Source organism: Streptomyces nogalater, from assembly GCF_039532885.1.
GTDB lineage: Bacteria > Actinomycetota > Actinomycetes > Streptomycetales > Streptomycetaceae > Streptomyces > Streptomyces nogalater.
Genome location: NZ_BAAASM010000054.1, coordinates 57,113 through 112,991, shown reverse-complemented (window position 1 = coordinate 112,991; position 55,879 = coordinate 57,113). Strand labels below are relative to the sequence as shown.

The following is a 55,879-nucleotide window of genomic DNA, read 5'->3' as shown; positions in this document are numbered from 1 at the left end:
GGTGGACGCCCACGACCTGGCCTTCGGCACCTCCCGCTGGAGCTCGAAGCTGATCCACGGCGGGCTGCGCTATCTGGCCTCGGCGCAGTTCGACGTCGCCCACGAGAGCGCGGTGGAGCGCGGGGTGCTGATGACCCGTACGGCGCCCCACCTGGTGGCCGCCCAGCCGTTCGTGCTGCCGCTGACCCCGCTGGTGTCCCGGGCGCAGGCCGCGCTGGCGTGGGCCGGTTTCCGGGCCGGGGACATGCTGCGGGTGGCCGCCCGTACGCCGCGGCGGGTGCTGCCCGCGCCGCGGCGGCTGCCGGCGACCGAGGCCCGGCACCTGGCGCCCGCGGTCCGCGCGGCCGGGCTGCGCGGCGGGCTGCTGTCCTGGGACGGCCGGGTGACCGACGACGCCCGTCTGGTGACCGCCCTGGCCAGGACGGCCGCCGCGCACGGCGCCCGGGTGCTGACCCGGGTGCGGGCGCTGGAGCTGACCGGGTCGGGCGCCCGGATCCGGGACGAACTCACCGGCGAGGAGGGCGAGATCAGGGCGCGGGCCGTGATCAACGCGGCCGGGGTGTGGGCGGGCGCCCTCGCCGAGGGCATCCGGATCCGCCCGTCGCGCGGCACCCACCTCGTCCTGCGCTCCGAGCGGCTCGGCGCCCTGCCGGCCGGCCTGCACATCCCGATCCCCGGGGAGACCAACCGCTTCGTGCTGGTGCTGCCGCAGGGGGACGGCCGGGTCTACGTCGGCCTCACCGACGAGCCGGTGGACGACGGGATCCCGGACGTGCCCGAGGTGCCCGAGACCGACATCGGCTTCCTGCTGGACGTGGTCGGCTCCGTCCTGGACGCCCCGGTGGCCCGGGAGGAGGTGGTCGGCGCCTTCGCCGGGCTGCGCCCGCTGCTGGACACCTCACCCGGCGCCGGGGCCGGCGACCCGGCCCGCACCTCGGACATCTCGCGCCGGCACGCGGTGCTCACCTCGCCCGACGGTGTCACCACCGTGGTCGGCGGCAAGCTGACCACCTACCGGCGGATGGCACAGGACGCCGTGGACGCCGCCGCCGAGGCGAGGGGCCTGCGTGCGGCCCCCTCCCCCACCGCCGCCCTCCCGCTGGTCGGCGCCGCCGCCCCCGAACGGCTGCGCGCGCTGCCCGCACCCCGCCGCCTCATCCACCGCTACGGCACCGAGGCCCTGGCCGTCCACGCCCTCACCGCCGAGGACCCCGCCCTGGCCGAGCCCGTGCTGCCCGGCCACCCCGTCACCCGCGCCGAACTCCTCTGGGCGGTCCGCCACGAGGGTGCCCTCAACGACTCCGACCTCCTGGACCGCCGCACCCGCATCGGCCTGGTCCCCCGGGACCGCGCCGAGGCGCTGCCCGCCGTGCGGGAGGTGCTGGAGCGGGAGGCGACCGTGCTCCCCTGACCGAGGCCGTCCGGCCACCGCTCCTTGGGGTATCGGCTTGCGTCAGTGGTGCCGGGTTCGGTGTGCCCCCACTACGACAGCGAACCGGGCCGTCGGCCCTCCTACCGCCGGGCCGTGGCGGGCGGGGCGCTGCCCGCCGGCCGGGTGTTGGAGGACGGCGCGGCCGCCCTGTTCACGGACGGGCGTCTGACCGAGGCGGTGTCCCGGAGGCGGGACGCCCGGCCGTACCGGGTGGAGCCGGACGGGCGGGGCGGAAGAACGGGCCGTGCCGTGCCGGCCGCTGAGTGCCGTGCCCTGACGCCTCTACGGCTTCGGCGGCCTGGGGCCGGGTCACAGGAGGCGGTGGATGTCGCCGCGGACCCGGTAGAAGCCGCCCGACGCCGGGTGCAGGGCGTCCACGACGTAACGGGCGCCGGGTTCGCGTATCGCGCGCGGGAACTGCACGTTCCAGGAGGGTTCGTAGCCTTCGGAGACGACGTGCACCCGGACCCGGCCGGCCTCCTGGACGCATTCGACCACGACCGCTCCGGCGGGTGCCCGGTCGACCGTGGACACCGCCGTCACGGCCGTGGCCGGGGCGTACGTCGGCGTGGCGGCGGCGAGCTTGACGTCCCGCGCCACCGGGACCGTGCCCTGCTGGGCCGCGGAGATCGCCGCCTCGCTCGCGTCGACGCAGACCAGGGAGCCGTCGGTGGTGACCAGGTACAGCCGCTCGTCCCGGTACTGCATCGACAGCGCCGAACCGCCGCCCGTGCCCAGCTTCCACAGCCGCCGGCCGTCCTGGTCGAAGCAGTAGACGGAGGAGGCCGCGTCGCCGGCGAACACGAACCGGCCGCCGGGTGAGGTGGCGCACGAGTACACCGCGCTGTCACAGGCGTACGTCGCCTCGATCGCGCCGGTGGCCTTCGACAGCCGCTGGACCACGCGGTGCGCGGTGCCCGCGTAGACCGCCTCCCGCTCCTGCCAGCCGAACAGCACGCCGCCCTTGGTGGGGGTGTGCCACAACTCGCCGCCGCCGTCCGGCGCGTACGCGGTGACACCCCGGTGGTGGCCGTGGTAGACGGCCCGGTCGTCGGCGCGGACCATCCAGGCGTGCTCGCCCTGGCTGCGGCGCGACCACTGGTGTTCGTCCTCGTGGTCGATGACGGTGAGCCTGCCGTCGCGGTCCGAGACGTCCAGGACGCCCTCGTGGATGTCCAGCCAGAAGATGTCGACGTCGGCGGCGATGTCGTAGGCGGCGAAGGGAAGTTTGGAGGACAGGTCGTACACCGTGCCGTCGTCGCATCCGGCGTAGATCCAGAAGTCGTCGGCGACCAGGCACTTCACGCCGTCCGGCAGGCTGAAGCGGGCCAGCACGGCGCCCTCGTGGTCCAGGGTGTAGACGTCGCCGGCCTGGTTGCCCACCCAGCAGCGCTCGTCGTCCACGTGGATGCCGAACGCGGCCGAGCCGGTGCGGAACCGCCACAGCACCGGTGCCACGGCCCGCGCCGTGGAGGGTGCGGAGCTGACCTGACGGCGGGTCACCGAGCGCGGGGCGCGCTGTCCGCGGACGGCCGGCGCGTATCCCTTGCGGACCTTCTCGCCCGCCTTCCTCGCGGCGGCGGCCCGCGCCTTCTCCTCGGTCGGGAACGTCGTCGTCTGCGTCTGCCCGGCGGCGCCGATCCTGCCGTAGCGCACCGTCACCACCCGGCCGTCGACGGTCACCTCGTAGAACTTATGGGCGCCGCCGCCCTCCTGCGACAGCTCCAGATACGTCGTCGACACCGCGGACCCCGTGGTCATGGCAGACCCCTCCCCAAGACGGACCCGCGGCCGTTTCGGCGGGTCCCCGACTGCTGTTCACCGTAGGGGCACCCACTGACAACGGCCCCGGAGCGGGCCGCGGGCCGGTCGGCCGCGGGCCGTCCTACCGGGCGCCGCCCTGCGGCGACTCCTCCATGCCGCCCAGGAGTTGACGCAGGCACCGGAGTGCGAGCGCGGCCGGTGAGCCCTCGCCCGTGACGCCCGCCTCCGTGGCGGCCCAGGTCTCCAGCGCGATGCGGATCGCGTCCGTGGCAGCCGCCGCCACCAGGCGTACCCGCAAGGCCTCCGGGCGTTCATCCGCGAGCCGGGCGACGACCGGGACAAGCCGTTCCTCCGACTCCTGGTTCACCCGGTACCACACCGCGCGCAGCGCGGGATCGTCCGCGGCGGCCCGCAGCAGCCCCCGGGTCCGCTCCAGCGCCGCGGCGGCCTCCTCGTCGGGTGCCGCCAGCGACCGCTCCACCGCCGTCTCCAGCGCCCGGAGCAGACCGGTACCGGGCTCGGCCGCCTCCAGCAGCGCCCGCCATCGGTCGGCCCCGGCCGCGAGCAGCGGGCTGACCGCGTCCTGCTTGGAGCGGAAGTAGCGGTAGAAGGTGCGCAGCGCGACGCCGGCGTGCCGGGCGATCTCCTCGGCGGTGGTCGCGTGCGGTCCCCGCGCGGCGAACAGCTCCGCCGCCGCGTGGGCGATGTCCAGCTGGGTCGCGGCCTTGCGGCGCTCGGTGAGGGAGGTGGGCGGTTTGGTGCTCATCCCAGAAGAGTACGGCCGAGCGAGCCTGGTTGGCACGCAATGCCGAAATGGCAAAACGTGCCACCAAGGCGTAAGGTGAAGGCCATCGGGGCGTCGGACGCAAGAGAACCGGCGTCGCACAGGGCCCGCCACACCCCCGGCGGGCCGGGCAGGAGAACACATGAACCGCTACGAAGGCCGCCGCGTGCTGATCACCGGGGGCGGCTCCGGCATCGGCCAGGCCACCGTGCTGCGCGTCCTCGCCGAGGGCGGCAGCGTGGTGGCCGCGGACGTGAGCGAGCGGGGCCTGCGGGACACCGCGGAGAAGGCCGCCGGGTACGCGGACCGGCTCACCACCCTCGTCATCGACGTCGCCGACGAGGCCTCCGTACGCGCCGGGGTCGCCGCCGCGACGGCCGCGCTCGGCGGGCTGGACGTACTGGTCAACGCCGCGGGCATCCTGCGCTCCTCGCACGCGCACCAGACGAGCCTCGAAGAGTTCACCCGCGTCCTGCGGGTGAACCTGGTCGGCACCTTCCTCGTGATCCGCGAGGCGATCCCGGCCCTGCTGGCGGGCCGGGACGCGGCGGTCGTCAACTTCAGCTCCACCTCGGCCGCCTTCGCGCACCCCTACATGGCGGCGTACGCGGCGAGCAAGGGCGGCATCCAGTCGATGACGCACGCGCTCGCCTCCGAGTACGCCGGCCGGGGCATCCGCTTCACCGCCGTCCAGCCCGGTTCCATCTCCAGCGGGATGACCGACGGCAGCGGCGCCAGCGGGACGAGCAGCGGGCCGGGGCTGCCCGCCGACGCCGACATGACCCTGTTCGCGAAGCTCTCCCCGGCGCTCGGCCAGGGGTTCGCCGGGCCGGAGACGGTGGCCTCCGTCGTGGCGATGCTCGGCTCCCGGGACGGTGCGTTCATCACCGGGACCGAGATCCGCGTCGACGGCGGCACGCATTTCTGACCGTCGTCGGGGCCGGTCCTTCACGGGCCCTTTGAACAGATCCTTCTGAACAGGTCCTTTTGAACAGATCCTTTCGAACAGGTCCTTTTCGAACAGGTCCTTTTCGAACGGGTCCCGCCTGGCGCGTCCCGGGTCAGGCGAGGGCGACCAGGTCGCGGTAGTCCTCGTTCCACAGGTCCTCGTCCGCGTCCGGCAGCAGCAGGACCCGGTCGGGGCGCAGCGCGTCGATGGCGCCCTCGTCGTGGGTGACCATCACGATCGCGCCGGGATACGAGCCGACCGCGGCCAGCACCTCGTCACGGGAGGCCGGGTCGAGGTTGTTGGTCGGCTCGTCCAGCAGCAGCACGTTCGCCCCGGAGTGGACCAGGCCGGCCAGCGCCAGCCGGGTCTTCTCCCCTCCCGACAGCACGCCGGCGGGCTTGTCGGCGTCGTCCCCGGTGAACAGGAAGGCACCCAGGACCCGCCGGGCCTCGCCCAGGGGCAGGTGCGGTGCGGCCAGGGCCAGGTTCTCCAGGACCGTGCGCCGGGGGTCGAGCGTGTCGTGCTCCTGGGCGAAGTAGCCCAGCCGCAGCCCGTGCCCGTGCACCACCCGCCCGCCGTCGGGGCGCTCGGCACCGGCCAGGATCCGCAGCAGGGTGGTCTTGCCGGCGCCGTTCAGGCCGAGCACGACCAGCCGGCTGCCCCGGTCCACGGCGAGGTCCACCCCGGCGAGGACGCGGTGGCCGCCGTAGGACTTGGCGAGGCTGATGGCACCGAGCGGCGTCCGCCCGCAGGGGGCGGGTTCGGGCAGCCGGATCCGCGCGGTCTTCTCGGCGCGCCGGCGCGGCTCCAGCCCGGCCAGCATCCGGTCCGCGCGCCGGGCCATGCTCCGGGCCGTGGTCGCGGTGGCGGAGCGCGCCTTCATCCGGTCGGCCTGCGCGTGCAGCGCGGCGGCCTTGCGCTCGGCGCTCGCCCGTTCCCGGGTGCGGCGCCGCTCGTCCGCCTCGCGCCGGGTGAGGTACGTCCGCCAGCCCGTGTTGTGGATGTCGATCGTCGCCCGGGCCGGGTCCAGGTGGAAGACGCGGTTGACGACGTCGGCGAGCAGGGCCGTGTCGTGGCTGATCACCACCAGGCCGCCCTGGTGGGCCTGGAGGAAGGCGCGCAGCCAGGTGAGCGAGTCGGCGTCGAGGTGGTTGGTCGGCTCGTCCAGCAGCAGGGTGCGGTCGGTGCCGGCGAACAGGATCCGGGCGAGTTCCACGCGGCGCTTCTGCCCGCCGGACAGGGCGCCGACCGGCTCGCGCAGCACGCGTTCGGGCAGGCCGAGTCCGGCCGCGATCCGGGCCGCCTCGGCCTCGGCGGCGTAGCCCCCGCCGGCCTGGAAGGCGGCCTCGGCGCGGGTGTAGGCGCGCATCGCCCGGTCCAGTTCCGGCGCGTCGGTGGCGGCGGCCAGCGCGGCCTCGGCCCCGCGCAGGGCGCGCAGGGCGGTGTCGAGGCCGCGGGCGGACAGGATGCGGTCGGTGACGGTCACGGCCGGGTCGGCGGCGCGCGAGTCCTGGGCGAGGAAGCCGACCGGTCCGGTGCGGACGATGTCGCCGACGGCGGGCCCGGCCCCTCCGGCGAGGGCGGTCATCAATGTGGTCTTGCCGGCGCCGTTGCGGCCGACGAGGCCGATCCGGTCGCCGGGCGAGACGGTGAAGGAGACGCCGGTCAGCAGGAGACGGGCACCGGCGCGCAGCTCGACATCACGAGCGGTGATCATGGGGTAACGCTCCGAAGAAACGAGAGGACACACTTCTGGCGTGGAAGCGGGTCCTTCGCTAGGAGATTCGGGGCGTAGACATGCGGTCACGGTAACGCGGGCGCCCGCACCGGCGCACATCTTTTTTTCGCGAACCGGTGTGGGGTGTGCTGCTCGCGGGGGGCGGGCGGCGGCCCGGCGTCCGACGGGGCGGGGAACGGCCCGAGCGCATGGATTCACCGTTCCCCGCCCCTGCCGGGCGGCCCGCCGCCGCCTGGGCGGCCGAGACGGCGTGCCGGTCCCTGGGGGCGGCCGACGGACGTCCTCGCAACCGCCGGTCCTGTTCCGACTGTCCGCCCCCGGCGGTACGCGTGCCACCCGACGGAGCCGGCCGGGTGAGGCCGGCGGGCGGCCCCCGCCGACGCCGTCGGCCGACGGCCGCAGGCCGCTCGCCGGCCACGCCGTCCGCCCCGCGGCCTGCGGGAACTCCCGTGACCGTCTGGGAAGTTCGTATGGGAGGCTGGGCCCGGCCGGCGCGGACCGAGGCCGGGCCGGCCGGTGAGAGGAGCACAGCGTGACAGAGAACGGCTACGAGGCCGTCACCATCGACACCAGCAGACCGCACCCCGCGCGGATCTACGACTATCTGCTGGGCGGCAAGGACAACTACGAGGTGGACCAGCGGGCGGGCGACGCGCTCGCCGCCGCGGCCCCCGAGGCACGCATCGGCGTCCGGGCGAACCGAGCCTTCCTGGAGCGTGCCGTCCGGTACGTGGTGGGCAGCGGGATCCGGCAGATCCTGGACATCGGCACCGGCCTGCCCACGTCGCCGAACGTGCACGAGATCGCCCAGACGGTGGCGCCCGACGTCCGCGTGGCCTACGTCGACAACGACCCGATCGTCGCCGCGCACGGCAACGCCCTGCTCAGCCGGTCCGGCACGACCCGTATCGTCCTCGGCGACCTGCGCGATCCGCGCGCCGTGCTGGACCACCCCGACGTCCGCCGGCTCATCGACTTCGATCAGCCGGTGGCGCTGCTCCTCGTCGCCATCCTGCACTTCCTCGCCGACACCGACCGGCCGGCCGAGGTCGTCGCCACGTTGCGCGACGCGCTGCCCGCCGGGAGCTTCCTGGTGCTGTCGCACGCCACGGGCGACTTCGCCGACCGCACCGACGCCCAGGCCGTCTACACCAACGCCACCGCGTCCCTGAACCTGCGTGACCGGGCCGAGGTGGAGCGGTTCTTCGACGGTTTCGAACTGGTGGAACCGGGCCTGGCCCAGGTCCCGTTCTGGCGCCCGGACACCCCGCCGCCGCCCCGGTCCGAGGAGATCGGCTTCTACGGCGGCGTGGCCCGCAAGACGTCCTGACCGGCCGCACACCGCCCCGGCCCCGGGACCGGCCGGTACCCACCGGCCCGGCCACGAGGGGACAGCGCGTGTCGGCCGCCGCCCTGTGACCGGGCCGGGCCGTGGCCGGGCGCCGGGCGCACCAACCGGGTTGCCGTGGTTCCCTGTTGTCCCGGATCCAGGCCGAAGGAGCAGCCCATGACCAGCGCCCCTGTCCCCTTTCAGGTGTACGAGGCGGGGACGTACCTGCACGGTACGAAGGCAGACCTCGTCCCCGGGGATGTGCTGACCCCCGGCCACACGTCCAACTTCGAGGAAGGGCGCGTTTCCCGCCACGTGTACGTCACCGAGACGCTGGACGCCGCCGTCTGGGGCGCCGAGCTGGCGGCCGGCGACGGGCCGGGCCGGATCTACGTGGTGGAGCCGACCGGTGACCTGGAGGACGATCCCAACGTCACCGACAAGAGGTTCCCGGGCAACCCCACCCGCTCCTACCGCACCCGCGAACCCGTGCGCGTGGTGTCGGAGCTCAAGGGCTGGGCCGGGCACTCCCCCGAGCAGATCGAGGCCATGCTGACGGGGCTGGCCGATCTCCGCCGCCGCGGCATCGCCACGATCCTGGACTGACGGGGCCCGCCGGGGCCGCGGGCCGCCTCTGCGCGCAGGCGGCCCGGTGTGGTCAGGCCGGTGTCCGCCGCGGCCGATCCAGGGCGGCCTCGGTGCACTGCGAGACGTCCGGGAGGTGGGCCTTCGCCCACTGGGCCAGTTCGCGGAGCGCGGGTTCCAGGGCGGCGCCGGCCTCGGTCAGCCGGTAGGAGACGCGCAGCGGGGGTCCCTCGTCGACCTCGCGCAAAACGAGGCCGGCGGCGCCGAGTTCGGCGAGCCGGTCGGAGAGCATGCGTTCGCTGATGCCGGGGATGGCCCGCCGCAGGTCGGCGAAGTACGCGGGCTGCCCCACCAGGACGGCCACGATCGGCCCGCTCCAGCGCTTGCCGAGGAGCTGGAAGACGCGGGTGATGCCGTCGTCCACCCGCTTGCAGGCCGCACTGTCGTGGTTCTCGTCCATGGCGCCAGGGTACTACCTCGCCGTAGGGTGCTGAAGAAAAGTAAGTTCATGTGCTAAAAGTAGTCCAGTATGAAACATCAGCCCTCGCTTCCGGCGTCCGGCTGTTCCAGCCCCTTTCTGGAGACATCCATGGCCACCCTGCTCCACATCGATTCGTCCGTGTTCCCGGCCGAGGCGTCGGCCTCGCGCGTCGTGACGGAGGCCTTCCGCAAGCACTGGCAGGAGGAGCACCCGCAGGGCACGGTCGTCTACCGCGACCTGGCGGCGCAGCCCGTTCCGCACATCACCGCCGACACCCATCTCGCCGGCTTCACCGACCCTGCCACCCACACCCCCGAGCAGGCCGCCGCGTTCGCCGAGCGCGTCAAGCTGATCGAGGAGCTGGAGCAGGCCGACGCGGTGCTGATCGGCGCCCCGATGTACAACTACACGATCCCCTCCACCCTCAAGGCGTGGCTGGACAACGTGATCCTGATGGGCCGCACCGCGGGAGAGACCCAGTCCGCCAAGGGCACGCCGGTGACCGTCGTCGCCAGCCGGGGCGGCTCCTACGCGCCGGGCACCCCGCGCGAGGGCTTCGAGTACGTGCAGAACTACCTCAACGCCGCCCTCGGCGCGGGCCTCGGCCTGGAGGTGGACTTCATCGTCCCGGAGCTGACCATGGCGACCGTGAACCCGGCGATGGCCGACCTGGTCCCGCTGTACGAGGCCTCCCGTGACCGTGCCCTGGAGGACGCCGCCACCAAGGCGCGGGAGCTGGCCAAGCGCCTCGCGGCCGCCTGAGCACTCCCCCGCCGACACCTGGCCCCGGACCGCCCACGAGGTGGTCCGGGGTCGGGTGTGCGCCCCGGCGCCCGGCGCTCCGCTAGCGGACACGCCCACCGGACCCCGCATCCGGTGCCGGCCCCCGCCGAGGGCCGCGGGGCGGGCGTCTAGGATTCCCCGGACCCGTGGCCGACAAGGAGAGGGGCACGCATGACAACCGAGTTCCCATCGCGTCAGGCGCGGACGCTGCGCGCCGCCTACGGGGCCGCCTCGGCGGTCGTCGCCGGACTCGGCGACGAGGAGTCGTGGCAGCCGACCGGGTGCACGGGCTGGGCGGTGCGCGATCTCGTCTTCCACTGCGTGGGGGACGCCCAGCGCGCCCTGGTGGCCCTGCACACACCCACGGAGGAACCCGCCGCCCGGGACTGGGTGACGTACTGGCAGGGCTGGCGGCCGGACACCGCCGGGGCGGCGAACGGCAGGCGCTGGGCGCGGGTGAACGGCAGCATGTTCCTGGACTTCGGACAGCTGAAGGACCTGTATCTGGAGACCCTGGCGGCGGTCGTACACGCGGCCGGGACGGCCGACCCCGCGCGCCGGGTGCTCACGCAGGGGCATGTGCTGACGGCCGGCGACCTGATCACCACGCTCGTGGTGGAGGCGACTATCCACCATCTCGACCTGACCGTGGCGCTGCCGCACGCGCCGGGGCCCTCCCCCGAGGGGCTGGCCGCGGTGCGCGCCACCCTCGACGGGCTGCTCGGTCGGCCCGGCCTGCCGGAGTGGAGCGACGCCCACTACGCGCGCGTGGGCACCGGCCGGGCCCCGCTCACCGACGCCGAACGCGCCGCCCTGGGCCCGGCGGCCGACCGCTTCCCACTGTTCGGCTGAACCCGACCACCGAGAAGCGCGAAACCCCCGGCCCGTCTCACCGTCCACCCCGGACACCCGGCTCACCCCGCCGCGCGCTCCGCTAGTCCGACCGTCTCGCCACGCGCCCGGGACAGCCGACTTGCCCCGCCACGCGCCCCGGGCACCCGGCCCCCCGCCACCCGCTCCGGACGGCCGGCCCGCCGACCGCCTGCCCCGGACACCCGATCCACCCGCACCACCCGCACCGGACGCCCGAACCGTCTCGCCACATGCCCCGGACACCCGGCCCGCCCGCACCGCCCCGGACACCCAAACCGTCTCGCCACGCGCCCCGGACGGCCGACTCACCCCGCCACGCGCCCCGGACGGCCGACTCACCCCGCCAGGCGCTCCGGACGGCCAACTCCTTTCGCCGGCGGCTCCGGTCGGCGGGCGGGATCGGGGCGGCGGCCTCGTCGGGCAGCCTGGCCGCTCTTCCCGTGGCCGTGTGGAGGACGGGGCGTGCGTGGTGCGGGGTCCGCCGGGTGGGGGCGGCCGCACGGCGCGGCCGGGTCGCCTTTCGTACGCTGAAGGCGTCCGATTCCGGGAGGTCTGCCGCAGGCGGGAGAGAGCCGTGATCGAACTCGCCGCGGTGTTCGCCGTCGCGGGAGCGGCGAGCAACGCCGTGGGGACCGCTTTCCAGCGCAAGGCGGCCTCGGCCAGCACCCGCGGCGGGCTGCGGCTGCTCGCGGAGCTGGTGCACCGGCCCATCTGGCTGATCGGCATGGCCGGTGTGGCCTGCGCCGCGCTGTTCCAGAGCCTGGCCCTGGTCAACGGCCCGCTGGCCCTGGTGCAGCCGCTGTTCATCCTGGAACTGCCCTTCGCGCTGCTCGTCGCCGCCCCGCTGATGCACCGGCGGCTGCCGCGCTCGGGCTGGTGGGGGGTCGGCGGCTGTGTGGCGGGCCTCGCCGTCATGCTGCTCGCGGCGGCCCCGCACGGTGCGACCGACCAGGCACCGCCCGCGCGATGGCTGCCGGCCCTGCTGGCATGCGTCGGCGTGATGGCCGCGCTGGTGGGACTGGCCGGCCGGGGTCGCCCGCCGGCCCGGCGCGCCGCGCTGCTGGCGGCCGCCTCCGCGACGGGCAACGCCCTGACCGCCGCGCTGCTGAAGTCGGCGAGCGGCACCTTCGCCGACCACGGCCTGACGGCGTTCCTGCGGTCCTGGCAGACGTACGGCTTCGCGCTCGCCGGTATCGCCGCCGTACTGCTGCTGGAGAACGCGTTGCAGGCCGGTCCGCTGGCCGCGGCACAGCCCGCGCTGACCATCGGCGACGCGGTGGTGAGCCTGACCCTCGGCATCACCCTCTTCGGCGAACACGTCCGCACCGGGTGGTGGCTGGTGCCCGAACTGTGCGGGGCGCTGCTGATCGTCGTGGGCGTGCTGGTCCTCAGCCGGGCCGTGCAGCGCATCGAGGTGCTCCCGGCCCCCGCCGGGGAGCGGAAGGTGGCCTCCTGAGGCCACTCAGGGAGCCGCGACCAGCGGAGGCGCGCCCCAGTCGGAGCGCAGCGCGCCGTGCAGGGCGCGCGCCGCATCCGCTCCGATGCGCTCCAGCAGCACCGACTCGATCACCCCGATCGTGGCCTGCGCGCGCTCGTGCACGCGCCGCCCCTCGGCGGTCATCCGGATCAGCCGCCGCCGGGCGGAGCCGGGGTCGGGCTCCTGCTCCAGCAGGCCCATGCCGATGAGTCCGTGCACCGCCTGATGGGCCGTCTGCCGGGTGACGCCCATCCGGCGGGCGAGCTCGGAGACGGTGGTGCCCTCGGCGTCGAGCATCGCGAAGACGGACGCCTGCGCCGTGGTCACCGGTTGCTCACCGGCCGCCTCCATGCTGGCGAACAAGGCGTCCTCGAACCAGCGGCGGGCCTCGGACAGCAGCTGGGGCAGATTGGCGGCGCGATGACTCATGGCTCCTCGGATGATCGGATACCCAGCGGATTATCCTCCTGTCCTCCGGTCTGTCCTTCAGTCTGTCCTTCGGTCTGTCCTGCGGCCGGTCCTTCGGTTTCCCGCGCGCAGTGCCGTGAGACGAACCCGGCCGTCCGCGCGAAGACCCGCTCGACCTCCTCCTCCGCGAGCCCCACCCACAGGTGGTTCGCGCCGGGCACCCGTACCTGCTCCACCGGAACGCCCGCCGCCCGCAGCGCCGTCGTGAGGCGGTCGCTCTGCGCGCAGGGCACGAGCTGGTCCTCGGTGCCGTGCAGCAGCAGGAACGGCGGCGCCGCCGGCGTCACCCGCAGGGCGGGGCTGGCGTCCCGGGCCGGGCCGGGGGCGGTGGCCGGGGCGGCCCCGAGCAGCAGCGCCTCGCGCGAGGCCGGGTCCTCGGGGTCGAAGCGGCCCGGCCGGTGGTCCTCGGCGAGGCGGGTGAGGTCGGTGGGCGCGTACCAGGTGACGCAGCCGCGCACGGTCGCCGCCGGCCCGCCGGGGCCGGCCGCCCCGGCGGTGAGCGCGGTCAGCGCGGCCAGGTGACCGCCGGCGGACTCGCCCCACAGGACCACCCGGTCCGGGTCCAGGCCCAGCTCGCCGGCCCGGTCGCGCAGCCAGACCAGCAGCGCGCGCAGGTCGTCGAGCTGGGCCGGGTGCCGCGCCTCGCCGCTGAGCCGGTAGTCGGGGCAGACCACGGCCAGCCCGGATGCGGCCAGCCGGGCGAACGGCCCCGGCCGCCAGTGCCGGAACCGCGGCCCGAGGTCGTTGCGCAGTCCGGTGCGCCAGCCGCCGCCGTGCACGAAGACGACCACGGGCAGCGGGCCGTCCGCCGGTTCGGGCAGCCACAGGTCGGTTTCCAGCGGCCGGCTCCCGTCGGGCACGGCGTAGACGGCGCCGCGCAGCAGCCGCACGCCGGGCGCGGGCCGGGCGGGCGGCGGCAGTGGCAGCCGGGCGGGGTCCGGGGGTGCCGGCAGCTCCGGGGGGAAGGACGGAACGTCCTGGGGCACGGCTTCCTCCTGCATGGGGTCCTCGGGTGGCATGGGGCTCCTCGCGGGCGAGGCGGGGGAACAGAGTCCGGGCGTCGGCGGTGGTGAGGGAGCGCCGGTCGGTGCCCGGTACCGGGGAGGCGGGGTGGACGAAGACGACGGCCTCGCACGGGCCCAGCTCGGCGAACACCGGTTCCAGGCGGGGATCGCCGAGGTAGACACCGTGGCCGCGGGTCAGCGTCCAGGACGCTCGTCGCATCCGGAACGTCCGGGACGGACGTCGCGTCCGGGACGGTCGTCGGGTGCGGCCATCGGCGGGCTCCCCGACGTGGCGTCAGCTTCCGGTGTGCCACTGGTGGTCGGGGCGGAACCGGACGTCGTACTGCTCCGGCACGGTGTGGAACTTCTCCCGCTCGGGCACGAACGGCCGGGCGGGCAGGCCCAGTTCCCCGGCCGGGGTGCCGAGGGTCTCGAAGAACCGCTCGAAGGTACCGCCCGGTCCGGCTGCCACACCCACGACCTGGGAGTGGTGGCGTTCCATGCGGTAGGCGTGCACGCAGTTCTTCGGCACGAAGCCGAAGTCCCCCGGGGTGAGCAGCTTCTCGTGCTGCTCCCCTTCGAGGTCCTCGACGAAGAGCCGTACGGCGCCCTGGGTGATGTAGAAGACCTCGTAGGTGTCCGCGTGCGAGTGGGCGGGGATCACCTCGCCCTTCGGGCCCTCGCAGGTGAAGAAGTTGAAGGTGTTCTCGGTCTGCTCGCCGCCCGCGTAGATGGTGATCAGGTCGCCGAACAGGTGGGCCCGGTCGCCCAGGCCCTTCTCGATGAAGTAGGGCTTGCCCGGCTCCGGGGGGATGAAGGAGCGGGCCCGGTAGCGGGTGGCGTATTCGATGGTCATGCGGAGCCTCCGGTTCGTGCGCTTTCTATGTCAGGTTACCTGACATAGAGCCCGTGGCCAACGGTCCGGGGCCGGATGTCCCGGCACGGCGAGGGGCTCGACTCCCGGCCTCCGGTACGGCGGCCGTCAGTGCGGCCGGGTCAGCCGTACCTCCTCCACGCCCAGCAGTCCGAGCAGCGGGACCCGGCCGACCCGCTGGCCCGGGTCGACCACCAGCCCGGAGCCGCGCACCAGGTCCAGCAGCAGCTCGGCCAGGGGCATGACCATGTGACGGCCCCAGCAGCGCTCCGAGACATGCCCGAAGGGCAGGTAGCCGGGAGCCGTGTCGGGGTCGAGGCGGTCCCAGCGCTCCGGGCGGAAGGCGTCCGGGTCGTCCCACAGGGCGGGGTCCCGGTGGGAGAGCAGCGGCAGCAGCAGGACGTCGTCCCGCTCGCCTATCCGGGCGTCGATGGCCGGGTACTCGGGGGAGGCGTTGCGCAGGATGTTCCACGAGGGCGGCAGCAGCCGCAGGGACTCCAGGATGATGTTCCGGTTGGAGGTGCCGTCGTCGAACGGGGCGCCGAGCCAGAGGGCGTTGGCGACGAGGGTGGAGACGGTGAAGCACACGGGGGCCGCGGCCCTGCGGTACATCCCCATGGCGTAGCGCCGCTCCTGGTAACCGCGGGCCCGCGCCGCGCGGTTGGCGAGGCCCGTGAGCCGGGCGTGCGGCCGGGGCCAGCCGGGCAGGGCGGCGCCGACGGTGATCACCGACCAGGTGAGTTTCGGGGTGAGTTCGAGGGTGCGGCTCATCAGCATGCGCAGCCGGCGCGGGTCCTGGCCGAGGATGAGGTCGCGCAGGAAGGTGTGCCCGGTCAGCGGCCAGGGGCCGGCGAGGTCCACGTGGCGGGGCAGGGGCCCGGCCAGGGCCTCGCGCACGTCGTTGCCGATGGTGCGGGTGACGGTGGAGGCCTCGGAGCGGGTGATGGACCGGCCGTGCAGCGGTTTGAAGGTGGGCCGCTCGGTCTCGGTCGCCCGCCGCGCGGCCAGGATCCGGTCGGCGACCTCGTGTCCCGCTACCCCGACGGTGTCCGGTTCCAGCCGGAAGACGTCCCGGCCCAGGTGGTCGCCGATGAGGGCGGCGAGCCGTGGGGCGAACACCGTGGTGCGCGCCCGCGCGGTGGATGACGGGGGCATGGCTCCTCCGAAACGGGACGGGACGGGGGGCGTACGGGACGCGGCGGGACGGCGCCGCCCGGCCGACCGCGTGGCGGCAGGACCGGGCGGCGACGTCACCGCGTGCGCGCGGAGCGGGATCAGTACCAGAGGTACCAGGCGTTGGCCTTGAGGCTCTTGGCGGCGGCGACCCGATTGCGGATGGCGAAAAGAAGCTTCATCACTGCACCTCCCCTCGGGGGACGGACGGGTGACACGCGGCGACTCCGGGCGGGCCGGTGAAGATCACGTGCCGGCGACCCCCGGAACCTTCCCAAGATCGTTCACCGGCTAATCACCAGGGCGGTCAAAATCCCAGCCAGGTGGCCACTTTCGGACTCCCGCCGATCATCGACACTCCGTCGCCCCCCGTCGCTCCGGCGTCCGGCGGCGGTCCGTGACCGCCGCCCCGGACACTGGGGTGCCGCTGTGCGCACGCCCGGATGCCGGACAGCCCGTCACCGGGAACGGCCACGGGACCGGCCCGGACCGGACGGCCCGGCGTCCGGAGGATGGCCGGATACATACCCTCGCCAACAGTGTCGCCTGCCGACGCGACCGGACGGCGGTGGCCCGGTGGTCACAAGCGGTGCCGGCCCGGTCGCTCCCCCGTGCTCAGCTCGCGCTCGGGCGGCGGGCGTCGACCTCGATCTCTATCCTCATCCGCGGGTCGGCCAGGCCGCACTCCAGCATGGTGGCGGCCGGCCGGACGTCCCCGAAGCGGCGGCGCAGCACCGGCCAGCAGGGCTCGAAGTCGGCGCGGTCCGGGAGCAGGTAGCGCACCCGGACCACGTCGGCGAAGCCGCACCCCGCCTCGGCCAGCGCCGCGCCGATGTTGCGCAGACACTGTTCGGCCTGCTCCACGACGTCGTCGGAGATCGTCATGGTGGTGTAGTCGAACCCGGTGGTCCCGGAGACATGGACCCGGTCCCCGTCGACCACGGCGCGGGCGTAACCGATCTGCTCCTCGAAGGGGGAGCCGCTGAGAATCGCACGTCGTTGCGTCATGCGCCGAAGGTTAGGTGACCGGCCCGGACCGGACCAACCGCCGTTTCACGAGGTGGGCCGAGGGCAGTCGACGTCCGTCGCCGGCAGGCGGCCGGTCGCGAGGTAGGCGTTGACCGTGGCGTCGACGCACGGGCTGCCGTAGACGCCGTAGACCGCGTGCTGGTCGGCGTCGTGCAGGGTGACCAGACGGGAGCCGGGCCAGTCGCGGCGCACCGCCTGGGCGCCGCGGTAGAGGGTGCGGGGGTCGCCGGTGGCGTTGACGAGCAGGGCGGGCAGGTCGGCGCGGACCGTGGTGGGACGCTCGCGCGGCGGGTCCCAGAACGCGCAGGCGCCGATGTTGTGCGTGACCGGTGCGAACAGCCGGTCCCCGCTTGCGGCCCGGCGCAGGTCGCGCCAGTACGTCTCCGGGTCGCGGGGCGCGGGCACGTCCCCGCACAGGATGGACGCCTGCGCGCTGCCGTAGGCGGACTCGTGCCCGGTCAGCTTGAACTCCAGCGTCGAGGCCAGCCACGGGGACGGGGTGACCGTCCGGCCCGCGGCGGCGCGCCGCAGGTCCCGCATGCCCGCGGCGAAGTCGCCGTAGGCCGTGGGGTTGTCCTGCGAGAGGCCGTTGAAGACGATGGCGGGCAGTTCGTGGTCGTCCACCCGGTAGCCGCCGACGCGCAAGGGGGTGCGGACGGCGGCCGACCGGACCGTTTCCACGGTCGCCAGCACGGCGTCGCGGGTGCGTCCCAGGCCGTAGGCCGCGTGGTGGGCGGCGGCCCAGCCGGCCCAGTGGCGCAGCGCTCGCCGGTTGGCGTCCTCGGCGCCGAGCAGCAGCCGGGGGCCGTAGCGGGCGGGGTCCACCACGCCGTCCAGGACCACCCGGTCGATACGCCTCGGGAACATCGTCGCGTAGACCTGGCCCAGGTAAGTGCCGTAGGAGTAGCCCAGGTAGGAGATCCGGCGCTCGCCCAGCGCGGCCCGGATCACGTCCATGTCGCGCGCGGTGTTGCGGGTGCTGGAGTACGGCAGCAGGTCACCGGCGTGGGTGCGGCAGCGGCGGGCCAGCTCCGCGGCGTAGCCGACTTCGCGCTCGAAGCCGGCGCGGCCGGTGCCGGCCCCGCGGATCATGCTGCCGGTGGGCCAGTGGCAGTCCAGCGGGGTGCTGCGGCCGACGAAGCGGGGGTCGACGCCCACCACGTCGTAGCGGGCGGCCACCTCGCGCAGGGCGCGGCGCACGAAGGGCGGATCGCCGAGGGTCTGGCCGCCGGGGCCGCCGCTGTTGAGCAGCAGCGCGCCGGCGCGGTGCGCGGTGTCGGTGCCCCGGATGCGGGAGATGGCGACGGTGAGGGTGCGGCCGTCGGGACGGGCGTAGTCCAACGGGACGGTGACGTCGGCGCATCGGGCGCCGGCCTGTTCGAGTTCCCGGCCGGTGGTGTCGTCGGGGCCGAGCAGGCAGCTCTTCCAGTGCAGGTGCTGGTGGTGGTAGCGGGCGAGGGGGTCGGCCGCCGGGCGGGGCGCGGAGGAGGCGGGGGCCGCCAGGGACAGCGCGCCCGTCAGGGCGAGGGCGATGGCGGCCGCGGCCCGCGCGGGGCGGCGGCGTGGGCGGTGACGGCCCGGGGTGGTGGTGCCGGTCATGCCGGGTTCCTTTCGGCAGGCGTGCCCTCGCAGAGGGCCTTGTCGACGATGTCGAGGAAGTCCCGTTCGGCCTGGAGCGTGGCGGGCACCTCGTTCAGGGCGACCGCGACGGTGCGCCCGCCGGGGCCGGTGGCGACCAGTGCCCGGTGGCCGCCGGGCACGGTTCCGGCGTGCCCCCACCAGGTGGAGCCGCAGGACAGTGGTGAGGAGATCAGGCCGAGCCCGTAGCGGGCGCCGGGCCACAGCCGGTCGGGGTCGGCGGCCACCGTCCGCCGCATCTCGGCGAGTCGGGGCGCGGGCAGCAGCCGGCCGGCGAACAGCGCGGTGGCGAACCGGGTCAGGTCGGCCGGGGTGGAGACCAGGGCGCCGCCGACCCCGCCGAAGGTGGTGTTCCAGGCGGTGCCGTCCACGCGGCGGCCGTCGGCCCCGGTGAAGTAGCTGTGCGAGTGCGGGCCTTGGAGGCGGGTGTCGTCGCCGGGCCAGTACGTGTCGCGCAGCCCCAGCGGCGCGATGATCCGGCGGGTGATCTCCGCCTCCGGGCTGTGGCCGGTGACCTTCCGGATGATCAGCCCGGCGACGAGGTAGTTGGTGGTCGCGTAGTGCCAGGTGTGGTCCGGGGGCGGCAGCCGCAGGGCGCGGGTGATCAGCTCGCGCGGCTCGAAGTGGCGGTAGCGCAGCCGCTCGGGGTGCTGCCACTCGGGCGCGTCGAGGTAGTCGGGCAGTCCGCTGGTGTGCCGCAGCAGCTGTCGTACGGTGATGCGGCGGCCGTCGTAGCCGCCCGCGCGGATCAGGCCGGGCAGCCGGCGCTCGACCGGCTCGTCCAGGGAAAGCCGTCCCTCGGCGGCGAGTTGGAGGACGACGGTCGCGGTGAAGGTCTTGGTGACGCTGCCGGCGCGGAGCCGGTCGGTGGTGTTCACGGGCCGGCCGGTGCCTAGGTCGGCCTTGCCGTCGGTCGCCGTCCAGCGGGCGCAGGGGGCGGCCGGGTCGGGGCCGGTGACCAGGACGGCGGCGCCGGCGATCCCGTCGTGCGTCACCAGGTGGCGCACGGATCGGTGCAGTTCCGGATGCGGGCCGCAGGCGCGGGGCGCGTCCCGGGCCGGGTGCGCGACGGCGGCGGGGGCGGTCATCGGCAGGCAGGACACGGCCAGGGCCACGAGGCCGGCACACCGGCGCACCATGCGGCGCGGTAAGGAAGTCGCCATGTGACAGCACGCTAGGCAACGCCCGCCGCGTCCTCATTCCGGCAGGCAGGCGGATGCGCCGGGGGGCCGGCCCCAGCACGGGACCGGAGGAAAACCCCCGGTTCCGTCCGGGTGTGCCGGGCGGTCCGGCGTACCCGCCGGGTCTCGGACAGCTGTGCCAAGGGTGAACCGGGGGTCGCTGCCCCGCCGTCCGTGGCGGGCGGCTGGCAGTCTGCGGGGGACGATCCGGCCCGCGACCCGACGGGGCCGGGGGCGGCGCGGGGCCGCTCGGCGCCGCTGGGGGGCAGGAGTGACGGTGGAGGAAATCGTGGGCGGTGCCGCCTCCGCTCCGGTCCCGGGTCAGGGGCGGCGGAGCGTGCCGCGGCACGTGGCGTGCGTGATGGACGGCAACGGCCGCTGGGCGGCACGGCGGTCGCTGCCGCGTACGTCCGGTCACCGCGCGGCCGAGGCGACGGTGATCGACGTCATCGAGGCGGCCCGGTCGGCCGGGGTGGAGTGGCTGAGCCTGTACGCGTTCTCCACGGAGAACTGGCAACGGCCCGGCGCCGAGGTCGACTTCCTGATGCGGCTGGTCCGCCGCACGGTCCGCAAGCACGCCCCGTTGCTGCACGCACGGGGGATCCGCTGCCGGTTCCTCGGGGTGAGTGATCCGCGCGTTCCGCCGCCGCTGGCACGGGACTTCGCCGATCTGACCACGCTGACCGCCGAGAACCGGGGCATGACGCTGACCGTGGCGTTCGATCACGGCGGGCGCCGGGACATCGTGGCCGCGGCACGGTCGCTGATCCGCGGCAAAGTGCCCGCCGAGGCCGTGGACGAGCGGTGCTTCGCCGCTCACCTGCCCTTCCCCGACACCCCCGACGTGGACCTCGTCATCCGGACCTCCGGCGAGCAGCGCGTCTCCAACTTCATGCTCTGGCAGATCGCGTACGCGGAGCTGATCTTCTCTCCGGTCCTGTGGCCCGACTTCCGCGCCCCGCACTTCCTGGAGTGTCTGCACACCTATCAGCAGCGCGACCGCCGCTTCGGCGGCGCGGCGCCGAACGCGAATGGAGCAGGACGACCGTGACCGAGACGGGCGCCGACGAGCCCCAGCACACCACCCCCGCCGACCAGCTCTTCGGCCTGGGCAGCCGGTTCCGCGGCTTCTTCGACGATCCGCGCTGGGCCCTGGCCGTCATCCGGGCGACCGTGCTGGAGGCGGCGCACCCGCAGATCGGTGCGGCCCTGGCCGACAACTCGACGTTCGTGACCCACCCGTGGCGGCGGCTGCGCAACACCATCACGAGCCTGAAGCGCATGTCCGGCTCCGACGAGGAGGCGCGGCGCAAGGAGGCCGCGCGGCTCAACCGGCTGCACGCCCGGATCAGCGGCACCGACGCGCGCGAGCGCCCCTACGACGCGATGGACCCGGCGGTGCGCGCCTGGGTGGTGGCGACCCTCTTCGAGAGCAGCGTCGCGATGTGCCGGCTCAGCGGGCAGCCGCTGGAGCAGGACGCCATGGAGGAGCTGTACGGCGAGTTCCGGGGCTATCTGGCCGCGTTGGACGGTGACGCCCGGCACCTTCCGCCCACGGTCCACGAGTTCTGGCCGTACTACGAACGGGTGGTGGAGGAGGAGCTGGAGCACACGGAGGCGATGCGCATCATCCTCTACCGGCTCTTCGACCATCTGCCCGCGCCGCCGCTGCTGCACGGTCTGCCCACGCTGTGGGCGGCCGGCCGCGCGCTCGTCGGGCCGGTCATCGGCGTGGTCACGGTGGCGTCCCTCCCGGAGCCGTTCCGCCGCCGGGCGGGGCTGCCCGAACTGCCCGGTGACCGGACGCTGATGCAGAGCGCCTATCTGGGCGTCGGCCTCGCCCGGTTCCTCCCACAGGGCTGGCTGCGGACCGAGACGGTGCTGGACCTGCTCGCCCTCTCCCCCGACAGCGACGACCCCCGGGCCCGGACGTTGCGGGCGCTGCGGGACCGGATGCGGCGGGCCGGCGCCCTGGTCCGGCTGCTCACACCGCTGCCCCCGGAGCCGGACCCCGGCGCGGGCACCAGCGTGGGCACCGGTGTCCAGCGCGACGCGGAGGAGTTCTTCGCCACGGTGCTGGACCAGACCGGGGACGGTTATGTGGACTGGCCCGACCTCGCCGCGATGGCCCGGGAACTCGCCGGCCGTCTCGACCTGGACGAGCCGGCGGAGACCCGGCTGTACGACGCCTTCGCCGACTGGTGGCGGGAGCTCCAGGCGGCGCTGGACACCGACGGCGACGGCCGCGTCAGCCGTCAGGAGTACGCCGAGGCCGTGCCGTCGCTCGCCGGCCCCGCCCTGATCCGGGTCGCCGAGGTCCTCTTCGACGTCACCGACACCAACGGTGACCAGCGCGTCGACGCGGCCGAGTACCGGGCGCTGTTCCGCCGGGGCTTCGGCCGCGACCTGGCCGGTACCGACGGCACCTATCCGCGCGGCGCGTTCGTCCGGGACTTCCTGTCCTTCATGTCGGGCCGGGCCCGTTCGACCCCGTACGACCCGCTGCTCGCCGACGCCTGACCCACGGCCCCGGACGGAGGGCCGGCCGGCCGACGCCGGGTCAGCCGAGGCCGAGGACGCTCAGGGTGCGCTCGGCCATGCGCCGCTCGCCGAGGGCGTTGGGGTGGACCGGGACGACGCTCCGCCCGAACAGCAGCGGCTCGATCCAGCGGGTGCCGGCGGGCTGACAGGCGTCGTGCCCGGTGGAGGCCTCGGCGAAGTCCACGTACACGGCCCCCGTCTCCTCGGCGGCGCGCCGGACCACGGCGTTGAGGTGGGCCTGGAGGGAGTGCAGGTAGGGCACGTCACCCGCGGCGAGGGGGAGCTTGACGAAGCAGGACGGGTCGGCCTTGGCGGGCGTGATCCACGGGTAGCCGAGCACGGCCACCCGGGCGTGCGGTGCCTTGGCCCGGACGGCGCCGAGCGCGGCCTTCAGCGCCGGATAGGTCTTGGCGTCGATCTCGTCGTCGAAGGACGCGCCGTACTTGTCCTTACACGGGCTGCCCTGGCCGCCGCTGAGGACGCCCGCGGTGCCGCAGGCGGTCACGGCGTTGATGAAGGTGCCGTTGTCGTTGCCGCCGATGGTCAGCGTCACCAGGTCGGTGTCCGCGGTGACCGCGTCGGCCTGGGGTGCGACGCCGGGGTACTGGGACTCGGTGAAGTGCTTGGTCTGGGCGGCGCCGCAGGTGACGTCCGTCAGCCGGGCGCCGGTGCGGTCGGCGATGACGTGCGGGTAGTTCGCGGTGGACCGCAGACAGAGCGGGCTGCCGAGGTCGATGGGCAGTACGCCGGACGCGGCGCTGTAACTGTCGCCGAGGGCCGCGTAGTCGAGGCTCGGGGCGGCCTGGGCGGGGGCCGCGCCGAGTCCGAGGGCCAGGGTGCCGAGGGCCGCGGACGCCGCGGTGAGGACACGGCGCAGTCTTGGCATGGGCATGACATTCTCCCTTCCGGGGAGGACACGGGACGCACGGGCATACCGGTGCCACGGGCGCGCCGGGAGGGATTACCGAGGAGTTCTACCGATAGGTAATGTGAGGCCGCCGCAACCAGAAATCAACATTGCGGACCGAACTTTTGAAACACGGACCGTCTTGACCCGCTGGCGCCGTCGCCGCATCCGGTACCGATCATCCCGTTACGCGAAATTTTTACGGCTCGGGATGCGATTTTCGCCGCGTTCGGGGCACCCGGTGGCCAGGAGCACCACTACCCGCTGGAGGCACGCCATGATCGCCCTCGGCATCATCCTGCTCATCATCGGCTTCGTCACGGGCATCTCGATCCTGTGGACTATCGGCATCATCCTGCTGGTGGTGGGAGCCATCCTGTGGATCCTGGGGTCCATGGGCCACGCGGTCGGCGGCCGTCGCCACTACTGGTAGCCGCGGTGGGCAACCGCGGTCCCACGCGGTCCCCTCTTCCGGCGCACCCGCCCCGAGCGGGTGCGCCGGCGCCGTAGGGAGGGATCAGGCGCAGGTGCCGCTGGGCCGGGCCCGGGTCACCACGTCACCGGTGCCGGTGGTCGCGTCCAGCCACACCACCCGGGTGCCGCCGGCCGCCGCGGCGGAGAGCTGCTCGCCCCGGTTGCAGGAGACCCGGGCGCGACGGGTGCCGTCGCCCTTGGGGTCCGGGGTGAACTGCCAGAGCTTGGACAGCGCCGCGTTGGAGAGCTCGGTTCCGGGCGTGCGGGCGGTCATCGTCACCGCGTCCGCGCCGGCCGTCACCTCGGAGACGTTCAGGGCGCCGGGACCGGTCTCCGGGCTGAGGTCGGTGACGTCCGCACCGTCGAGCGCGGCGCGGCGCAGGGCGGTGGTGCCGTCCTGGCCGACGGCGTCGAGCAGCCAGTAGACGTGGTCGGCGGTGATGGCCGTCGGCCCGAGGGTGGTCCGGGGCGCGGCCCGCTGGAGTACCGTCTCCTCGCCGGTGGCCACGTCGATCAGCCGGGTGGTGGACTCGTACTCCGCGCGGACGCGCTGCCGGTCCTGGTAGACGATCCTGCCGTGGCCGACGGACGGGAAGGTCGCCCGGTGGTAGGTGCCGCCGCCGATGGTGACGACGGCCGCCGGGTCCTTCAGGCTCAGGTAGGCCACGCCGGCCCGGCCGCCGTGGTTGTGGTAGGCGAAGGTCACGGTGTCACCGTCGACCCCGAGGGCCGTGCCGGCGCTGCGGCCGTGCCACAGGGTGCGTACCGGTCCGCCCGCCAGGGGCCGGGCGAGGATGTCCACGCCGGTGGGCCCATGGGCCTGCCACACCACCGTCGTGCCGTCGGTGGCCGGATTGACGTGGTAGCGGCCGTCGTTGGGGCTCATCAGCTTGAGCTGCCCCTTGCCGTCGGTGCGGCCTGCCCACACCGAGTACGGCTCCGCGCCGGACTCGTCCGACCGGGCGGCGGCCCACCAGCCGCCGCCCGCGCCGAGGTGGGAGTCGTAGGTGACGACCCGGGAGAGCAGCACGTCGGAGTCGATGCCGAGGGCCTTTTCCCAGTGCGGGACGATGCCGTGCGCGGTGAACGCCTTCCGGACGGCCGTGAGGTCGCGCCCCCGGACCCCCAGCTGTCCGGCGGCGGCGACGACCGCGTCCCGGCCCTGGGTGAAGCCGTCGAGCGGGGTGAGGTACTCGGTGAGCGCCTTGTAGACGACCGCGTCGGCGAGCTCGGGGCCGATCTCCGCGCGGATGTCCCAGAGCGCGCCGGCGAAGATGGTGGAGTTCAGGTGCACGCCGCCGTTGTCGGTGCCGAAGCCGACGCCCAGGAAGGAACCGGCCGTCGTACGCCCGTCGTCGAGGTCGCGGAAGGCGCAGTCGCGCGGGTTCCTGGTGCGGCACAGGGTCTCGCCCATGAGCCCGGAGTCGGGGTCGTCCATGGGCAGCCGGCGGATGTCGGCCTCGATGGCGTTGCCGAAGTAGTCGGCGATGGCCTCGTTCATGGCACCGGACTGGCCCGCGTACACCAGGTCGGCGGAGGTCGCGATCACCCCGTGGGTCATCTCGTGGCCGACCACGTCCAGGGCGGCGGACAGCGGCCGGTACTCGTCGTCGCCGGAGCCGTAGACCATCTTCCGGCCGTCCCAGAAGGCGTTCACGTACGGCTGCCCGTAATCGGTGGCACCGACCAGGGAGTTGACGGTCATGCCGTGTCCGTCCAGGCTGTCCCGGCCGAACCTGGTCCGGTAGTAGTCGTAGACCTGGCCGGCCGCCCAGTGCGCGTCGACCGCGCCGGACTCGGTGGCGTCGGCGCCGAACTCCGGTGTGGGGGAGGCGACTTCCCGGAGGTCCTCGGGCCAGGCGCCGGACAGGTCGCTCGCCCAGTGGCCGCGCGCGTCCCAGGTGGCGAGCACACGGTCGGGGTCGCCCTGAATGCGGGTGCGGTCGCGCAGCACGTAGGCGTCGCGGGTGTCGTCGTGGGTGACGGCGAGCGGGACGGTGGTGCCGTCCAGCCGGACGCCGCTGCCGGTGGTGCCGGGCGCGGCCTCGCCGGCGAGGGCGCGGGCCGCGTTTCCCGGGGCCGTGGTGGGGGCGGTGAAGGTGCGGATCCCGCTGTACTGGAGGACGGGGTAGCCGGCCCGGGCGTCGATGTACACCTCGCGCAGCACCGGTTCGCCGCCGGCCGGGCCGGTACCGCGCACGGTGATGTGCCGGGTCAGCACGCCGGTTCCGTGGGGTACGACGACCAGGCCGTGGGAGGTTCCGGTGAGCGCGCCGCCCGCCTCCTCGTCGTCCGGGTCCGCGCCGAAGTCGCGGGCGGTGAGGTCCCGTCGTACGGCGTCGACGGCCCGCTCCACGGCCAGGGTGTCGTCGATGCCGGCGGTCGTGCCGGTGCGCAGTCCGGTGAAGTACCGGCCGGAGGTGCCGGTGACGACCCGGTGGCCGTCGCGCCGCTCCATGCGGACGAGGTACTGCCCGCCCAGCACCGGGACCCCGTGGTGGGTCTGCTGGAGGCGTACGGTCTCCCGGCCGCCCGAGGTGAGGGTGCCGGCGGGTCTCAGGTCGCGTCCGGGGTCGGCGATCCGGTAGCGGTCCTCGCGGGCGGCGAGGTGGGCGCGGGCGGCGTCCGCCGCCGTGCGGGCCGCCGGTGCCTGTTCCCGGATGCCGTCCACCAGCGCGGGCGTCGCGGTGTCCGCCCCGGGCGCGGTCAGCACGGGCGGACCGGGCTCGGCCGTCGCGGGTGCCGCCGGTGCCGCGGTGGCCGCCGAGACGACGAGTGCGGCGGCGCCCACGAGCGCCGCCGCACCGGATAAGCCGTTCGGCCGGGTTCTCGGTCCTGCCGCCGATCGCCCGGTGCGTGTTCCGGAATGACGCACTGTCTCCCCAACCCCCCACATGCGTACGTCCGTCACCGGCGGCGGACCGCCGCCGGTGACGGCTATTGGACGGGGTGGTGCACCCGCGCATCAACAGTCGTGACGGAACGACGGGCGATTTCCGGCCCCGCACGGCGGCGACTGTCGCCAAAGCGCCTCGGAATTGTCCGTGATCCGTAACAGCCGGATCCCGTGATCGTTCCGGACCGTCCTGCCAGGTGCACGAGAGACCGATCGGCACAACGGACACATCAGGGGCGGGACGGACATGGCACGGCATGGCGGACGGGGTTGGTACGGCCGGGTGATCGCGGCGGCGGTCGGGGTGACGGCGGTGGCCGCCGTCACGTCGGTGTGGTCGGCACAGGCCGGTCAGAGCGGGGGCGGGGAGGCCGCGCCGGGTGCCTCCGCCCGGCCCGCCGCGCCGAAGGCGGCGCCCGTGTCCCCCTCGATAGTCCACGCCTCCGACGGGGGCGCGCACGCGGTCAACATCACCATCGACGACGGCCCGGACCCGGTCTGGACCCCGCAGGTGCTGCGACTGCTGCGGGACAACGGCGTGAAGGCGACGTTCTGCATGGTCGGGCCCCAGGCGGAGGCCCACCCCGATCTGGTGCGGCAGGTGGTGGCCGCCGGTCACCGGCTGTGCGACCACACGGTGGCGCACGACACCGGCATGGACCACAAGTCCGAGTCCTACCAGGCGCGGCAGATCGTCGACGCGGAACGGCAGATCACCAAGGCGTCGGGCGGGGTGCGGCCGATGTACTACCGGGCCCCGGGCGGCGCCTTCACCCCCTACAGCCGGAAGCTGGCGGCCTCGCACGGGATGCGGCCCCTGGGCTGGAACGTCGACTCCAAGGACTTCCAGCGGCCGGGCGGCGAGGCGATCGTCGCGACGGTCAAGGGCGAGCTGGCCAACGGTCCGACGATCCTCTTCCACGACGCGGGCGGCGACCGCTCGCAGACGGTGACGGCGCTGCGCACCCTGCTGCCCTGGCTGAAGGAGCAGGGGTACTCCTTCGGTTTCCCGGTGCGCTGACGCACCTTCCGGGCGCTTTGTCCGCTTGGGCGTTGCACGGTGTGCGTCGGCTGGTCACAGAGTGGTGGAGACCTCTTGTGGGCGTGTGATCGCAGCCTCTAGCCTCCGAGGCGTTGTGCACAGCGAAACCATCATTGCGCATGCTGCAACGCCTCATCGGAGGAGCGGTCCATGAAGCTGTCCGTCCGTCTTGCCGGGTTCACCGCGCTCGCCGCCGTCCTGGCCACCGCCTGCGCGCCGCAGACCTCCGGCACCTCCTCCTCCGGCAAGGACGAGAAGACCGGCACCCTGCGCGTCTGGCTCTTCCAGGAGGTCGACAACCAGCCCAAGCAGCGCGTCGTCGACGCGGTCCTCGCCGATTTCGAGAAGGCGCACCGGGGCGCCGAGGTCACCGTGGAGTACATCCCGGTCGAGACCCGGGCCCAGCGGGTCAAGGCCGCCTTCAACGACCCCGGGTCCGCACCGGACGTCATCGAGTACGGCAACACCGACACCGCCGGCTATGTGAAGGACGGCGGACTCGCCGATGTCACCCGGGAGTTCGACGCCTGGAGCGAGTCCCGGGACACCGACCCCACCGCCCGGCGCTCGGTCACCGTGGACGGCAGGGTCTACGGAGCGCCGTACTTCGTCGGCATCCGGGCGCTGTACTACCGCACCGACGTCTTCCGCCAACTCAGGCTGCGGGTACCGAGGACGCAGGCCGAGCTGATCTCCACCGCGAAGCGGATCCGCGCCGCCCGGCCCGATCTGTACGGCCTGGCCGTCGGGGGCGCCTACACCTACGGTGCGCTGCCGTTCCTCTGGGCCAACGGCGGTGACCTGGCCACCGAGAAGAGCGGTGGGTACGCCTCCGCCCTGGGCGGCCCCGCCGCCCGCAAGGGCATCGAGGCGTACACCTCCCTGTTCGGCGACGACAACTGCCCCGCCGCCAAGTGCGCGAGCATGACCGGCAACGACACGGTGACCGCGTTCACCGCGGGCAAGGCCGCCATGGCGATCGGCGGGAACTTCAGCCACGCCGCCGTGGACGCCGGGAAGGCCAAGGGGAAGTACGCGGTGGCCCCGCTGCCCGGAGTGCGGGCCGGCTCGATCGCGCCGGCCTTCGCGGGCGGCAACAACATCGGGGTCCTCAAAAGCACGTCACACCGCACGCTCGCCGTGGACCTGATGAAACGGCTCGCCTCGAAGAAGACGCAAGGACGGCTCTTCGACGCGATGGGCTTCCTGCCGACCTTCACGGACGTACGGCAACAGGCCGCCGCCAGGGAGCCGTTCGTGAAGCCGTTCGTCGACACCCTCGCCGCCGGGACCAGGTTCGTGCCGGTCACGCCCGCCTGGGCGCAGATCGACTCCTCGCTGGTGCTGCCGACCATGTTCCAGGAGATCGTCAGCGGCCGGAAGGACGTGGCGGACGCCTCGGCGGACGCGGCGAAGAAGATGGACGACGCGTTCGGGTCCGCGGGATGAGGCGGACGACGAACGCGGCGCCTGTGGCGGAGGGCGGCACGACGGTGGCCCCCGCCCGGCGGGACCGTACGAAGAGCGGCGCACGGACGGCGGCGCCCTCCAAGCACCGCCGGGGCCCCCGTCCGCGCGGGGGCTGGACCCCCTGGCTCTATCTCGCGCCCGCCCTCGCCGTCCTCGGCGCCCTGCTGGTCTACCCGGTCTACCAGCTCGGGCTGATCTCGTTCCTGGAGTACACCCAGGCCCAGGTCAGCGGCGGCGAAGCGACCCGCTTCAGGGGCCTGGCCAACTACACCGACCTGTTCGCCGACGACCAGTTCGGGCAGGTGCTGCTGGCGACGGTCGGCTTCGCGGCGGCCTGTGTGGTGGGCACGCTCGCGGTGGGCTGCGCGCTCGCCGTCCTGCTCACCCGGGTCCGCGCGCTGCCCCGGCTCGCGCTGCTGCTGGCCGCGCTGGGGGCGTGGGCGACACCGACGATCACCGGTTCCACCGTCTGGCTGTTCCTCTTCGACCCCGACTTCGGCCCGGTCAACCGCCTCCTCGGGCTCGGCGACCACTCCTGGACGTACGGCCGTTACAGCGCGTTCCTGCTGGTGCTGCTCGAAGTGGTGTGGTGCTCCTTCCCGTTCGTGATGATCACGGTCTACGCCGGGATCCGCGCCGTACCCGCCGAGGTGCTGGAGGCCGCCGCCCTGGACGGCGCCTCGCAGTGGCGGATCTGGCGCTCGGTGCTGGCGCCGATACTGCGGCCGATCCTGGGCATCGTCACCGTCCAGTCGGTGATCTGGGACTTCAAGGTGTTCACCCAGATCTATGTGATGACGGGCGGCGGCGGCATCGCCGGCCAGAACCTGGTGCTGAACGTCTACGCCTACCAGAAGGCGTTCGCGTCCTCGCAGTACAGCCTCGGTTCGGCGATCGGCGTCGTGATGCTGCTGCTCCTGCTGGCCGTCACCCTCGGATACCTGCGGCTGCTGCGCCGCCAAGGGGAGGAACTGTGAGCCGCGTACGCCTTCCGGTACGGCGCCCCTGGCGGCTGGCCGCCGAGGCGACCGCGCTCCTCGTCGCCGCGGTCGTCGCCTTCCCCCTGTACTGGATGCTGCTCGGCGCCTTCAGACCGGCCGGGGAGATCGAGTCCACCGAGCCACGGCCCTGGACGACCTCCCCCACCCTGGACTCCTTCCGGCGCGTGTTCGAACAGCACGACTTCGGCCGGTACTTCGTCAACAGCCTCCTCGTCGCGGGGAGTGTCGTCGTCGCCTCCGCGCTGATCGCGTTCCTCGCCGCGACCGCCGTGACGCGTTTCCGGTTCCGCTTCCGGACCACCCTGCTGATCATGTTCCTGGTGGCCCAGATGGTGCCGGTGGAAGCGCTCACCATCCCGCTGTTCTTCCTGATGCGGGACTTCGGCCTGCTGAACACGCTGGGTTCGCTGATCCTGCCGCACATCGCCTTCTCGCTGCCGTTCGCGGTCTGGATGCTGCGCGGGTTCGTACGGGCCGTCCCGGAGTCCCTGGAGGAGGCCGCCTACCTCGACGGCGCGAGCCGCGCGCGGTTCCTGTGGCGGATCCTGCTCCCGCTCGTCCTGCCGGGCCTGGTGGCCACGAGCGTGTTCTCCTTCATCTCCGCCTGGAACGACTTCCTGTTCGCCAAGTCCTTCATCATCAGCGACACTTCGCAGTCGACGCTGCCGATGGCCCTGCTGGTGTTCTACAAACCCGACGACCCGGACTGGGGCGGTGTCATGGCGGCGTCCACGGTGATGACGATCCCGGTCCTGGTCTTCTTCGTCCTGGTCCAGCGGCGCCTGGTCTCGGGCCTGGGCGGGGCCGTGAAGGACTGACGCGCCCGCGCTCGGCCCGGGAAAAATCGCTGGCCACAGCCTTGTACCCGCTGCTGGTATGGGGCGATGCGAGACGAACACATGGCGGTGGTGGACCGGGGAGCGTACCCGGACGCCGTGACCCCCTGGGAGACGGAGTCGTGGCGGGCGGCGGTGCTGGACTGGGTGGGCGGACATCTCACCGAGCGGGGGCTCGGCGTGGACGGGCCGCTCCGGGTGCGGCTGCGGCCGTGGTCGGTGCTCGTGCGGGTGCCCGTCGCCGGGGAGGGCGCCGTCTGGTTCAAGGCGAATCCGCCGAGCGCCGCGTTCGAGGGCCCGCTGACCGCCGCCCTGGCCCGCTGGGTGCCGGGGCAGGTGCTCGACCCGCTGGCCGTCGACGCCCGGCGCGGCTGGTCGCTGCTCCCGGACGGCGGGCAGCTGTTCCGGGCCGTGCTCGACCGCGAGCCGGTCGAGCCGAGCGAGTGGGAGTCGCTGCTGGGGCAGTACGCCGGGATGCAGCGCGACCTGGTGGCGTACGCCGCCGACATCGAGCAGCTCGGGGTGCCCTCCGCGCGGACCGCCGACCTGCCCGGCGTGTTCGACCGGCTGCTCGCCGCGAACACCGCGCTCGGCCCGGAAGAGCGCACCCGGCTGGCGGCGCTGCGGCCCCGGCTGGTGGACTGGTGCGCCGAACTGGCCGACGTCGGCATCCCGGACACGCTGGACCACGCCGATCTGCACGACGGCCAGCTGCTGCGGCCAGCACCGGGCCGGTTCACCTTCTTCGACTGGGGCGACGCCGCCGTCACCCACCCGTTCTGCAGCCTGCGCGTCCCCGCCGAGCGGGCCCGCGACCGTTACGGGCCCGAGGTGCTGCCCCGGCTGCTCGACGCCTATCTGGAGCCGTGGACCGGCGACGGCCGCACGACGGCCCGGCTACGGCGTGCGGCCCATCTCGCCTGGCGGCTGAGCGCACTGGGCCGGGCCGCCTCCTGGGGCCGGATGTTCCCGGCCGCCCCCGGCACCGCGCCGGGGGCGGCGGAGAGCGCCGAGTGGCTGCGGGAGTTGCCGGCCGAACCGCCGTTCCCGGGCTGACCGCCCGCCGGTCAGGGCAGCGGGGTGCCGCCGGTCGCGTTGAGGATCTCGCCGGTGATGTAGCTCGCCTGGGGCGAGGCGAGGTAGACGTAGGCGGGGGCCAGTTCGGCCGGCTGGGCCGGGCGGCCGAGCGGGCTCTGCTTGCCGAACTCCGCGGTGTCGGGCAGGGTCGCGGGGATCAGCGGGGTCCACACCGGACCCGGCGCTACCGCGTTGACCCGGATGCCGCGCTCGGCGACCATCTGGGCCAGCCCGTGGGTGAAGGTGACGATGGCGCCCTTGGTCATCGCGTAGTCCAGCAGAGGCGGGCTGGGCTGATAGGCCTGCACGGACGTGGTGTTGAGGACGCAGCCGCCGGCCGGGATGTGCGGCAGGGCGAACTTGGTCAGCCAGAACATGCCGTACAGGTTCGTCCGCAGCACCCGGTCGAACTGCTCGGTGCTGATGGCCTCGATGCCGTCCGGCTGGGCCATCTGGTAGGCGGCGTTGTTGACGAGGACGTCGATACGGCCGAACTCGTCGACCGCCCGCGCGATCAAGGCGCGGCAGTTGTCCTCCTCCCTGATGTCGCAGGACACGGCGACCGCCTTGCGGCCGGCGTCCTCGACCAGGCGGGCGGTCTCGCGCGCCTCGTCCTCCTCCTCGGCGAGGTGGGTGAACAGCACGTCGGCGCCCTCGCGGGCGAAGGCGAGCGCCACCGCCCGCCCGATGCCGGAGTCCCCTCCCGTGATCACGGTCCGGAGCCCGTCGAGCCGGCCGGCACCGCGGTAGGACTCCTCGCCGTGGTCGGGCGGCGGGTCCATGGGGCCGGTCCAGCCGGGGTGGGGCTGATCCTGGGAGGGGAAGTCGGGGCGGGCGTGCTGGGTGACCGGATCGGGCCGGTCACCGTGCTGGTCCGTCACGGTGGCCTCCTGTGTCTGTCGCGGACGGGACAGGCGGCCGGGTTCCCGCCTCGCGGCGGGTGAAAAGCGTCCGTTCCCCTCAGGCGGTCGGCGCGTCCGGGCCGGCGGCCCGCATCGCGTCCCGGCGGGCGAGGTTGTACAGGCGCAGCAGATGCTTGGCCACGGCGCAGGGCGCGGCGTCGGCATGGCACTGACGGCACGTGTTCATGTGCTGTTCGTAGGTGAAGCGCGCGTTTTCCAACGCGTCATTGGCAGATGACATGGACTTCTCCGGGCAGGGCGCGTCCGGGGACGGCGCCAAGTTGACTGACTGGTACACCCGGAACAAGGTGATCATGTTACTGCCGGTACTGGGAAACTCGTACAGCCGGCGCCCTCCGCACAGGGGTTCTTTCACCCCACGGGACCGAAGCCGATGTTCCGCTTCGTCGTTGTCCCCGGTGATCCGGCACCGCACGGCAGGCACCCCCGCAAAGGACACGCACCATGGCCCCCTCTCCCCTGTGCATCGGCGTCGTCGCTCCCCTGACCGGGCGGCTGGCCCCGCTCGGGGCACCGCTCTCCTACGTACTGCGCGCGCTGGCTCCGCACCTCGCGCACGTCCGCAACGGCGGCCGGCGCCACGAGGTGACCGTCGCCGTACGGGACAGCCGCTCGGAGCCCGGGGCGGCCCGGCAGGCGGTGCGGGACCTGGCGGACGAGGACGGCGCCCACATCGTGCTGACCATGGCCGGCACACGGGTGCTGCCCGCCGTCGCCGACGCCTGCGAGGAGGCGGGGGTGCCGTGTGTGTCGACGACGTTCCCCTGGCAGGCGTATGTGCACGCGCGGGGCGCCGGTCCCGCGCACCGGTTCCGGTGGACGTACCACTTCGCCTGGGGCCTAGACGACATCGCCCGGGTCTTCGCCGGGATGTGGGAGCAGATCACGCCCCGGGCCGATGTCGGCTGCCTGTGGAACGACGACCTCCAGGGCCGGCTGCTGCGGCACGAGCGGTACGGCTTCGAGGCGGCGCTGTCCGGGCGCGGCCACACGCTCACCGACCTCGGCGCCTACCACGAGCCGGCCACCGACCTGCGGGCCCAGGCCGCCCGTCTGCGCGAGCACGGCGCCGACCTGGTCACCAGCGCGTCCACCGCCGCCGACCTCGCCCTCTTCCACCGTCAGGCCCGCGAGGCGGGCCTGCGGCCCCGGCTGATCACCTGCTCACGCTGGCTGACCTATCCGCACACCCAGAGCAGCCCCGCCCCCGACGTGCACGCCGAACTCGGTGACGCGCGGGTGGCCACGCTCGTCTACTGGAGCCCCGTCCACCCCTACCGCTCCAGCCTGGACGGCAGCACGTGCGCCGAGCTGGCCCACGCCTACGAGGAGGACACCGGCGACTCCTGGCTCCAGCCGCTGGGCCTCGCGCACGCCCTGCTGGAGACCGCGCACCACGCCCTGGCCACGGCCGCCGACCCGGCCGACCGCGCCTCGGTCGCCGACGCCGTCGCCCGCGCCCGGCTCGACACCATCGCGGGCCCGCTGGACTGGACGGCCGGGCCCACCCCGAACATCGCGCTGCTGCCCCTGGTGGGCGGCCAGTGGCACCCGGAGCCGGCCGGCCCCCGCCTGGCCGTGGTGAACAACACGGACCGGCCGGAGGTGCCGCTGACCGGCGACCTGATCCCGGCCCGCTGAGCGCAGACGCCGTCCCGGCGGCCCGCCCGCCGCCGGAAGGACCCGGGGCCCGGCTGGGAGCCGTCCGGCTGCTTCCGGACCGGCTACCGCCCCTCCCGCAGGGCCCGGGCGTGGTTCAGGAAGGCGGTCAGGCCCACCTCGAAGGCGCGGTCGGCGCGGCTGTCGCCCGCCGCCGCGAGGGCCTCGGCCAGGCGCGGGGTCGGGGTGCCGTCCGCCAGCTCCCACATCGCCTCGGGGGCGGCCAGATCGAGGGCCGAGCCCAGCACCAGGTTCTCCAGGGCGACGATCAGCGGCATGATCCCGGCCGGCTCGAAGCCTGCCGCGAGCAGGACGCCCACCGCGCGTTCGTACTGGGCGAGGACCCGGGGCGCGCGGACGGGCGAGGTCATCAGCAGCGGGATCACCCGGGGGTGGGCGGCGAACGCGGCCCGGTAGGACCGCGCCCACGCCTCCATGGCCGCGTCCCAGGGGGTCAGGTCCAAGGTGGCCGGGTCGATGGCGGCGCAGACGTGTTCGCGCAGCAGTTCCACGATGCCGTCGCGGCCGTCCACGTGGTGGTACACCGAGCCGGTCTGCACGCCGAGCCCGCGGGCTATCCGCGGCACGGTGAAGTCGCCGGTCTCGTCGATGAGCCGGAGCGCGGTGGTGGTGATGCGTTCGCGGTCGAGGAGCGGTGTGCGCGGCCGTCCCATGGTCAGCGTCCCCCTGAGGTCTTCCCGGATGCCCGACGGCAGGTTACATTGCGGAAACCGAAAGCCTTTAGGTTTACGGCTCCGGGCGCCCGCCATCCCCTCGTGCACCCGTGAGACGCCGGTGCGGACGGCCCACCCCGGCCGCGCCCGCCGGCGCCCCGCGAACCCGGCTGCCCCACCACCGGGACCCCCTCCCCTCCGCCGCCAGAAGGGCCTCCCGCATGTCCGTGACCACCGCCGAACTCCCGGGGGAGGACGCGCCGTCCGACGCGCCCGGCCTCCGGTCCGGCACCCTCGGCACCGCCGACATCGCCTTCTTCGTCGTCTCCGCCGCCGCGCCGCTGACCGTCATGGCCGGGGTCGCCCCGCTCGCCCTCCTGCTGGGCGGCGTCGGCGCGCCCGTCGGCTATCTGCTGGCCGGGCTGACCCTCGCCGTCTTCGCCGTCGGCTTCACCACCATGAGCCGCCATGTCACCAGCGGCGGCGCGTTCTACGCGTACATCACCCGGGGCCTGGGCCGCCCGGCCGGGGTCGGCGCCGCCCTGCTCGCCCTGGTCGGCTACAACGGCATGGAGATCGGTGTCTACGGCCTCCTCGCCACCACCACCCGCGACACCGTGCACGCCCTCTTCGGCACCGACGCCCCGTGGCTGCCCGTGTCCCTGGCCGGCCTGGTGCTGATCGGCTACGGCGGCTACCGCTCGATCGACTTCGGCGCCAAGGTCCTCGGGGTCCTGCTGGTCGCCGAGACCGGGATACTCGTACTGCTCGCGGGTGGGGTGCTGGTGCGGGGCGGCGCACACGGCCTGTCGCTGTCCTCGCTCGCCCCGGCCCATGTGTTCGTGCCGGGCACGGCGGCCGTCCTCGCCTTCGCGTTCGCCGCGTTCACCGGCTTCGAGTCGACCGTCATCTACCGCCGCGAGGCCCGCGACCCGGCGCGCACGGTTCCGCGCGCCACCTACGCGGCCGTCGGCTTCCTCGGCCTGTTCTACGCGTTCACCGTGTGGATCGCCGTCCAGGCGTTCGGGGACGACCGGGTCGTGCGGGCCGCCGGGGAGGACCCGGCCGGGCTCTTCTTCACCGCGATCACCACCTATGTGGGCGGCTGGGCCGCCGGCCTGATGCACGTCTTCATCGTCACCAGCGTCATCGCCTCGCTGCTCGCCTTCCACAACGCCATCAACCGCTACGCGCTGGCCCTGGCCGAGGAGGGCGTGCTGCCCCGCCGGCTGGGCCGCGTCCACCCCCGGCACCGCTCCCCCTACCTCGCGGGCGTGGCGCAGACCGTCCTCGGCGCCGTGGTCGTCCTCGCGTTCCGGGCCGCCGACGCGGACCCGTACCAGCAGTTGCTGCTGTGGGTGAACACGCCGGGCATGATCGGCCTGCTGCTGCTCCAACTGCTGGCCGCGCTCGCCGTGTTCCGCTACTTCCGGCGGGTACGGCACACCGAGGGCCGGGTGCGCACGGTGCTGGCCCCCGCCCTCGCGGCCGTCCTGCTGGCGACCGCGATCGTGCTGGTGGTCTCCCACATCGACCTGTTCACCGGTGCGCCGCGGGCCGTGAACGCCGTGCTCGTCACCGCGGCGCCCGCCGTCTTCGTCCTCGGCCTGCCGCTGGCGTGGTGGCTGCGCCGCAACCGCCCGGGCGTCTACGCCACGTTCGGCACCGAGCCCACCGAATGACCCCCTTCCGCAAAGGAGTTCACCGCATGCCCGCTGCCGATCTCGTCCTCACCGGCGCCCGGATCCGCACCCTGGACCCCACCCGCCCCGCCGCCACGGCCGTCGCCCTGCGCGACGGGCTGATCACGGCCGTCGGCACGGCGGACGACGTACGGGACTGGCGCGGTCCCGGCACCGGGATCGCCGATCTGCACGGCGCGCACCTGGTGCCGGGCCTGACCGACGCGCACAGCCACCCGGTGTGGGGGCTCGGCATGGCGACCGGCACCGATCTGTCCGGTGTGACGGACCTGGCCGGGCTGCGCGCGGCGCTCGCCCGCGCCGAGCGGACCGAGGGCTGGGTGGTCGGCTACGGGCTGGACCACAACGCGTTCCAGGGCCACCCGGTCCACCATGACCTGGTGGCGGACGTGCTGGGCGACACCCCGGCCTTCCTGCGCCTGTACGACGGCCACTCCGCCCTCGTCAACGGCCCCGCGCTGGCCGCCGCCGGGGTGACCGGGCCGCGCGCCTTCGACCAGCGTGCCCAGGTGGTGTGCGACGCCTCCGGACGGCCCACCGGGCATCTGGTCGAGCACGCGGCGATGGACCTGGTCACCGGCGTCGTGCCCCGGCCCTCGTACGGTGAGCGGCGGGCCCGGCTGCTGGAGTTGCTGTCCGCCATGGCCGCGACCGGGCTGACCGGCGCCCATGTGATGGACGGCGGGGACCTGGAGCTGGTGGAGGCGGTGGCCCGGGAGACGGTGCTGCCGGTGCGGCTGCGGTTCGCGCCGTGGTGCATGCCGGGCGCGGACGCCGACGCCCTGCGCGAGCTGATCGAGGCGCAGGGCCGGGGCGGCCGGCACTGGGTGGTCGGCGGGGTGAAGTTCTTCATGGACGGCACCGTGGAGGGCGGCACGGCCTGGCTGGAGCATCCCGACTGCCACGGGCAGGGCACCGACGCGTTCTGGCCGGACCCGCACGCGTACGCCGAGGCCGTCCGCGCCCTGCACGCGGCCGGGGTGCGCACCGCCACGCACGCCATCGGGGACGCCGCCGTCCGGCATGTCCTGGACACGGTGGCCTCGCTGGGGCCGGGCGGCCGCGGTGCGCACCGGATCGAGCACATCGAGACCGCGCCCGACGAACTCCTGCCCCGTTTCGCCGAGCTGGGTGTCGCGGCCTCACTTCAGCCGCCGCACACCGGCTACACCCGCGACGACGGCACCGACGAGTGGTCGCGCCGGCTGGGCGGGGAGCGGGCCGCCCGCGCCTGGCGACTGCGGGATCTGCGGGAGGCCGGGGCCACGGTCGCCCTCGGCTCGGACTGGCCGATCGCGCACTACGACGTGCGGGCGGTACTGGCGACGGCCCGCCGACCCAAGGGCGCCGCCGCGCACCGGCCGGGGCTCACCGCGGCGCAGGCGCTGGAGGGCTGCACTTCTCACGCCGCGGCGGCCGCCGGGGAGGCCGCCGTGGCCGGCCGGATCGTGCCCGGCTTCCGCGCCGACCTGACCGCGCTGGCCGTCGACCCCGTACACGCCCCCGCCGACGAACTCGCCGACGCGCCGGTGGTGTTGACGGTGACCGGCGGGCATGTGACACACCGGGGACCGGCGGCAGCGGTCCGGTAGGATCGCCGTACGGCATCGCGTGTCGGTCACCGTCCGGGTGAGGCATGGAGGTGCCCGTGAGATGCCCTCGGAGGCATTCCACTCATGTCAGTCGAGTTGAACCACACCATCGTCCACGCCCGGGACAACCGGGAGTCCGCCGAGTTCCTGGCCCATGTCCTGGGTCTGGAGACCGGGACCGAGTGGGGCCCGTTCGTCCCCGTCCACACCGCCAACGGGGTGACCCTGGACTTCGCCACGATCCCGGCGGAGTCGATCGTCACGCAGCACTACGCCTTCCTCGTCCCGGAGGAGGTGTTCGACGCCGCCTTCGCCCGCATCCGGGCGGCCGGGATCACCTACTGGGCCGATCCGCACGGCAAGCGGCCCGGCGAGATCAACCATCACCACGGCGGGCGGGGCCTGTACTTCACCGACCCCGCCGGACACGGCATGGAGATCATCACTCGCCCGTACGACAGCCCCGCGTAACCGGCGCGGCCCCGCGGTGCGGGCGGGCCGGGGCGCCGGGCCCCGGCCCGCCTGCCGCACACTGGGACAGTGAACGACTTTCCCCTGGTGGACCAGGCCCCCGCCCCCGAGTGGTACGGACGGCTGCGGGCGCGGGCCGCCGATCTCTCCCCCGCCGACTGGCTCACCGAACAGGGTCCCGGGCAGGGGGACTTCGGCACGGTGGCGGGCGTCGCCGCGCCGGGATTCGCGGCTTACGCGCGGATCCTGCACCCGGCCCGGCTCGGCGAGCGGCCGGTGCGCTGGTCGACGGTGGCCGCCGCGCACGGGACGCGGGTGACGCCGGGCAGCCGCTGGCACGAGGTCATCGGAGCGGACCAGGACCACCTCGACCGGTCCGGCCCCGGCCTGCCCGGCGTGTGGGACGAGCACCCCGCCGAGGGGCCGACTCCGCCCGAGGTCGCCGAGGCGCTGTTGCCCGTGCTGGCCCGGCACACCGGCACGCCCGAGCGGTGCTGGTTCGGGCTCTGGCACGGGTACGGCCGCTGGGACTGGGACCGCTTCCCGACGTTCGGGACGCCGGGCCGGGAGGAGGTCCTGCTGGCGGGCCGGCTGGCCGACGCCGTCTCCCCGGTCACGCTGGACGAGTTCGCCGAGCTGCCCGACCTGTGGTGGCCGCAGGACCACGCCTGGGTGCTGGGCGGTGACGTGGATCTGGCCTGCACCTACGTCGGCGGCTCGGCGGACCTGATCGCCGACCTGCTGGCCGCGGCGGACCTGGAGGCGCATCCCGTCTCCCCGGACGATCCTGTCGGCTGACCCTTCTCGAAACGTTTCGTTGTCAACTTCGAATGATGCGAGGGGTGTTGACGGCACCGTAACCCCTCTTATCATCACGGACATCCGGAGTGCCGATCATCGTTCGCAATGCCGAACAGATGGGGCTCCTGGAGTGACAGGCGCATGACATGACAGCCCGCAACGATCGTCGTACGAGGAGAACCATGAAACGTCCCCCGTGGTCAGGCAGGCGCCTGGTCGCCCTGATGGGCGCGTTCGCCGCCGCCACCCTCGCGGTGGCCGGAACGGCCGACGCCCGGCCCGCTCCCGTGCAGGCAGACACGCTCGGCGCCCAAGCCGCCCAGTCCGGGCGGTACTTCGGCACCGCGGTGGCCGCCGGAAGGCTCGGCAACGGCACCTACAGCACGATCCTGGACCGGGAGTTCAACGCGGTCACCCCCGAGAACGAGATGAAGTGGGACGCCACCGAACGCACCCGGGGCTCCTTCACCTTCACCGCCGCCGACCAGATCGTCGGCCGTGCCGTCGCGCAGGGGCAGCGGGTGCGGGGTCACACCCTGGTCTGGCACTCCCAACTGCCGAGCTGGGTCGGCTCGATCACCGACGCCGGCACACTGCGCACCGTGATGCGCGATCACATCACCGCCGAGGCGACCCACTTCAAGGGCAAGATCTACGCCTGGGACGTGGTGAACGAGGCGTTCGCCGACGGCACCGGGGCGCGCCGGGCCTCGGTCTTCCAGAAGGTCCTCGGTGACGGCTACATCGAGGACGCCTTCCGCACCGCCCGCGCGGCCGACCCCGTGGCCAAGCTCTGCTACAACGACTACAACATCGAGAACTGGTCGGACGCCAAGACCCAGGCCGTCTACCGCATGGTGCGCGACTTCAAGTCCCGTGGCGTGCCCCTCGACTGCGTCGGCTTCCAGAGCCACTTCGGCACCTCCGGCCCGCCGGCGAGCTTCCGGAGCACGCTGGCGAACTTCGCCGCCCTCGGCGTGGACGTGCAGATCACCGAGCTGGACATCGCACAGGCACCGGCCACCGCGTACGCGGACACGGTGAAGGCGTGCAAGAGCGTCGCCCGCTGTACCGGCATCACCGTGTGGGGCATCCGCGACAGCGACTCCTGGCGCAGCGGTGAGAACCCGCTGCTGTTCGACGGCGCGGGCAACAAGAAGGCCGCGTACGGCGCGGTGCTGTCCGCGCTCGGCGGCTCGGCCGCGGCCCCGGCCCCGCACAAGGGGCTGCCGTCGAGTTTCAGCTGGTCCTCCAGCAAGCAGCTGATCGCGCCCAAGTCCGACGCGACGCACGAGATCGCCGGGATCAAGGACCCCTCCGTCGTCCGCTACAAGGGCAAGTACCACGTGTTCGCGAGCGTGGCCAGCGCCTCCGGCTACAACCTCGTCTACCTGAGCTTCAAGGACTGGTCGCAGGCGGGCTCGGCCACCCACCACTACCTGGACCGCACGGCCATCGGCAGCGGCTACCGGGCGGCGCCCCAGGTGTTCTACTACGCGCCGCAGAAGCTGTGGTACCTGGTCTACCAGACGGGCAACGCGTCGTACTCCACCAACAAGGACATCTCCGACCCCGACGGCTGGAGCGCGCCGCGCGACTTCTACCCCGACATGCCCGACATCATCAAGCAGAACATCGGCAACGGCTACTGGGTCGACATGTGGGTGATCTGCGACAGCGCCGACTGCTATCTGTTCTCCTCCGACGACAACGGGCACCTCTACCGCTCGCGGACCACCGTCGGCCAGTTCCCGAACGGATTCACCGACACCGTCATCGCCGCCCAGGACTCCGACAGGTACGCCCTGTTCGAGGCGAGCAACATCTACAAGGTGAAGGGCAGCGACCAGTACCTGATGCTGGTGGAGGCGATCGGCTCCGACGGCCGGCGCTACTTCCGCTCCTGGACCTCCTCCAGCCTGGCCGGGTCCTGGACCCCGCTGGCCGATTCCGAGAGCAATCCGTTCGCCCGGGCGAACAACGTGACCTTCCCGTCGGGTGCCTGGACGAAGGACATCAGTCACGGCGAGATGATCCGCGCCGGTTACGACCAGACGCTGACCATCCCCGCGTGCAAGCTCCAGTACCTGTACCAGGGCATGGACCCGGGCGCGAGCGGTGACTACAACAGCCTGCCGTGGCGGCTCGGCCTGCTCACCCAGACCAAGTCCCACTGCTGAGACAGCGGGAAGCGGGACGCCGTACCGGACGGCGTCCCGCTGTGCTCGAACCGACGTACCTCGCTTACGGGTTGACGACGCCGCCTCCGAAGGTCACCACGAGGCGGCCGTCGGAGGCGAAGGACCAGCCGAGGGCGCCCGCGTACGAGGAGCAGCGGGAGCCGTTGGAGCCGGCCCAGAACTGGTTGGAGCCGTCGGCGCTGCCGACCGTCTTGTCGTTGGAGCCGCTGCCGGCGAAGCGGCAGGAGGTGTTGTCGCGGAACACCGACGTGCCCTTGTCGAACGAGAAGTTGCGCTCGGTGTTGTCGACACCGACGTTGCCGGAGATCGTCATGCTGCCCGGGTTGCTGTTGTAGGTGAACCCGTGGTGGCCGTTCTTGTAGGCGATGCTGTGCCGGACGACGTGATCGACGGGGATGCCGTCGCCGCCGAGCTTGTAGCCGTTGCGGTCGCCGTTGGAGTTGACGGTGCCGTCGCTCAGCGTGCCGTTGCCGTAGGCGAGTGAGTGCTCGATGGTCACCGGGCCGATGGCGCCGGTGTCCGTCTTGGTGTACAGGTCCCAGCCGTCGTCGATGTTGTGGTGGGAGACGTCGTAGCGGAAGACGTTCCCGGTGCCGGTGGTCAGCTTGGCGGCGAAGCCGTCGGCGTCCTCGCCGTCGGAGTCGGCGTTGTCGTGCGACTCGGAGCCGACGATCAGGTTGTCCGACGGCCACTGGGAGCTGGGGGTGCTGGAGGCGGCCCGGCCGAGCTGGAGCCCGGTGTCCCGGTTGTAGGCGGTCACCACCCGCTCGACGACGTTGTGGCTGCCGCCGACGTAGATCCCGTTGTCGCCGGCGTGCTCGACGGTGAGGCCGTACAGCCGCCAGTAGTCGGCGAACAGCTGGATGCCCCGGTTGGACGGGCTCTCGGTCTGCGCCGAGAAGTCCAGGACCGGCTTCTCGCCCGGGTAGGCGGTCAGGGTGGTACGGGCGGCGGCGGTGCCGTCGCCGTCGGCCGGGATGGTGACCGTGGCGGACGGGCGGTAGGTCCCGCCGCGCAGGTAGATCGTGCCGCCGGGGGTGATCCGGCCGATGGCGGAGGTGAGCGTGGTCGGGGCCGACTCGGTGCCGGCCGCGCCGTCGGTGCCGGCCGGTGACACGTACAGCACGCTGCCGGTCGCCGCCGGGGCCACGTCGGCATCGAGGTAGTCGAGGTTGGGCAGGCCGTCGGCGGCGGTCGGGGTGAGGCGTACGGTATTGCCGCCCGCCTTGACCGGCACGGTGAGCGTCCTGGTCGCCCAGGTGCCCCAGGCGCCGGTGGCCTCGAAGGAGGCGGTGGTGGCCGTGGTGCCGTTGACGGCGACGGTCGCGGGCCGGGCGGCGGCCGAGCCGTTGGCGAAGCGGATGTTCAGGGTCGCGGTGCCGGCGCTCGCCGCGTTCACGGTGAACTGGGCGTAGGCGCCGGAGGCGTTGGTGGCGTTGCAGAATCCGCTGCCGGAGTAGCCGGTCCAGTCGGAGTCGATGGTCCCGGTGCAGACCGCGGGTGCGCTCTCTGCCTCGTACCGGGTGGTCACGGCCTGGGCCGTGGTGCCGGACAGTGCGACGAGCGCCCCGGTCAGCAGCCCGGCGCACGCGATGGCTGGTCTCAGTTGCATCGGCTTGTCTCCCTGCGGTCGGCTCGGCTGTGCGGATGCGAGCGGTCCAGAGGGGTGAACACGGCGGCCGGTCGTGGCATGGTGAAGAGTGACCGGAAAGCGCTTTCCCTCTGGACCTTCCCGACGGTAGGGAGTGCTCATGTACACGTCAATGGTCGTGTACATGATTAGTATTCAGGATGCTGAATCGAGGGCGCGGCTACTCGCCGGGGGCGAGGGTGCGGGCGACGACGGCCGCCGCCTCGGCGATCAGCGCCTGGTCCACCGGGGCGTCGGGGGCGCTCTTGTCCGACAGGACGGCCAGCACCACGGGGGTCCCCCGGGTCGTCCAGGCCACGCCGATGTCGTTGGCGGTCGCATAGTCCCCGGTCCCGGTCTTGTCCGCCACGACCCAGGCGGGTGGCAGCCCTTTGCGGAACCGCTCCGCGCTGGTGGTGTTGCCCTTGAGCCAGCCGGTGAACCGCTCCCGGTCGGCCCTGCGCAGCGCCCGGCCCAGGGTCAGGCGCTCCAGGCTCACGGCGATCGCCTCGGGTGTCGTGGTGTCCCGCACGTCCCCGGGGATCGCGGTGTTCAGCTCCGGCTCCCACCGGTCGAGCCGGCTCACCGTGTCGCCGAGCGACCGGAGGAAGCGGGTGAGCCCGGCCGGTCCGCCGAGCTCCCGGAGCAGCAGATTGCCGGCCGCGTTGTCGCTGTACTGGATCGCCGCCGCGCACAGGGCGGCCACGGTCATTCCGGTCGCCAGATTCTCCTCGGTGCGCGGGGAGTTGGGCAGGATGTCGCGGGGCGGGTAGTGCACCACCCGGTCCAGCGGGGCGCGGTCGCCGTGGTCGCGCAGCACCGCCGCCGCGGCGAACGCCTTGAACGTCGAGCACATCGCGAACCGCTCCCCCGCCCGGTGGGCCAGGCTCCGCCCGGTGCGGACGTTGCGCGCGTACACGCCGAGCCGGGCGCCGTACCGCCGCTCCAGCTCGGCCAGTTCGGCCCGGCCGGCGCGCGCGGCGGTGTCCGGGGCGGCGGACGCGGCCGGCGCGGACACCGCCGTCGCGGCCATGGCGGCGCCGGTGAGGGCGAGGCCGGTCCGCAGCAGGCGGCGACGCGCCGGCGACGCGGGACCGCCGGCGGGCGGCTCGGCCGTGGCGGGCGTGATCGTATCGGTCGAGGGCGTATGGGACATGGGTGTGCTGGAGATGGGCGTGCGGGACATGGGCGTACTCCTCCCGGAACGTACGTCGTCGGTGCCGGTCCGTGCCGGCGACGAGGACAGCGAAACAGCGAAGGGGTACCCATGTCCAAGAGGAAACTTTGCAGGTCCCATGCCTTATTGATATGAGTGCCGGGTGGATCTTCTGGCACACCTGGAGGCGTATGTGGCGACGGCCGAGGAGGCGGGCTTCTCCCGGGCCGCCGACCGGCTCGGCATCGCCCAGCCGTTGCTCAGCCGCCGCGTCAAGACGCTGGAGGAGTACTTCGGCGGCCCGCTGTTCGACCGGTCCCGGCGGCAGATCGCGACGACGGAGCTGGGGGTGCTGCTGCTCCCCTACGCCCGCGACGTGCTGGACCGGGCGCAACGGCTGCGGCAGGTCGCCCGCTCGGCCCGGCGCTCGCGGGTGCGGGCCGTCGGCGTCCCCGCGGACTGCGCCCCGGCCGCGCTGGCCCGGGCCCTGCGCGCCGGCACCGAACACGGGGTCACCCTCGGCTTCCGGGAACTGCCGCCCCTGGAACGGGCGTCGGGGCTTGCGGATGGTTCGCTCGGGTACGCGCTGGTGCGCACCGCGCCGGAACAGGCCGCGTTCCGCGTGCCGTTGGGGCTGGCGTCCGCACCGGTCGCAGACGGCACGGTCGCGCGGCGCACGCTCCACCTGGAGGAGTTGCGGCCTCGCCGCGGCCGGGGCGCCGGACATGCCGCCGCTCCGCCCCTGTTGCTGCTGACGGAGGACCAAGTGCCTTACTTCGAGGACCGGCTGGCGCGGGCCGCCGCGCGCGCCGGGCTGCCCGAGGAGCGGATCCGGCCGGCCGGGCCGGCGGCCACCGCGCTCGCCGAGACCCTCGCCGGGCACGCGCTGCTGCTGTGCGCCGAACCGTTCGCCCGGCAGCACGGCGCCCACTGGACCCCGCTGGCCGACCGCGCCCTGCACCGGGGCTACGACGTGAGCGCCGCCCCGGACCGGGACGGCGCGGCGGCCGTGCCGGGCTGGCTGGCCGCGCTGCTCGCCTCGGCCGTGGGCGCCGTGACCCACCGGGGCGGGCCGGAGCCGGAGGCCGGGCGCGCGGACGCCCCCGCACGGCTGGCGGCACGCGGATGAGCGCGACGGCGCACCACCCGGTGTACACCGGCGGCGACGGTGCCCTGCGGGACGTCGCCGAGGCCATCGCCGGGGACTGGGCGGCGCTGGGCGTCCGCGGCTCCTTCCTGGCCCGCAACCTGGACACCGGTGAGCAGCTCGGCTTCGACGCGGACGAGCCGGTGCCGCTGGCGTCGGTGGCCAAGGTCCCGCTCGCCCTGGTCGTGCTGGACCGGATCGCGGCCGGGGAGCTGGACCCGGCCCGCCCGGTGACGGTGGACCCCCGCGCCAGCAGCGTCGGTCCCACCGGGCTCGCCGCCTTCCGGCACCCGGCCACCGTGGCCGTCGGCGATCTGCTCCTGCTGATGCTGTCGGTGAGCGACAACGCCGCCGCGGACGCGCTGTTCGACCTGGTGCCGGCGGCGCGGACCGACGCGCGGCTGCGCGAGTGGGGGTGCGACGGGATCCGGGTGCGGCACCGGATGAACCACCTGTACGAGTGCGCGGCCGGCGCCGCCGGGAACGATTTCTCCCTCGCCCTGGAGCTGGCCGTCCGGGACGAGGGGACGGGCCGGCACACCATCGAGACCCTGGACCCGGCGCACGCCAACGCGGGTACGGCCGCGGCGCTGGTCGGCCTGCTCCAGCGGGTGTGGCGCGACGAGATCGCCACGCCCGCGGCGACGGCCGAGCTGCGCCGGCTGATGGGGCACCAGGTCTTCACCCAGCGGCTGGCGGGCGAACTGCGCGCGGACACGCTGCGGTGGAGCGGGAAGACCGGCACGTTCCTGCATCTGCGGCACGAGATCGGGGTCGTCGAGGCGGAGTCCGGGGAGCGGGTGGCGATGGCGGCGCTCACCCGCGCGACCCGCCGCGCGGGGCTGGCGCCGGACATCGACCTGGCGATCGGGGCGGCGGGGCGGGAGGCGTTCGAGGCACTGCGGGGGTAGCGGCTCAGGACAGCAGGTGCCGCTGGGGCAGCGGCTCCGGATCGCTCAGGACAGCAGGCGCTGTTCCTTCGCCACCGCCACCGCGCCCGCCCGGGTGTCCACGCCGAGCTTGTCGTAGATGCGCCGCAGGTGGGTCTTGACGGTGGCCTCGCTGATGTAGAGGGCGCGGGCGATGGCGTGGTTGGACAGCCCCCGGGAGAGGTGGGCGAGGATCTCCCGTTCCCGGGGGGTGAGCACGGGGCGCGGGTTGCGCAGGCGGGACATCACACGGTCGGCGACCGGGGGCGAGAGCGACGGGCGGCCCTGGGCCGCCGCGTGGATCGCCGTGAACAGGTCCTCGGCGCGCTCGGCCTTCAGCAGATAGCCGGTGGCGCCGGCGTCGACGGCACGGGTGACATCGGCGTCGGTGTCGTACGTGGTGAGGACCAGGACGTGCGGGGCGGGATGCTCGGCGCGCAGCCGGCGGGTGGTCTCGACGCCGTCGATGCCCTCGCCCAGCTGCAGGTCCATCAGCACGACGTCCGGGGCGGTCTTGCGGGCGAGGGCGAGCGCCTCCTCGCCGCTGCCCGCCTCGCCGACGACCTCGATGTCCGGCGCGCTGTGCAGCAGTGCCAGCAGTCCGGCGCGGACGACGGCGTGGTCGTCGCAGACCAGGATGCGCACCGGTGTCCGGGCGGCCGCGGCGGGGGCGGCTGGGGTGGCTGGGATGTGGGTCATCTCGGCTCCAGGGGGATCGCCGCCGACAGGGCCGTGCCCTCGCCCGGTGCCGACTCGATGGTGAGGGTGCCGCCCAGCTGGCGCAGGCGGGCACGGATGGCGGGCAGGCCGTGGCCGCGCTCCCCCGTGGCGGACGCGGATCCGAAAGCGGCGGGGGTGCGCGCGTCGAAGCCGCGCCCGTCGTCGGTGACGTCCAGCACGATCTGGTCGTCCAGGCAGGTCAGGGTGAGGGTGGCGGTGGTGGCCGCCGCGTGCTCGCGGACGTTGGCGAGGGCGCCCTGGGCGATGCGCAGAAGGGCGGACTCCACGGGCGCGGGCATCGGGTCGGGCGGGCTGCCCTCGGTGTACACGCGGACGGTGAGCTCCGGTGTCGTCTCCCGGTCGGCGACGGCGTGCAGGGCCCGCAGCAGGCCGCCGCCCTCGGCGAGGTCGGCCGGGGTCAGGTCGTGGACGAAGCGGCGGGCCTCGGCGAGGCTGCGCTCGGCGATGGCCGCCGCCGTGCGCACATGGTCGCGGGCCGTGCCGGGGGCGCTGTCCCACAGCCGGTCGGCCGCCTGGAGCAGCATGCGCTGGCTGGACAGGCCCTGGGCGAGGGTGTCGTGGATCTCCCGGGCGAGCCGTTCGCGTTCGGCGAGGGTGCCCTCGCGGCGCTCGGTGGCGGCCAGTTCGCGCCGGGTGCGGACCAGGTCGTCGATCAGGGCGTCCCGGCGGACCGCCTGGCGCTGCATGACGACGAACACGGTGGTGGCCACGGCGGCCACCGCGGGCGGGGCCAGCAGCACGTTCGGGTCGGGCCAGCCCGCCAGGCTGAGCTGGGCGGCCGCCGCGAGCGCGGTCAGCAGCGCGACCAGGGGGATCGCGGCGCGCGGCGGGAGCGTGCGCAGTCCGGTGTAGAAGAGCGGGACCGCGCACCAGGCGAAGCTCGGGGCGAGGACGACGAGCAGCGCCCAGGCGGCCACGACCAGGCCGAGCCAGGCCAGCCGACGCGGTGTGGGCCGGGTGCCGAGGGCGGGGCCGAGGACGTAGAGCACGGCCAGCAGCACGGACAGGGCGATCACCCACGGGGTGTGGGGTCCCTCCGCGTGCCGGGCCAGGTAGCGGGCGACGGACGCGGACAGCAGCACGAAGAACGCCGTATGCATGACGACGGTGAGGGCGCGCGTGTCGTCGCGCTCGGGTACGGCCACCCCTGACACCTCCCTCGATCCCCGCTGAACTGGGCAAACACCCTCCATTGTGCCCAGCCTCAAAGGCCGCGGGGTCATCCGATCGGATGACCCCCCAGGCGACCGGTCCACCGACGGGACGCGGCCGTGTCCGGCGGCAGGATCGGTTCCGGGAAGCGGTTCCGCCTCCCGCCCAGGCTCTACGAGAGGTTCCTCAGCATGCCCAGTCGCAAGAAGCCGGCCCGCCGTACCCGCGTCCTGGTGGGCGGTGCCGCCCTGGCCGTCGTCGGGGCCGGGGTCGTCGGCACGGTCGCCGCCAACGCCGCCGACTCCGCCGGCGCCACGCCCGCCGCCGTGCCCGTGGCGGCCCGGGGCGGCGAACTGACCCAGAGCACGCACCTGTCCGTGGACGCGGCCACCAAGGCGGCGCGCGCCGCGCTGGAGGCGGCCGAGAAGGACGGCCGGCAGGTGTCCGTGGCCGTCGTCGACCGCAACGGCAACACCGTGGTCACCCTGCGCGGGGACGGCGCGGGCCCGCAGTCGTACGAGTCCGCGGAGCGCAAGGCGTACACCGCGGTCTCCTGGAACGCCCCGACCTCGGAGCTGGCCAAGCGGCTGGCGCAGGCGCCGAACCTGAAGGACATCCCGGGCACGCTGTTCCTCGCGGGCGGCACGCCGGTGACCGGCAAGGGCGCGCCGGTCGCGGGCATCGGCGTCGCGGGCGCCCCGTCGGGCGACCTGGACGAGCGCTACGCGCAGGCGGGCGCCGCGGCCCTCGGCCGCTGACACCCCCCGGCGCACGCCGGCACAGCGGAACGTCCGGGTCCACCCCTAGGGGCGGACCCGGACGCGCTGCCAGGCGGGCCGGACCGGTCCGACCGATCGGGCAGGTCAGCCGGAGCCGGACCCATCAGACCATGCCAAACCGGCCGTACCGGGTCGAGGCGATCAGGCCAGGTCGAACCGGTCCGCGTTCATGACCTTGTTCCAGGCGGCGACGAAGTCCTTCACGAACTTCTCCTTCGCGTCGTCGCTCGCGTACACCTCGGCGAGGGCGCGCAGCTCGGAATTGGAGCCGAAGACGAGGTCGGCCCGGCTGCCGGCCCACTTCACCTCGCCGGTGCTCGCGTCCCGGCCCTCGAAGGTGGTCTGGTCCTCGGACGTCGCCTTCCACTGCGTGCCCATGTCGAGCAGGTTGACGAAGAAGTCGTTGGTGAGGACACCGGGCGTCTTGGTGAGGACGCCGAGCTGCGACTGCTGGTAGGTGGCGCCGAGGACGCGCAGACCGCCGACGAGCGCGGTCGTCTCGGGGGCGCTCAGGCTCAGCAGGTTGGCCCGGTCGAGCAGCAGGTACTCGGCGGGCAGCCGGTTGCCCTTGCCGAGGTAGTTGCGGAAGCCGTCCGCGGTCGGCTCCAGCGCCTCGAAGGACTCGGCGTCGGTGTGCTCCTCGCCGGCGTCCACCCGGCCCGGGGTGAAGGGCACCTCGATCTCGAAGCCGCCCTCCTTGGCGGCCTTCTCCACGGCGGCGGCACCGCCGAGGACGATGAGGTCGGCCAGGGAGACCTTCTTGGCGCCGGAGGAGGCGTTGAACTCCTGCTGGATGCCTTCCAGCGTGCGCAGCACCTGGGCCAGCTGGTCGGGCTCGTTGACCTCCCAGCCGCGCTGCGGGGCGAGGCGGATGCGGGCGCCGTTGGCGCCGCCGCGCTTGTCGCTGGCGCGGAACGTGGACGCGGACGCCCACGCGGTGGTGACCAGCTGGGACACGGACAGCCCCGAGTCGAGCAGCTTGGTCTTCAGGGCGGCGATGTCGGCGGCGTCGATCAGCTCGCCCTCGCGCTCGGGCAGCGGGTCCTGCCAGAGCAGGGTCTCCTGGGGGACCTCGGGGCCGAGGTAGAGCGACTTCGGGCCCATGTCGCGGTGGGTGAGCTTGTACCAGGCGCGGGCGAAGGCGTCGGCGAATTCCTCCGGGTTCTCGTAGAACCGGCGGGAGATGGGCTCGTAGATCGGGTCGAAGCGCAGCGCCAGGTCGGTGGTGAGCATCCGCGGGCGGTGCTTCTTCTTCGGGTCGTGCGCGTCGGGGACGATCTCCGGGGCGTTCTTGGCCACCCACTGGTGGGCTCCGGCCGGGCTCTGCTCCAGCTCGTACTCGTACTCGAACAGGTTCTTGAAGAACCCGTTGCTCCACTGGGTCGGCGTGCTGGTCCAGGTGACCTCCAGACCGGAGGTGATGGCGTCCGCGCCCTTGCCGGTGCCGTAGGTGTTCCGCCAGCCCAGGCCCTGCTCCTCCAGGCCGGCGGCCTCCGGGTCGGCGCCGACGTGGTCGGCGGGACCGGCGCCGTGGGTCTTGCCGAAGGTGTGGCCGCCGGCGATCAGCGCGACGGTCTCCTCGTCGTTCATCGCCATGCGGCGGAACGTCTCACGGATGTCACGGGCCGCGGCGACCGGGTCCGGGTTGCCGTTCGGGCCCTCGGGGTTGACGTAGATCAGGCCCATCTGGACGGCGCCGAGCGGGTTCTCCAGCTCGCGGTCGCCGGTGTAGCGCTTGTCGTCCAGCCAGGTCGTCTCGGGACCCCAGTAGACGTCCTCCTCCGGCTCCCAGACGTCCTCCCGGCCGCCGCCGAAGCCGAAGGTCTTGAAGCCCATCGTCTCCAGGGCCACGTTGCCGGTGAGGATCAGCAGGTCGGCCCAGGAGATGCTCTGGCCGTACTTCTTCTTCACCGGCCACAGCAGACGGCGGGCCTTGTCCAGGTTGCCGTTGTCCGGCCAGCTGTTGAGCGGGGCGAAGCGCTGCTGGCCGGCGCCGGCGCCACCGCGGCCGTCGCTGATGCGGTAGGTGCCCGCGCTGTGCCAGGCCATCCGGATCATCAGCGGGCCGTAGTGGCCGAAGTCGGCGGGCCACCAGTCCTGCGACGTGGTGAGCACCTCGGCGATGTCCCGCTTCACGGCGGCGAGGTCCAGGGCCTGGAAGGCCTCCGCGTAGTCGAAGTCCTCGTCGAGCGGGTTGGCCACGGCGGGGTTCTTGGCGAGGATCTTCACATTGAGCCGCTCCGGCCACCACTGGCGGTTGCCGCCGCCCTGGGTCGGGTGCAGGGCCCGGTCGTGCGCGACGGGGCAACCGCCGCCGCCTTCCTCCGCCTTCGCGTCTGTGACGATCGCGTCGTGGTTCTCGGTCATGGCAATCCTTCCGAACTGTGCGGAACTCGGTGCTCAGGAACTGCGGCCGGTGGAACAGGCGGGGCACAGGCCCCAGTACACGACCTCGGCCTCGTCGATGGCGAAGCCGTGGTCGTCGGAGGCGGTCAGGCAGGGCGCGTCGCCGACGGCGCAGTCGACGTCCGCGACGGCCCCGCAGGACCGGCACACGATGTGGTGGTGGTTGTCGCCCACGCGTCCCTCGTAGCGGGCCGGGTGGCCGGCCGGCTCGATACGGCGCACCAGATTCGCCGCGGTCAGCGCGTGCAGCGCCGCGTACACGGCTTGCAGGGAGATGTGGCCCACGCGATCGCGGACTTGAGAGGCGATCGCCTCGACGCCGAGGTGGTCGCCGTCCCGGACGGTCTCCAGCAGCGCGACGCGGGCCGCCGTCACGCGCAGGCCGGCACCGCGCAGCTCCTCGGCGGTGGTCGGTCTCGGAGAGGCGGACATGGGCCGAACCTACCGTCATAAACACGAGGGGTTCAATAAAACGAATGATGCAATTCCGGCCGCGTCCGGGCGACGTCCGGACGGCTTCGGGGCCCTTGTCGCACCGGCCGGGTACGAGCCGCGGGGCGGGGTCGCGTACATGCCCGCATCATGGGGTTCCGCACCGGCGGCGGCGGTACGGCGAGCCGGACGGTCCACCGTACGGGGCAGCCGGGCCAAGGGGCCGGCCGTAGGCGTGAAGCACCTCGGCCGACAGACGAAGCCGCTCCGGCGAGAAGCCCGGGGCTCTGCCCCGGCCCGGAGGCGGCCCGCGCCGGCCGCGGGCGGAGCACGGCCTCTGTCCTCACCCGTGCGGGTGCACACCGTCCCGCCGTCCGTGGTGTCCGCCACGACGCGTCGTTCGGCAGCAGTGTGAAGTTTCCCGGGCCGCGTGATGGACCGGGCCCCGAAGGGCAACGAACCCCTTCATGCCCCACGCGATTCTCCTGCGGCAGGTGATGCGATGACCACGGCGACGACCCGGGCGCTCCGGACGCCGCCCGCCCGGACCGGCCAGGGGGCCACCGGGTCCCCCGCACCGCCCGCCCCGCCCTCCCTGCCGTCGCTCACCGGGCTGCGCTGGATGGCGGCGCTGCTGGTGTTCGGACTGCACGTGCACAACTTCGGCTGGTTCGGCGGCACGGCCGGCCGCCTGGTGTCCTGGGGCTTCGGCGCCGGCGCCACCGGAGTGTCGTTCTTCTTCGTCCTGTCGGGATTCGTGCTGACCTGGTCGGCGCGGCCCCGCGACCGCGCGCTCGCCTTCTGGCGGCGGCGGATCGCCCGGGTCTACCCCGTACACCTGGTCACCCTCGTCATGGCGCTGGTCATGGCGGGCACGCTGACGCACCGGGCGCTGCCGGCGCCGGACCAGGCCCTGGCGAACGCGCTGCTGCTGCACTCCTGGTGGCACCCGTGGTGGCAGACGCTGAACCCGGTGAGCTGGTCCCTGGCCTGCGAGGCGTTCTTCTACGCCGCCTTCCCGCTGCTGATCCTGCTGCTGCGCCGGCTCGGGGCGTGCGGCACGACCGCGCTGGGCGGGCTGTCGGCGGCCGCGGTCGTCGTGCTGGCCTGGACCGACGCCCACCACTGGTGGACGCACTCGGTCTACTCGTTTCCCGCCGCCCGGCTGCCCGAGTTCGTGCTCGGCGCGGTCGCCGCGCGCCTGGTGCTGCTCGGCCGGTGGCGCGGGCCGGGGCTGGAGGCGTCGCTCGCGCTGGCCGTCATCGGCTACTTCCTGGTCCCACAGGTCACGCCCGGTTACTCGGCCACCGTGTGCACCCTCGCCGGGTTCGCGCTGCTCATCCCCGCGGCGGCGGTCGCCGACCTGCGCGGGCTGCCGTCCCTGTGGCGGAGCCGGCGGATGGTACGGCTCGGGGAGCTGTCGTTCGCCTTCTACATGGTCCATCTGCTGGTGCTGCGCGCCGCGACGACCCTGCTGGGCACGAAGCCGCGCTTCGGCCCCGTCGCCGGGCTGGCGGTCAGCGCGACCGCGTTCGCCGTCTCGCTCGGCCTGTCCTGGGTGCTGTACGAGGCGGTGGAGCGTCCGGCCCGGCGCCTGCTGCTGCGCCGCCGCCGGCCGGGCGGGCGGCCGGACCCGGTACCGGCCCGCCGGGTGGCCCCGGCCCCGGTACGCGACCCGGCGCCGGTACGCGACTGACGGTCCCCTCTTTCCGGCCGTTTCCTCCGGCTTTTCCAGCCGTTTCCTCCGGCCTCTTCCGGCCGTCCCCGCCCCCTCCCCCGGCCGCCCGCCGCACCGCCCGCCCCGCTCGTCCCGGCGGGGGTCGCACGCGCGGGTGACGTCGGCGGGACCGAGGAGAGTTGGCGGGTTTCGGGGGTAGGCGGCTGACCGACTCCGGCCCGGCGGACGCGCACCGGCGGGCCGGCCGCAGCCGCACGCACCGAAGGAGCCGAGCCGTCGTACGCGGACAACCGACCGGGGCCCCGCCCGCTCGCCCGCCCCGCCCGCCGGGCCGGCCGTCCCCCCGACCTGGGTCTTCGTTGTCCTGGTCACGAAGCCGGGAGCAGGTTTGGCCCGGCCGGACACCGGTCGCTACGGTGGACGGTCGGCAATGATCGGCTTCGGCGAGCCGGCCCACCGGCGCACCTGGCTGTGCGAGAGGAGAAGATGACAGTGCCCGAGCAGGACCCGGCCGTATCGGCACCTCAGGTGGTGAGTTCCTTCCTGGAACAGCGCAAAGAGCAGATCGCCCAGCGCTGGGCCGACACGCCCTTGTTCCGCTCGGTCTTCACCGTCTCCCGCGACGAGGCGGTGGAGGCGTGCAAGGCCGTGGTGGAAGCGCTGTCCGAGGTGGCCGTCAGCGGACGGCTGGAGGACGTGGCCTCGCCCGGCTTCATACCGGTGCGCGACCAGCTGGGGCGGATGACGCAGACCCGGGCCCGCGCCGGGTCCACCGCGTCGCAGATCGCCGACGAGGTGGCCGGGCTGCGCGTGCCCGTGATGGAGCTGCTGCGCGAGGAGTTCGCCGATCCCACGGCCCCGCAGGCCCAGGAGGCCGCGCTGGCGCTGACCCTGCTGCTGGGCACGCTGCGGCTGGTGGTGATGGAGACGGCGCTGGACGCCAACGCGGAGCTGATCGAGCGGCAGCGGCAGCAGCTGCTCGAAGTGGCCACCCCCGTCATCAAGCTGTGGGAGGGCACGGTCGCCGTACCGCTGATCGGCACCCTGGACAGCGCCCGCAGCCAGGTGGTGATGGAGTCGCTGCTGGAGGCGATCGTGGAGCAGCGGGCCCGGTACGCCATCCTCGACATCACCGGCGTGCCGACCGTCGACTCGCTGGTGGCCCAGCACCTGATGAAGACGGTCGCCGCCGCCCGGCTGATGGGCGCGGAGTGCATCGTCTCCGGCATCCGCCCCGCCATCGCGCAGACCATCGTGCAGCTCGGCATCGACCTGGGTTCGGTGCTCACCCGCTCCTCGCTGGCCGACGCCCTGGCCTACGCCCTGGGCAAGCAGGGCATCGAGGTGTCCCGGGCGCACGCGAATGCGAGCGCCCGGTGAACCAGCCCCTTCCCGGCCAGTCGGCCCAGGTCCCGGTGCTCGCCCTCGGCGACGTGCTGCTGGTCTCCCTCCAGGGCGAGCTGCACGACGGCATGGCCGAGCAGCTGCAGCAGGACATCACCCACCGCATCGCCACCAACCGGGTGGCCGGGGTGGTGATCGACATCTCCGGGGTGGACATGGTCGACTCCTTCCTCGGCCGGGTGCTCGCGGAGATCGCCTCCACGGCCGGGCTGCTGGCGGCGCGTACGGTCGTGGCCGGGATGCGGCCCGCCGTGGCGATCACCCTGGTCGAGCTGGGGCTCACGCTGCCGGGCCTGGTCACCGCGCTGGACGTCGACCGTGCCATGGAACTGCTGAACCAGAGGGGGAGCTGATGCAGCCGTCCGGCCAGGTGTCCACGACGAGCCTGCCCATCGGCTCGGACGCGGATCTGGCCTGGGTGCGGCAGCAGGTGCGGCAGTGCGCGGCGGGGCTCGGCTTCGGCCTGGTGCAGCAGACCAAGCTGGTCACGGCGGCGAGCGAGTTGGCCCGCAACACGCTGGTGCACGGCGGTGGCGGGCGGGTGGAGATCACCCCGCTGGACAACGGGCGCAGTCGCGGCCTGCGCATGTGTTT

Annotated in this window: 51 protein-coding genes (2 of these 51 cut by a window edge); 28 read left to right on the top strand and 23 right to left on the bottom strand. The window is 73.7% G+C overall.

Annotated elements, in window-relative coordinates:
* Positions 1-1,411 carry the 3' portion of a glycerol-3-phosphate dehydrogenase/oxidase gene (locus tag ABD350_RS29855; RefSeq protein WP_344351895.1) on the top strand. 170 nt of this gene lie to the left of the window's left edge, so only the last 1,411 of its 1,581 coding nucleotides appear in the window; its start codon lies off the left edge, out of view; its stop codon occupies positions 1,409-1,411.
* Between the two features lie 330 nt (positions 1,412-1,741).
* Here the strand turns inward: ABD350_RS29855 and ABD350_RS29850 are convergent, their stop codons facing one another.
* Together ABD350_RS29850 and ABD350_RS29845 are read right to left on the bottom strand one after the other, a co-directional pair.
* Positions 1,742-3,193 (bottom strand): WGR domain-containing protein, encoded by a 1,452-nt coding sequence (locus tag ABD350_RS29850; RefSeq protein ID WP_344351894.1) that lies wholly within the window; start codon positions 3,191-3,193, stop codon positions 1,742-1,744.
* A gap of 124 nt (positions 3,194-3,317) precedes the next feature.
* On the bottom strand, positions 3,318-3,962 hold the full coding sequence (locus tag ABD350_RS29845) for a TetR family transcriptional regulator (protein ID WP_344351893.1): 645 nt from the start codon (positions 3,960-3,962) through the stop codon (positions 3,318-3,320).
* Positions 3,963-4,122: 160 nt separating this feature from the next.
* Between ABD350_RS29845 and ABD350_RS29840 the strand changes: the two genes are divergently transcribed.
* The gene (locus ABD350_RS29840; protein ID WP_344351892.1) at positions 4,123-4,908 is read left to right on the top strand and encodes an SDR family NAD(P)-dependent oxidoreductase; all 786 of its coding nucleotides are present in this window, start codon (positions 4,123-4,125) and stop codon (positions 4,906-4,908) included.
* Positions 4,909-5,041: 133 nt separating this feature from the next.
* Here the strand turns inward: ABD350_RS29840 and ABD350_RS29835 are convergent, their stop codons facing one another.
* Entirely contained in the window at positions 5,042-6,646 is a 1,605-nt protein-coding gene (locus tag ABD350_RS29835; protein WP_344351891.1) for an ABC-F family ATP-binding cassette domain-containing protein, read from the bottom strand.
* 553 nt (positions 6,647-7,199) lie between these two features.
* On the opposite strand from ABD350_RS29835, the gene ABD350_RS29830 reads away from it, so the two are divergent.
* Both ABD350_RS29830 and arr read left to right on the top strand, forming a co-directional pair.
* The gene (locus ABD350_RS29830) at positions 7,200-7,997 is read left to right on the top strand and encodes an SAM-dependent methyltransferase (protein WP_344351890.1); all 798 of its coding nucleotides are present in this window, start codon (positions 7,200-7,202) and stop codon (positions 7,995-7,997) included.
* 177 nt (positions 7,998-8,174) lie between these two features.
* Positions 8,175-8,603, top strand: a complete 429-nt coding sequence (gene arr / locus ABD350_RS29825) for an NAD(+)--rifampin ADP-ribosyltransferase (protein ID WP_344351889.1) — start codon at positions 8,175-8,177, stop codon at positions 8,601-8,603.
* 52 nt (positions 8,604-8,655) lie between these two features.
* On the opposite strand, the gene ABD350_RS29820 is transcribed toward arr, so the two are convergent.
* Positions 8,656-9,042 carry a winged helix-turn-helix transcriptional regulator gene (locus ABD350_RS29820; protein ID WP_344351888.1) on the bottom strand — a complete coding sequence of 129 codons (387 nt, stop codon included), beginning with the start codon at positions 9,040-9,042 and terminating at the stop codon, positions 8,656-8,658.
* 129 nt (positions 9,043-9,171) lie between these two features.
* On the opposite strand from ABD350_RS29820, the gene ABD350_RS29815 reads away from it, so the two are divergent.
* From ABD350_RS29815 to ABD350_RS29805, 3 genes are all read left to right on the top strand, one after another.
* On the top strand, positions 9,172-9,825 hold the full coding sequence (locus ABD350_RS29815; protein ID WP_344351887.1) for an FMN-dependent NADH-azoreductase: 654 nt from the start codon (positions 9,172-9,174) through the stop codon (positions 9,823-9,825).
* Positions 9,826-10,017: 192 nt separating this feature from the next.
* Positions 10,018-10,698 carry a maleylpyruvate isomerase N-terminal domain-containing protein gene (locus ABD350_RS29810; protein ID WP_344351886.1) on the top strand — a complete coding sequence of 227 codons (681 nt, stop codon included), beginning with the start codon at positions 10,018-10,020 and terminating at the stop codon, positions 10,696-10,698.
* Positions 10,699-11,293: 595 nt separating this feature from the next.
* A complete protein-coding gene (locus ABD350_RS29805; RefSeq protein ID WP_344351885.1) occupies positions 11,294-12,175 on the top strand; it encodes a DMT family transporter in 882 nt (293 codons plus the stop codon).
* Between the two features lie 6 nt (positions 12,176-12,181).
* On the opposite strand, the gene ABD350_RS29800 is transcribed toward ABD350_RS29805, so the two are convergent.
* From ABD350_RS29800 to ABD350_RS29770, 8 genes are all read right to left on the bottom strand, one after another.
* Positions 12,182-12,625 (bottom strand): MarR family winged helix-turn-helix transcriptional regulator, encoded by a 444-nt coding sequence (locus tag ABD350_RS29800; RefSeq protein WP_344351884.1) that lies wholly within the window; start codon positions 12,623-12,625, stop codon positions 12,182-12,184.
* A complete protein-coding gene (locus ABD350_RS29795; RefSeq protein WP_344351883.1) occupies positions 12,622-13,683 on the bottom strand; it encodes an alpha/beta hydrolase fold domain-containing protein in 1,062 nt (353 codons plus the stop codon). Before ABD350_RS29795 ends, ABD350_RS29800 begins: the two co-directional genes overlap by 4 nt.
* 280 nt (positions 13,684-13,963) lie before the next feature.
* On the bottom strand, positions 13,964-14,524 hold the full coding sequence (locus ABD350_RS29790; protein ID WP_344351882.1) for a quercetin 2,3-dioxygenase: 561 nt from the start codon (positions 14,522-14,524) through the stop codon (positions 13,964-13,966).
* Positions 14,525-14,650: 126 nt separating this feature from the next.
* Entirely contained in the window at positions 14,651-15,697 is a 1,047-nt protein-coding gene (locus ABD350_RS29785) for a cytochrome P450 (RefSeq protein ID WP_344351876.1), read from the bottom strand.
* Positions 15,698-15,816: 119 nt separating this feature from the next.
* A complete protein-coding gene (locus ABD350_RS38070) occupies positions 15,817-15,897 on the bottom strand; it encodes a tryptorubin family RiPP precursor (RefSeq protein ID WP_359481243.1) in 81 nt (26 codons plus the stop codon).
* 433 nt (positions 15,898-16,330) lie between these two features.
* On the bottom strand, positions 16,331-16,723 hold the full coding sequence (locus tag ABD350_RS29780; protein WP_344351874.1) for a RidA family protein: 393 nt from the start codon (positions 16,721-16,723) through the stop codon (positions 16,331-16,333).
* 45 nt (positions 16,724-16,768) lie between these two features.
* Positions 16,769-18,343 (bottom strand): alpha/beta hydrolase, encoded by a 1,575-nt coding sequence (locus tag ABD350_RS29775; protein ID WP_344351872.1) that lies wholly within the window; start codon positions 18,341-18,343, stop codon positions 16,769-16,771.
* Entirely contained in the window at positions 18,340-19,545 is a 1,206-nt protein-coding gene (locus ABD350_RS29770) for a serine hydrolase domain-containing protein (RefSeq protein WP_382466637.1), read from the bottom strand. Before ABD350_RS29770 ends, ABD350_RS29775 begins: the two co-directional genes overlap by 4 nt.
* A gap of 379 nt (positions 19,546-19,924) precedes the next feature.
* Between ABD350_RS29770 and uppS the strand changes: the two genes are divergently transcribed.
* A complete protein-coding gene (uppS, locus tag ABD350_RS29765; protein WP_382466646.1) occupies positions 19,925-20,614 on the top strand; it encodes a polyprenyl diphosphate synthase in 690 nt (229 codons plus the stop codon).
* Positions 20,611-22,083, top strand: a complete 1,473-nt coding sequence (locus ABD350_RS29760; RefSeq protein WP_344351870.1) for an oxygenase MpaB family protein — start codon at positions 20,611-20,613, stop codon at positions 22,081-22,083. The genes uppS and ABD350_RS29760 overlap by 4 nt, the downstream gene beginning before the upstream one ends.
* Before the next feature lie 40 nt (positions 22,084-22,123).
* Here the strand turns inward: ABD350_RS29760 and ABD350_RS29755 are convergent, their stop codons facing one another.
* The gene (locus tag ABD350_RS29755) at positions 22,124-22,996 is read right to left on the bottom strand and encodes an SGNH/GDSL hydrolase family protein (RefSeq protein WP_344351868.1); all 873 of its coding nucleotides are present in this window, start codon (positions 22,994-22,996) and stop codon (positions 22,124-22,126) included.
* 292 nt (positions 22,997-23,288) lie between these two features.
* On the opposite strand from ABD350_RS29755, the gene ABD350_RS29750 reads away from it, so the two are divergent.
* Entirely contained in the window at positions 23,289-23,444 is a 156-nt protein-coding gene (locus tag ABD350_RS29750; protein WP_318199813.1) for a DUF6131 family protein, read from the top strand.
* 84 nt (positions 23,445-23,528) lie between these two features.
* On the opposite strand, the gene ABD350_RS29745 is transcribed toward ABD350_RS29750, so the two are convergent.
* Positions 23,529-26,276 (bottom strand): M4 family metallopeptidase, encoded by a 2,748-nt coding sequence (locus ABD350_RS29745; protein WP_344351866.1) that lies wholly within the window; start codon positions 26,274-26,276, stop codon positions 23,529-23,531.
* 352 nt (positions 26,277-26,628) lie between these two features.
* Here ABD350_RS29745 and ABD350_RS29740 point away from each other — a divergent pair, with 352 nt between their 5' ends.
* The 5 genes from ABD350_RS29740 to ABD350_RS29720 all read left to right on the top strand — a co-directional run bounded on the left by ABD350_RS29740 (position 26,629) and on the right by ABD350_RS29720 (position 31,786).
* On the top strand, positions 26,629-27,402 hold the full coding sequence (locus ABD350_RS29740) for a polysaccharide deacetylase family protein (protein ID WP_344351864.1): 774 nt from the start codon (positions 26,629-26,631) through the stop codon (positions 27,400-27,402).
* A 171-nt stretch (positions 27,403-27,573) separates the two neighbouring features.
* A complete protein-coding gene (locus ABD350_RS29735) occupies positions 27,574-28,872 on the top strand; it encodes an extracellular solute-binding protein (RefSeq protein WP_344351862.1) in 1,299 nt (432 codons plus the stop codon).
* A complete protein-coding gene (locus ABD350_RS29730) occupies positions 28,869-29,870 on the top strand; it encodes a carbohydrate ABC transporter permease (RefSeq protein WP_344351860.1) in 1,002 nt (333 codons plus the stop codon). The genes ABD350_RS29735 and ABD350_RS29730 overlap by 4 nt, the downstream gene beginning before the upstream one ends.
* On the top strand, positions 29,867-30,712 hold the full coding sequence (locus ABD350_RS29725; protein WP_344351858.1) for a carbohydrate ABC transporter permease: 846 nt from the start codon (positions 29,867-29,869) through the stop codon (positions 30,710-30,712). The genes ABD350_RS29730 and ABD350_RS29725 overlap by 4 nt, the downstream gene beginning before the upstream one ends.
* Positions 30,713-30,778: 66 nt before the next feature.
* Positions 30,779-31,786, top strand: coding sequence for a phosphotransferase (locus ABD350_RS29720; RefSeq protein WP_344351856.1), 1,008 nt, complete (start codon positions 30,779-30,781; stop codon positions 31,784-31,786).
* A gap of 11 nt (positions 31,787-31,797) precedes the next feature.
* Here ABD350_RS29720 and ABD350_RS29715 read toward each other — a convergent pair whose 3' ends face one another.
* Both ABD350_RS29715 and ABD350_RS29710 read right to left on the bottom strand, forming a co-directional pair.
* Positions 31,798-32,688, bottom strand: a complete 891-nt coding sequence (locus tag ABD350_RS29715) for an SDR family oxidoreductase (protein ID WP_344351854.1) — start codon at positions 32,686-32,688, stop codon at positions 31,798-31,800.
* A gap of 79 nt (positions 32,689-32,767) precedes the next feature.
* A complete protein-coding gene (locus tag ABD350_RS29710; protein WP_344351852.1) occupies positions 32,768-33,025 on the bottom strand; it encodes a hypothetical protein in 258 nt (85 codons plus the stop codon).
* Positions 33,026-33,174: 149 nt separating this feature from the next.
* Here ABD350_RS29710 and ABD350_RS29705 point away from each other — a divergent pair, with 149 nt between their 5' ends.
* Positions 33,175-34,371, top strand: coding sequence for an ABC transporter substrate-binding protein (locus ABD350_RS29705; protein ID WP_344351851.1), 1,197 nt, complete (start codon positions 33,175-33,177; stop codon positions 34,369-34,371).
* An 83-nt stretch (positions 34,372-34,454) separates the two neighbouring features.
* Here the strand turns inward: ABD350_RS29705 and ABD350_RS29700 are convergent, their stop codons facing one another.
* On the bottom strand, positions 34,455-35,063 hold the full coding sequence (locus ABD350_RS29700; protein ID WP_344351849.1) for a TetR/AcrR family transcriptional regulator: 609 nt from the start codon (positions 35,061-35,063) through the stop codon (positions 34,455-34,457).
* Between the two features lie 221 nt (positions 35,064-35,284).
* On the opposite strand from ABD350_RS29700, the gene ABD350_RS29695 reads away from it, so the two are divergent.
* The 5 genes from ABD350_RS29695 to ABD350_RS29675 all read left to right on the top strand — a co-directional run bounded on the left by ABD350_RS29695 (position 35,285) and on the right by ABD350_RS29675 (position 41,810).
* On the top strand, positions 35,285-36,745 hold the full coding sequence (locus ABD350_RS29695; RefSeq protein ID WP_344351847.1) for an APC family permease: 1,461 nt from the start codon (positions 35,285-35,287) through the stop codon (positions 36,743-36,745).
* A 26-nt stretch (positions 36,746-36,771) separates the two neighbouring features.
* Complete coding sequence (locus ABD350_RS29690; protein WP_344351846.1) at positions 36,772-38,358, top strand: amidohydrolase; 1,587 nt, start codon at positions 36,772-36,774, stop codon at positions 38,356-38,358.
* Positions 38,359-38,442: 84 nt separating this feature from the next.
* A complete protein-coding gene (locus ABD350_RS29685) occupies positions 38,443-38,829 on the top strand; it encodes a VOC family protein (RefSeq protein ID WP_344351845.1) in 387 nt (128 codons plus the stop codon).
* A 69-nt stretch (positions 38,830-38,898) separates the two neighbouring features.
* Positions 38,899-39,627 (top strand): hypothetical protein, encoded by a 729-nt coding sequence (locus ABD350_RS29680; RefSeq protein WP_344351843.1) that lies wholly within the window; start codon positions 38,899-38,901, stop codon positions 39,625-39,627.
* Positions 39,628-39,812: 185 nt separating this feature from the next.
* A complete protein-coding gene (locus tag ABD350_RS29675; RefSeq protein WP_344351841.1) occupies positions 39,813-41,810 on the top strand; it encodes a glycoside hydrolase in 1,998 nt (665 codons plus the stop codon).
* 64 nt (positions 41,811-41,874) lie between these two features.
* Here ABD350_RS29675 and ABD350_RS29670 read toward each other — a convergent pair whose 3' ends face one another.
* Positions 41,875-43,443: a carbohydrate-binding protein gene (locus tag ABD350_RS29670; protein WP_344351839.1), complete on the bottom strand. Its 1,569-nt coding sequence runs from the start codon at positions 43,441-43,443 to the stop codon at positions 41,875-41,877.
* Between the two features lie 199 nt (positions 43,444-43,642).
* Positions 43,643-44,647: a class A beta-lactamase gene (bla, locus tag ABD350_RS29665; protein ID WP_425584206.1), complete on the bottom strand. Its 1,005-nt coding sequence runs from the start codon at positions 44,645-44,647 to the stop codon at positions 43,643-43,645.
* A gap of 133 nt (positions 44,648-44,780) precedes the next feature.
* Between bla and ABD350_RS29660 the strand changes: the two genes are divergently transcribed.
* Together ABD350_RS29660 and ABD350_RS29655 are read left to right on the top strand one after the other, a co-directional pair.
* Positions 44,781-45,746 carry a LysR family transcriptional regulator gene (locus tag ABD350_RS29660; RefSeq protein WP_344351837.1) on the top strand — a complete coding sequence of 322 codons (966 nt, stop codon included), beginning with the start codon at positions 44,781-44,783 and terminating at the stop codon, positions 45,744-45,746.
* Positions 45,743-46,675: a serine hydrolase gene (locus ABD350_RS29655; RefSeq protein WP_344351835.1), complete on the top strand. Its 933-nt coding sequence runs from the start codon at positions 45,743-45,745 to the stop codon at positions 46,673-46,675. The genes ABD350_RS29660 and ABD350_RS29655 overlap by 4 nt, the downstream gene beginning before the upstream one ends.
* Positions 46,676-46,720: 45 nt before the next feature.
* On the opposite strand, the gene ABD350_RS29650 is transcribed toward ABD350_RS29655, so the two are convergent.
* A complete protein-coding gene (locus ABD350_RS29650) occupies positions 46,721-47,392 on the bottom strand; it encodes a response regulator (protein WP_344351834.1) in 672 nt (223 codons plus the stop codon).
* On the bottom strand, positions 47,389-48,588 hold the full coding sequence (locus ABD350_RS29645) for a sensor histidine kinase (protein WP_382466636.1): 1,200 nt from the start codon (positions 48,586-48,588) through the stop codon (positions 47,389-47,391). The genes ABD350_RS29650 and ABD350_RS29645 overlap by 4 nt, the downstream gene beginning before the upstream one ends.
* 189 nt (positions 48,589-48,777) lie before the next feature.
* Here ABD350_RS29645 and ABD350_RS29640 point away from each other — a divergent pair, with 189 nt between their 5' ends.
* Positions 48,778-49,344, top strand: coding sequence for a GlcG/HbpS family heme-binding protein (locus ABD350_RS29640; RefSeq protein ID WP_344351832.1), 567 nt, complete (start codon positions 48,778-48,780; stop codon positions 49,342-49,344).
* 162 nt (positions 49,345-49,506) lie between these two features.
* Here the strand turns inward: ABD350_RS29640 and katG are convergent, their stop codons facing one another.
* Together katG and ABD350_RS29630 are read right to left on the bottom strand one after the other, a co-directional pair.
* Positions 49,507-51,732, bottom strand: coding sequence for a catalase/peroxidase HPI (gene katG / locus ABD350_RS29635; RefSeq protein ID WP_344351831.1), 2,226 nt, complete (start codon positions 51,730-51,732; stop codon positions 49,507-49,509).
* A 33-nt stretch (positions 51,733-51,765) separates the two neighbouring features.
* A complete protein-coding gene (locus tag ABD350_RS29630; protein WP_344351829.1) occupies positions 51,766-52,203 on the bottom strand; it encodes a Fur family transcriptional regulator in 438 nt (145 codons plus the stop codon).
* Between the two features lie 502 nt (positions 52,204-52,705).
* On the opposite strand from ABD350_RS29630, the gene ABD350_RS29625 reads away from it, so the two are divergent.
* The 4 genes from ABD350_RS29625 to ABD350_RS29610 form a co-directional block, all read left to right on the top strand.
* Positions 52,706-53,899: an acyltransferase family protein gene (locus ABD350_RS29625; protein WP_344351827.1), complete on the top strand. Its 1,194-nt coding sequence runs from the start codon at positions 52,706-52,708 to the stop codon at positions 53,897-53,899.
* A 468-nt stretch (positions 53,900-54,367) separates the two neighbouring features.
* Positions 54,368-55,261 (top strand): STAS domain-containing protein, encoded by an 894-nt coding sequence (locus ABD350_RS29620; RefSeq protein WP_344351825.1) that lies wholly within the window; start codon positions 54,368-54,370, stop codon positions 55,259-55,261.
* A complete protein-coding gene (locus tag ABD350_RS29615) occupies positions 55,258-55,638 on the top strand; it encodes an STAS domain-containing protein (RefSeq protein WP_344351824.1) in 381 nt (126 codons plus the stop codon). Before ABD350_RS29620 ends, ABD350_RS29615 begins: the two co-directional genes overlap by 4 nt.
* Positions 55,638-55,879, top strand: partial view of an ATP-binding protein gene (locus ABD350_RS29610; protein ID WP_344351823.1) — the 5' portion only. 202 nt of this gene lie beyond the right edge of the window; only the first 242 of its 444 coding nucleotides appear in the window; the start codon lies at positions 55,638-55,640; its stop codon lies off the right edge, out of view. The genes ABD350_RS29615 and ABD350_RS29610 overlap by 1 nt, the downstream gene beginning before the upstream one ends.

Coding starts and splice junctions, on each gene's coding strand:
- ABD350_RS29740 (WP_344351864.1), top strand. CDS start 26,629: ATGGCACGGCATGGCGGACGGGGTTGGTACGGCCGGGTGATCGCGGCG.
- ABD350_RS29800 (WP_344351884.1), bottom strand. CDS start 12,625: ATGAGTCATCGCGCCGCCAATCTGCCCCAGCTGCTGTCCGAGGCCCGC.
- ABD350_RS29750 (WP_318199813.1), top strand. CDS start 23,289: ATGATCGCCCTCGGCATCATCCTGCTCATCATCGGCTTCGTCACGGGC.
- ABD350_RS29640 (WP_344351832.1), top strand. CDS start 48,778: ATGCCCAGTCGCAAGAAGCCGGCCCGCCGTACCCGCGTCCTGGTGGGC.
- uppS (WP_382466646.1), top strand. CDS start 19,925: ATGGACGGCAACGGCCGCTGGGCGGCACGGCGGTCGCTGCCGCGTACG.
- ABD350_RS29845 (WP_344351893.1), bottom strand. CDS start 3,962: ATGAGCACCAAACCGCCCACCTCCCTCACCGAGCGCCGCAAGGCCGCG.
- ABD350_RS29770 (WP_382466637.1), bottom strand. CDS start 19,545: ATGGCGACTTCCTTACCGCGCCGCATGGTGCGCCGGTGTGCCGGCCTC.
- ABD350_RS29710 (WP_344351852.1), bottom strand. CDS start 33,025: ATGATCACCTTGTTCCGGGTGTACCAGTCAGTCAACTTGGCGCCGTCC.
- ABD350_RS29670 (WP_344351839.1), bottom strand. CDS start 43,443: ATGCAACTGAGACCAGCCATCGCGTGCGCCGGGCTGCTGACCGGGGCG.
- ABD350_RS29730 (WP_344351860.1), top strand. CDS start 28,869: ATGAGGCGGACGACGAACGCGGCGCCTGTGGCGGAGGGCGGCACGACG.
- ABD350_RS29840 (WP_344351892.1), top strand. CDS start 4,123: ATGAACCGCTACGAAGGCCGCCGCGTGCTGATCACCGGGGGCGGCTCC.
- ABD350_RS29655 (WP_344351835.1), top strand. CDS start 45,743: ATGAGCGCGACGGCGCACCACCCGGTGTACACCGGCGGCGACGGTGCC.
- ABD350_RS29795 (WP_344351883.1), bottom strand. CDS start 13,683: ATGCCACCCGAGGACCCCATGCAGGAGGAAGCCGTGCCCCAGGACGTT.
- ABD350_RS29675 (WP_344351841.1), top strand. CDS start 39,813: ATGAAACGTCCCCCGTGGTCAGGCAGGCGCCTGGTCGCCCTGATGGGC.
- ABD350_RS29755 (WP_344351868.1), bottom strand. CDS start 22,996: ATGCCCATGCCAAGACTGCGCCGTGTCCTCACCGCGGCGTCCGCGGCC.
- ABD350_RS29685 (WP_344351845.1), top strand. CDS start 38,443: ATGTCAGTCGAGTTGAACCACACCATCGTCCACGCCCGGGACAACCGG.
- ABD350_RS29850 (WP_344351894.1), bottom strand. CDS start 3,193: ATGACCACGGGGTCCGCGGTGTCGACGACGTATCTGGAGCTGTCGCAG.
- ABD350_RS29790 (WP_344351882.1), bottom strand. CDS start 14,524: ATGACCATCGAATACGCCACCCGCTACCGGGCCCGCTCCTTCATCCCC.
- ABD350_RS29735 (WP_344351862.1), top strand. CDS start 27,574: ATGAAGCTGTCCGTCCGTCTTGCCGGGTTCACCGCGCTCGCCGCCGTC.
- ABD350_RS29695 (WP_344351847.1), top strand. CDS start 35,285: ATGTCCGTGACCACCGCCGAACTCCCGGGGGAGGACGCGCCGTCCGAC.
- ABD350_RS29700 (WP_344351849.1), bottom strand. CDS start 35,063: ATGGGACGGCCGCGCACACCGCTCCTCGACCGCGAACGCATCACCACC.
- ABD350_RS29690 (WP_344351846.1), top strand. CDS start 36,772: ATGCCCGCTGCCGATCTCGTCCTCACCGGCGCCCGGATCCGCACCCTG.
- ABD350_RS29785 (WP_344351876.1), bottom strand. CDS start 15,697: ATGCCCCCGTCATCCACCGCGCGGGCGCGCACCACGGTGTTCGCCCCA.
- katG (WP_344351831.1), bottom strand. CDS start 51,732: ATGACCGAGAACCACGACGCGATCGTCACAGACGCGAAGGCGGAGGAA.
- ABD350_RS29625 (WP_344351827.1), top strand. CDS start 52,706: ATGACCACGGCGACGACCCGGGCGCTCCGGACGCCGCCCGCCCGGACC.
- ABD350_RS29780 (WP_344351874.1), bottom strand. CDS start 16,723: ATGACGCAACGACGTGCGATTCTCAGCGGCTCCCCCTTCGAGGAGCAG.
- arr (WP_344351889.1), top strand. CDS start 8,175: ATGACCAGCGCCCCTGTCCCCTTTCAGGTGTACGAGGCGGGGACGTAC.
- ABD350_RS29705 (WP_344351851.1), top strand. CDS start 33,175: ATGGCCCCCTCTCCCCTGTGCATCGGCGTCGTCGCTCCCCTGACCGGG.
- ABD350_RS29775 (WP_344351872.1), bottom strand. CDS start 18,343: ATGACCGGCACCACCACCCCGGGCCGTCACCGCCCACGCCGCCGCCCC.
- ABD350_RS29650 (WP_344351834.1), bottom strand. CDS start 47,392: ATGACCCACATCCCAGCCACCCCAGCCGCCCCCGCCGCGGCCGCCCGG.
- ABD350_RS29835 (WP_344351891.1), bottom strand. CDS start 6,646: ATGATCACCGCTCGTGATGTCGAGCTGCGCGCCGGTGCCCGTCTCCTG.
- ABD350_RS29815 (WP_344351887.1), top strand. CDS start 9,172: ATGGCCACCCTGCTCCACATCGATTCGTCCGTGTTCCCGGCCGAGGCG.
- ABD350_RS29820 (WP_344351888.1), bottom strand. CDS start 9,042: ATGGACGAGAACCACGACAGTGCGGCCTGCAAGCGGGTGGACGACGGC.
- ABD350_RS38070 (WP_359481243.1), bottom strand. CDS start 15,897: ATGAAGCTTCTTTTCGCCATCCGCAATCGGGTCGCCGCCGCCAAGAGC.
- ABD350_RS29720 (WP_344351856.1), top strand. CDS start 30,779: ATGCGAGACGAACACATGGCGGTGGTGGACCGGGGAGCGTACCCGGAC.
- ABD350_RS29810 (WP_344351886.1), top strand. CDS start 10,018: ATGACAACCGAGTTCCCATCGCGTCAGGCGCGGACGCTGCGCGCCGCC.
- ABD350_RS29630 (WP_344351829.1), bottom strand. CDS start 52,203: ATGTCCGCCTCTCCGAGACCGACCACCGCCGAGGAGCTGCGCGGTGCC.
- ABD350_RS29620 (WP_344351825.1), top strand. CDS start 54,368: ATGACAGTGCCCGAGCAGGACCCGGCCGTATCGGCACCTCAGGTGGTG.
- bla (WP_425584206.1), bottom strand. CDS start 44,647: ATGTCCCGCACGCCCATCTCCAGCACACCCATGTCCCATACGCCCTCG.